Below are 55874 nucleotides of genomic sequence, written 5' to 3'. Positions count from 1 at the left end.
GCCCGGCTCATCGCGGGTGTAGCCATGGGTGGTCTGGAAGTCCTTGGTCTGATGCTTGAGGTGGCTGCGAAAGCGTTCCTCAAGCTTGGCAATGCGCGGAGTGTAGCCAGGGTTGCCTTCGCTGCCGGCGGTGAAAACGTGGGGGATGGTCTCGTCGCCGTGGATGTCGAGGAACAGATCGACGCCGTACTTTTCCATTTGCTGCTGTACGAAGAATACTTCGGGGCTGATCTCCGGGCTGGCGTCCTGCCAGGCGCGGTTGAGGTCCTGGCCCATGGCGTTGGTACGCAGATGCCCATGGAACGCGCCATCCGGGTTCATGTTCGGCACCAGGTAGAGATCGGCCTTGGCCAGCAACCGGTTCAGCTGGGCGTCGTCCTGATCCTGCAGGCGGTCGATCACGCCCTCCATGAACCATTCGGCCATGTGCTCGCCAGGGTGCTGCTGGGCGATGATCCAGACCTTGCGCCGGCCTTCGGCACCGCTGCCCTTGCGCAGCAACTGGATATCACGTCCCTCGACGCTTTTACCGATGGCCAGCAGCTCGGTGCCGGCCTTGTGCTGGGCCTGCTCGATCAGCCAGTCATGGCGCCCACGGCTGTAGGGCTCGAAATAGGCGAACCAGGCGTGGGGCTGTTCGGCTTCCAGGTAAAAACGCAGGGAATCGCCTTCGAATTGAGTAGGAACACGGAACCAGTTGACGTGATCGTAGGACGCTACGGCTTGGTAACCCGGCCACCCTTTGCTGTAGGTCGATTGACTGGCGTTGAGCAGGCGGAAGGAATATTCATGGCCCACATGCAGGCCGCTGGCCTTGAAGTGGAACCACTGGAAGTGGGCGCTGCGGGTGTCGGGGCGGATTTTCAGCAGCGATTGCAATGGATTGCTGATGTCCACGACCTGGATGTTGCCGCTGTCGAAATTGGCGCTGATATCAAAAGACGATTTAGCCACGGTCACGATTCCTTTGAGAGGAGTTCCATGGCCGTTACTTTACACGCAAGGAAGGGGAAATTGAGACGATTTGCGTCATGAGACCGGGGGCGTCCTCCCTGGACGCAGAAGCAGCTTAGAGAGTCCGCAGCTGATTCTCAAGTGCTGGCTGTCGTTAGTTTCTGCCGGTGTGGCGGGGGCTTTGGTAAATGGATCATCACCGTCATCATCGAATCGGTAGCGCCCGTCAAAGACCTCACCAAGCCGAAGCCATAAACCGGAAAATCGGCAAAAAAAGACCCGGCAAGGAGCCGGGTCAAAAACCGTGATTAGCCTGATGAGGAGATACTCCAGAAGTCCGACCTAAGGCCTTCTGGACTATCGACTGATCTCGCGATCAGTTGATGCAATAATAATTATTATCATTTGCAAGTCAAATGTTTTTATTGCCCGTATTGGAAAAATATTTCCTGACATCTGCATCCGCGGTGCCGTTCTCGTTGACTACGCTGCTTATCGAGCCGGATAGCCGTCCAGGGAGCGGTCCAGCATGACCTTGGCCAGATCAATCATGTGCACCACCGAGAATGCCAGGTCGCGGTTCGAACCCTGCAGCCGGTTGGCGGACTCGTGGGCGGTCGCTGCCGCGCAGCGCAGCAGGTCGCACGCATGGACAAGGGCTTCCTCGCCATTGATATTGCGGTTTACGTCGAAAAAGCGGTGTTCCTGTTCATCTGAAATACCTGGTTTCAAGTAATAGTCAAGGGCCCGTTGGGCCGCCGGGCAATCCTGGAGCGAGGGGAACGGGGGGGTGAAAGGGCGGCCGGGCTCGTCTTTGTTGAAGGTATCCATGGTGTCGAGGTTCTCCGTAGTGGGCTGAAATCCTCGATCCAGAATAGTACGCATCGTAATTGTGACGACAATTTAAATACTACAATATGTGTTTTGATGGTCGGAGTCATCCACGTATCGTGCCGCTCATGGATAAATGGATAGAGTTGGTCAAGGCCAAAATGAAGGAGCTGCGCGTCACGCAAGTGGTGCTCGCAGAACGTCTGGGAATGTCACAGGGCGGCGTCGGCCATTGGCTGACCAAGCGCCGGCAGCCCAGTGTCGAAGACATGAACCGGGTCCTGCAGGAATTGGGGATGGAGTTCCTCGAAGTGGCGATGGTGATCCGCGAGCCGGATACGTCGACCGAAGAGGGCATGACCCTGGCGCAGAAGTACAACCCGTACTTCCGTTACCCGGTGAGTGACTGGCACGACGTCGGCGAGATCCGCGAAGTCGATCCTGAGCACTACAGCCAGGCGCGTTATGAGTTGACGGATTACCACGCTCAAGGCGATGCGTTCTGGCTGGTGGTGATGGGCGACGCGATGACCGCGCCGACCGGGCTGAGCATTCCCGAAGGCATGTCGATCCTGGTGGACCCGGCTATCGAGGCGGTGCCCGGCAAGCTGGTGGTCGCCCAGTTGCCGGGCAGCAGCGACGCGACCTTTCGCAAATTGATCGAAGAGAGCGGGCAGCAGTACCTGGTTCCGCTCAATCCGACTTACCCGAAAACCTTGTACACCGAGCAATGCCGCATCATCGGTGTGGTGGTACAGGCCACCATCAGGTTCTGACCGGATCGGCCCTTGGACGGGCCGATGCCTATTCTTCGAATGCCACCAGTGCGCAGCCCTCGCTGACCATTTCCCCTTCCTGGCAATACAGCGCCTTGATCACACCGGTCTTGGGCGCACGAATACTGTGCTCCATTTTCATTGCCTCCAGAACCACCAGTTGTGTCCCAGCCTCTACCGTCTGGCCGGGGCTCACCAGCACTCGCACGATGCTGCCGTTCATGGGCGCGGTCAGGCCGCCCTGATGGCTGTGGCTGGCTTCGGCGGCGGCCAGCGGGTCGTATGCCTCGACGCGATGCAGTTCGCCCTGCCATTGCAGATACAGGCTGTCGCCCTGGCGAATGGCCCGGTGGCTGCGACGCAGGCCGTTGTGTCCGATCACCAGGTGCTCGCCGCGAAGTTCGGCGGCTGCGGCCTGGACGTCCAGTGTTATCGCTCGATCCTGGCCTTCGCAGCTCAAATGCAACGTGGTTTCCCTTGGCAGTCCCAAGCGCAGGCCGGAGGTCGCGGACCACGGGGAAGCAGCGTCGTCGGGGCGTACCCGCGGCGGCAGACCCAAAGCGAAGCCCTGGGCGGCTGCGGACCAGAAGTTGTCATCCAGTTCACCAGGTTCTGGCAGCAATTGCGCTTGGTAACGTGGGATAAATCCGGTGTCCAGCTCCGCTGCGGCGAAGGCCGGGTGGGCGATGATGCGACGCAGGAAGCCGATGTTGGTCTTCAACCCACCGATGGCAAACTCGTCGAGCATGCTCAACAGCCGCAACCGCGCCTGTTCTCGGTCCTCGCCCCAGGCAATCAGCTTGCCGAGCATCGGGTCGTAGAAGGGCGAGATCTCATCGCCTTCCTCGACGCCGCTGTCGACCCGTCGTCCCGGTCCTTCGGACGATTCGCGGTACAGCGCCAGGCGCCCGGTGGCCGGCAGGAAGTCGTTGGCCGGGTCCTCGGCATACAGCCGAACTTCAATGGCGTGGCCCCGCAGTGGGACTTGTTCCTGGGTGATCGGCAGCGGCTCGCCTTGGGCAACGCGAATCTGCCACGCCACCAGGTCCAATCCGGTGATCGCTTCGGTGACCGGGTGCTCGACCTGCAACCGGGTGTTCATTTCCATGAAGAAAAATTCGCCCCGCGAATCCAGCAGGAACTCCACCGTGCCGGCGCCGACGTAGCCAATCGCCTGGGCCGCGCGCACAGCGGCCTCGCCCATTGCCCGGCGCAGTTCCGCAGTCAGGCCTGGGGCGGGAGCCTCTTCAACGACTTTCTGGTGACGGCGCTGAATCGAACAATCGCGTTCGTTGAGGTACAAGCAGTTTCCGTGCAGGTCGGCGAACACCTGAATCTCAACGTGACGTGGTTTGAGCAGGTATTTCTCAACCAGCATCCGCGAGTCGCCGAACGACGATTGTGCCTCACGCTGCGCCGAGGCGAGGGCTTCGGCCAGTTGGCTGACGTCTTCGACGACTTTCATGCCCTTGCCGCCACCCCCGGCGGTGGCCTTGAGCAGCACCGGGTAACCGATGCGCTCGGCGGCGGCACGGAATGTCTCCAGATCCTGGGCTTCGCCATGGTAACCGGGTACAAGAGGCACGCCGGCGGTTTCCATCAGGGCCTTGGCCGCGGATTTGCTGCCCATGGCATCAATGGCCGAGGCGGGCGGGCCGAGGAAAATCAGTCCGGCGTTTTCGATGGCCCGGGCGAACCCGGCATTCTCCGAAAGAAAACCGTAGCCGGGATGAATGGCCTGGGCACCACTGGCCTGGGCGGCAGCGATCAGCTTGTCGATTTGCAGGTAGCTGTCGGCCGCTTTGCTGCCGCCCAGGTCGACCCGGATGTCGGCTTCACGGCTATGGCGGGCGTCGCGGTCGGTGGCGCTGTGCACCGCCACCGTGGTCAGGCCCATGGCCTTGGCGGTACGCATCACGCGGCAGGCGATTTCACCGCGATTGGCCACCAGCACGGTGGTGAGAACAGGGGCGCTCATCGACGGGGCTCCTCATGTTTGGATGGGGCAGGTTTCGATCCGGCCTGCCAGTTCGGCGGCCGTTTCTGCAGAAAGGCCCGCAGGCCTTCCTGCCCCTCCGGGCTGACGCGGATGCGGGCGATGGCATTCTCGGTGTAGCGTCGCAGCGCCGGGGTCAGGGCGCCGTTGCCGACTTCGCGCAGCAGCTCTTTGCTGGCACGCATGGCCGCCGGGCTGTTGAGCAACAGGTTATCGATCCATTGTTCGACCTGATCGTTCAGCGTCTCGGGCGGGTAACTTTCCGACAGCAAACCGATCTCTTTCGCACGTTGTCCGCCGAAACGTTCAGCGGTGAGGGCGTAACGCCGAGCGGCCCGTTCGCCAATGGCCTGCACCACGAACGGGCTGATCACCGCCGGCGCTAGGCCGATGCGCACTTCCGACAGGCAAAACTGCGCGTCATCGGCACCAATGGCCATGTCGCAGGCACTGATCAACCCCAGCGCGCCGCCAAACGCCGCGCCTTGGACGACAGCCAGCGTCGGGATTTTCAGCTTGGCGAGGTTGTACATCAGTTCCGCCAGTTCCCGGGCGTCATCAAGGTTGGTGTGGTAGTCGAGCTCGGCCGACTGTTGCATCCAGGCCAGGTCGGCGCCGGCGCTGAAGTGTTTGCCACGGCCGCGGATCAGCAGGAAGCGCACGCTTTGATCGCTGCTGACCTGGTCCAGCGCGAGAATCAGCTCGCGAATCATTTCGGCGTTGAACGCATTGTTTTTCGACTCGCGGCTCAACCACAGGGTGGCAACGCCGCGCGGGTCGGTCAGCAGTTCGAGGGTGTTGAAGTGGTCCATGGGCATTCCCCGGTTACATCCGGAACACGCCGAAGCGGCTCGGTTCAATAGGTGCGTTCAGTGACGCGGACAAGGCCAGGCCCACTATGTCGCGGGTCTGGGCCGGATCGATGACGCCGTCGTCCCACAGCCTGGCGCTGGAATAGTAGGGGTGGCCCTGTTCTTCGTACTGATCGAGGATCGGTTGCTTGATCTCGGTTTCCTGGGCGGCGCTGAACGGATGACCGCTGCGTTCAGCCTGTTCGCGCTTGACCTGCACCAGCACACCGGCGGCCTGCTCGGCGCCCATTACGCCAATCCGCGCATTCGGCCACATCCACAGGAAACGTGGGTCGTAGGCCCGTCCACACATGCCGTAGTTACCTGCGCCGAAACTGCCGCCAATGATCACCGTGAATTTCGGCACCCGGGCGCAGGCCACCGCGGTGACCAGTTTCGCGCCGTGCTTGGCGATGCCGCCGGCTTCGTATTTCTGTCCGACCATGAAGCCGGTGATGTTTTGCAGGAACAGCAACGGGATACCGCGCTGGCAGGCCAGTTCGATGAAGTGCGCGCCCTTTTGCGCGGCTTCGGCGAACAGGATGCCGTTGTTTGCCAGGATCGCGACGGGGTAGCCGTGCAGATGGGCAAAGCCGCACACCAGTGTGGTGCCGAACAATGCCTTGAATTCATCGAACACCGAACCGTCCACCAGGCGCGCGATCACCTCCCGTACGTCGAAAGGCTGCTTGGCATCGGCCGGTACCACCCCGTACAACTCGTCGCTCGCATACAGCGGGGCGATGGGTGTGCGTGTCTGCACCTCACCGAGCTTGCGCCAGTTGAGGGTGGCGATGCTGCGGCGGGCCAGGGCGAGGGCATGTTCGTCGTTGTCGGCGTAATGGTCGGCCACGCCGGAAATCTTGCAATGCACATCGGCACCGCCCAGGTCCTCGGCGCTGACCACTTCGCCCGTGGCGGCTTTGACCAGCGGTGGGCCGGCGAGGAAGATGGTTGCCTGTTCGCGGACCATGATCGCTTCATCGGCCATCGCTGGAACGTAAGCTCCCCCGGCCGTGCACGAACCCATGACCACCGCCAGTTGCGGGATGCCCTGAGCGCTCATGTTGGCTTGGTTGAAGAAGATCCGGCCGAAGTGCTCCCGGTCCGGAAACACCTCGTCCTGGCGCGGCAGGTTGGCGCCGCCGGAATCCACCAGGTAAATGCAGGGCAGGCGATTCTGCTGGGCGATGGTCTGGGCGCGCAGGTGTTTCTTCACGGTCAGCGGGTAATAGGAGCCCCCTTTGACCGTCGCGTCGTTGGCGACAATCATGCATTCGACGCCTTCCACACGACCGATGCCAGCGATCACTCCTGCGGCGGGAACGTCTTCGCCATAAACCTCGTAGGCCGCTAGCGGGCTGATCTCCAGAAAGGGTGAACCGGGGTCCAGCAACCGGTTGATGCGCTCCCGCGGCAGTAACTTGCCCCGGGAAGTATGGCGCTCCTGGGCCTTGGGACCACCGCCCTGTCGGACTTGCGCGAGCAGGGTGCGCAAGGCCTCGACCTGTTCGAGCATGGCGTCGCGGTTGGCGATGAACTCCGGCGAGCGTGGGTTGAGCTGAGTGTGCAGAATCATGGCTACTCCGTAGCAGCTTTGAGCTTCAAGCTACAAGCGACAAGTAAAAGCGCGGCGCTCTTGCCGCTTGAAGCTTGCCGCTAACGACATTCATTTCGTCTCGTTGAACAGTTCGCGCCCGATCAGCATCCGACGGATCTCACTGGTGCCAGCACCAATTTCGTACAACTTGGCGTCACGTAGCAGCCGCCCGGCCGGAAACTCATTGATGTAACCATTGCCGCCCAGGATCTGGATGGCATCGAGGGCCATCTGCGTGGCGCGCTCGGCGGTGTAGAGAATCACCCCGGCGGCGTCCTTGCGGGCGGTTTCGCCGCGCTCGCAGGCCTGGGCCACCGCATACAGGTAGGCGCGGCTGGCATTGAGCTGGGTGTACATGTCGGCCACCTTGCCCTGGATCAGCTGGAATTCGCCGATGCTCTGGCCGAACTGCTTGCGGTCGTGGATGTAGGGCACGATCAGGTCCATGCACGCTTGCATGATCCCGGTGGGACCGCCGGACAACACCACACGTTCGTAGTCCAGGCCACTCATCAACACCCTGACGCCGCCGTTGAGCACACCGAGGATGTTCTCTTCCGGCACTTCGACGTCGTCGAAGAACAATTCGCAGGTGTTGGAGCCGCGCATGCCGAGCTTGTCGAACTTGTTGCTGCGGCTGAAGCCTTTCCAGTCGCGCTCGACGATAAAGGCGGTGATGCCGTGGGGACCTTTTTCCAGGTCGGTCTTGGCGTAGATCACGTAGGTATTGGCGTCGGGGCCGTTGGTGATCCAGGTCTTGTTGCCGTTGAGCACGTAACGGTCGCCGCGCTTGTCGGCCCGCAGCTTCATGGAGACCACGTCGGAACCGGCGTTCGGCTCGCTCATGGCGAGGGCGCCGATATGTTCGCCGCTGATCAGCTTCGGCAGGTATTTGGATTTCTGCTCGTGGTTGCCGTTGCGGTTGATCTGGTTGACGCAGAGGTTGGAATGGGCGCCATAGGAGAGGGCGACCGAGGCCGAACCGCGGCTGATTTCCTCCATCGCCACCACGTGTGCCAGGTAGCCCAGGCCGGCGCCGCCATATGCTTCTGGTACCGTGATGCCCAGCAGGCCCATGTCGCCGAATTTGCGCCACATGTCGGCGGGGAACAGATTGTCGACGTCGATCTGCGCCGCCCGTGGCGCCAACTCGGCCTTGACGAAGGCTTGCACCTGGTCGCGCAACATGTCGATGGTTTCACCGAGGGCAAAATTCAGGGATGGGTAGCTCATGGGACACCTTTGGCTTTTTTATCGGGTGTGGAGAGGGGCGGGGTAGCGCTCTCACCTTTACGTTAACGTAAGCGTGCAATAAATGGCTGTCAATCACCTTTACGTTAACGTCAACTTGGTCCAGAGTAGATGCGACCCTGTGGGAGCCGAGCTTGCTCGCAATGAACGATAACGCCATCTCCCGGCAGTGAACCGAGGCGCCTTCATCGCGAGCATGCTCGGCTTCCACAGGGCTTTGTTTCACAGGTTCAAGCGTAGCAACCCACTAATAAAGACAAGAGGGGGCGTCATGGATCAACCCGGTTCGCATTCGCAGCTCAGCTACACCCTCGGCTCCCAGGCCAAGGTCTTGTTGACGCAGACCATCGGCCAGGCTTTCGACCAGACGGTGGCCCGTTACCCCGATAACGAGGCGTTGGTGGTTCGCCATCAAGCGCTGCGCTATACCTGGCGGCTACTGGCTGAAGCGGTCGATCTGCACGCCCGGGCCTTACTGGCGTTGGGCCTGAAAACCGGTGACCGTCTCGGCGTGTGGGCCCCCAATTGCGCCCAGTGGTGCATCAGCCAGTTCGCCAGCGCGAAGATCGGCGTGATCCTGGTCAACATCAACCCGGCCTACCGCAGCTCCGAGCTGGAATATGTGCTCAAGCAGTCCGGGTGTCAGTGGTTGGTGTGCGCTGGGGCGTTCAAGACCTCGGACTATCACGCCATGGTGCAAACCCTCGTGCCGGAGCTGGCGCAGCAGCCGATCGGCCAGCTGAACTGCGAACGCTTGCCCGACCTGCGGGGCGTGATCAGTCTCGATCCCCAGCCACCGTCAGGGTTTCTACCCTGGTCGCAATTGGCGGACCTGGGCCCGGCGATTTCGCCTGAAGAGCTGGCCGAACGCGGGGCCAGCCTGCAGGTCGAGCAGCCGGTGAACATCCAATACACTTCAGGCACCACGGGATTTCCCAAAGGTGCGACCCTCAGCCACCGCAACATTCTCAACAACGGTTACATGGTGGGCGAAAGCCTCGGGCTCAGCGCCAATGACCGGCTGGTGATCCCGGTGCCGCTCTACCATTGCTTCGGCATGGTCATGGGGAACCTGGGATGCATGACCCACGGCAGTACCATGATCTACCCCAACGACGCTTTTGACCCCTTGTTGACCCTGCGCGCCGTGGCTGAGGAAAAAGCCACTGCACTGTACGGCGTACCAACCATGTTCATCGCCATGCTGGATCAACCGCAGCGGCACGACTTCGACCTGTCCAGCCTGCGAACCGGCATCATGGCCGGCTCCACTTGCCCGATCGAAGTGATGCGGCGGGTGATCAACGAAATGCACATGAGCGAGGTGCAGATTGCCTATGGCATGACGGAGACCAGTCCGGTGTCGCTGCAGACCGGTCCTTCAGATGAGTTGGAGTTGCGCGTCACCACCGTCGGCCGTACCCAGCCGCAACTGGAAAGCAAAATTGTCGATGAGGCCGGCGACATGGTCCCCCGTGGCACCATCGGCGAGCTGTGCACCCGTGGCTACAGCGTGATGCTCGGTTACTGGAACAACCCCGAGGGCACCGCCGAGGCCATCGACCGGGACTGCTGGATGCACACCGGCGACCTGGCAACCATGGACGAGCAGGGTTACGTCTGCATTGTCGGACGCAACAAGGACATGATCATCCGAGGAGGTGAGAATATTTACCCCCGTGAGTTGGAAGAGTTCTTCTTCACTCACCCGGCGGTGGCCGATGTGCAGGTGATCGGCATCCCCTGTTCGCGCTATGGCGAAGAGATCGTCGCCTGGATCAAGTTCCATCCGGGACACAGTGTGACCGAACAGGAATTGCAGGCCTGGTGCAAGACACGCATTGCCCACTACAAGACGCCACGTCACTTCAAGTTCGTCGAGGAATTCCCGATGACGGTGACCGGCAAGATCCAGAAATTCCGCATGCGTGAAATCAGCATCGAAGAATTGCGCGATAAAAATGCCTAGCCACAAATCCTGTGGGAGCGGGCTAGCTCGCGAAAGCGGTGATACAGTCGACATAATCGTCAACTGACCCACCGCCTTCGCGAGCAAGCCCGCTCCCACAAAAAACCTAACACCAGACAGCACAAAGGGGAGCCGAAGCTCCCCTTTAATTTTGTCGTCGCGTGCTCTTTTTTTATTATTGAGGGGCGGCCTGTTGTTGTTTTTGGTAGCCGTGACCCTTTACCGCTGTTTCTGGCGATCCCCATCCGGGATCAAGAGCAAACGTATTTTTTTGAACGCTGATCTGCTTTTTCGCCTAGCGATCCAACCGATTCGGGGCCTACCTGAAGGTAGTTTTATTGTTCTCTGCCCGGTTGCGGGTTGCTCCTGGAAGCACCCTGAAAAGCACATCTTCTCCAAAAAAATCTGTTAGCTGCGTCTCTGCCGTGTTGTTTTTGTTATGTCAGAGTCGTTTCATCTTGTTTTTATTGGGTTTGCCGCTTTTTTTATTCTTGTTATGCCTGAGAGATAGCAGGTGCCGTGCCAACTTTTAAAAACCTTTATAAATCAGTAGCTTGAGTTTTTTTGGTAAGCAGGAGAGCGCGGTAGATCTGACAAATTGTTTCCGTGTTACTCGTTTCACAGCCGCTGCGGTAACACCTCATTGGGCACTGCGTGCCTTGGCGACGCGCGAACCGGTCGGGCGCCCAAGCACATCACAGATCTGCCGACCCGCGACGATCAGCGCGTCCAGATCGACGCCGGTTTCAATGCCCAGGCCGTTGAGCAGGTACAGCACGTCTTCGGTGGCGACGTTACCGCTGGCACCCTTGGCGTACGGGCAGCCGCCGAGGCCGGCGATGGAACTGTCGAACACGGCGATGCCTTCGAGCAGGCTGGCGTACAGGTTCGCCATGGCCTGGCCGTAGGTATCGTGGAAATGACCGGCGAGTTTGTCCCGGGGAACATCTGCCGAAACCACTTCGAACAGCTTGCGCGTGGCGCCGGCGGTGCCTGTGCCGATGGTGTCGCCCAGGGACACCTCGTAACAGCCCATTGCGTACAGCTCGCGAGCGACCCACGCCACTTGCTCAGGCTTGACGGCGCCTTCGTAAGGACAGCCCAGCACACAGGACACGTAGCCGCGCACACTGACGCCGTTGTGCTTGGCGGCCTCCATGATCGGTGCGAAGCGCTCCAGGCTTTCCTTGATGGAACAGTTGATGTTGCGCTGGGAGAACGCTTCGGACGCGGCGGCGAACACCGCCACTTCCTTCACGCCGGCCGCCAGCGCGTCTTCGAACCCTCGCAGGTTCGGCGCCAGGGCGCTATAAGTGACACCGGGCTTGCGCTGGATCTGCGCGAACACCTCGGCGGAACCAGCCATCTGCGGCACCCACTTGGGCGAGACAAAGCTGCCGACTTCGATGTAACCCAGGCCAGCGGCACTCAGCGCATCCACCAGGCGCACCTTGTCGGTGACGCTGATGGGTTGCGCTTCATTCTGCAGACCGTCGCGGGGGCCGACTTCGATCAGGCGTACAAAGGAGGGAAGGGACATGGAGATAGACCTGTAGTTATGGCTCACCGAACCCAGTGTGGGAGCGGGCTTGCTCCGGGCGGCGATCCGACGAAAGCGGTGTGTCAGTCGGTGAATGAGTCGAGATAAGTCCGCATTCGCGAGCAAGCCCGCTCCCACACTGGATCCGCGTTGTTATTGAACGGTGTTTTCACTCTTGAGCGTCTGCTCCAACGCCTGGATACAGCGTTCTTCGGCGGTGTCGAGCTCCAGCTTCATCTGTTCGATGTCCAGCAGTTGCTGTTCGAGCTGCTCCCGGCGCTCGGTGATTTTCGCCAGCATGCTGTGCAGTTGTTTCTGGTTACCGCTGGAGGGGTCGTAGAGCTCGATCAGCTCGCGGCACTCGGCCAGGGAAAAACCGATGCGCTTGCCCCGCAGGATCAGCTTCAGGCTGACCTTGTCCCGCGGTGAGTAGATGCGCTCCTGGCCTCGTCGTTCCGGACTCAGCAGGCCTTGCTCTTCATAAAAACGGATGGCCCGGGTGGTGATGTCCAGCTCCCGGGCGAGGTCGGAGATGCTATAGGTCTGACGGCTCATGGACGCGCTCGAAACGATAGGGGCTGGCGCTAAGCTAATGTCAGGTTGACGTTCACGTCAAGCAATGAAACCGGCGGGAGCGAGCCTGTTCGCTCCCACCGTTGATCCCCTACGCGTGCTCAAGCTTCTTCTCATGAGCCGTCACCTGCTGGCACAACTCGATCATCTGCTCGCGCATCCAGCGGTTGGCCGGGTCCTGGTCGGTGCTTTCGTGCCAATAGAGATGGGTTTCCACCGGCGGTACATCGTTGACCGGCAATTGGAAGGCGTGCAGGTCGTGACGACGGGAGAAGCGTTCCGGGACGGTCATGACCATGTCGGTCTGTTGCAGCACCTGGGAGGCCATCAAGTAATGCTGGGAGCGCAGGGCGATCTTGCGCTGGATGCCCATCTTGCCCAGGGCCAGGTCGACATAGCCCAGCCCGTTGCGACGGCTGGAGATATGCACGTGGGTCTGGGCGAGGTAGTCATCGAGGCTGATTTTTTCCTTGCCCGCCAAGGGATGGCCCTTGCGCATGGCACAAACGTAACGGTCTTCCATGAGTTTGACGTGGCGCACCTGCGGGTCGGTATTGAGCGGGGCGTCGACGGCGAAGTCGAGCCGGCCGGCGGCCAGTTCCTTGGTGGTCTCACGACGCTTGGACAAAAAACTCTCGATGGCCACGGTCGGCGCCAGGCGGCGAAGGCGCTGGAACAGGGGCGGCAGGATCACGCCTTCGGTGAGGTCGGTCATGCTGATGCGGTAGGTCTTGACCGCCTGCAGCGGATTGAAAATCCGGCTTTCCTGCACCGACACCCGCAGCAGCGACAATGCATTGCGGACCGGGCCGATGATGTTCTGGGCCATGGGCGTGGGCACCATGCCCTGGGCGGTGCGCACGAACAGCGGGTCGTTGAAGGTTTCCCGCAGGCGCGCCAGGGCGTTGGACACGGCCGGCTGAGTGATACCGACGATCTGCCCGGCGCGGGTCAGGTTGGCTTCGGTGTAGATCGCATCGAAGACGATGAAGAGATTGAGGTCGACCTTGCTCAGATTCATGGCGCTGCACTCTTGTTTTTAGACGGTTTCTCGGGCGTGTCGTGAGGTGTCGGATGGCGATGGAATCAGTGAACCATATATCGGTGATGAATGTTAATACACGCCGAGAATAGGTTAGGTAAATTTTCGTAGCTGAACTAGCATCGCTTTCATGATCTGAAATCAACCTCTGCCAAAAGGTGTTGCCCATGGATTTTGCCTATTCCCCCAAGGTTCAGGAATTGCGTGAACGCGTCACGGCGTTCATGGATGCCTATGTCTACCCGGCCGAAGCGGTGTTCGAGCGGCAAGTGGCCGAAGGTGATCGCTGGCAGCCCACAGCCATCATGGAAGAACTCAAGGCCAAGGCAAAAGCCGAAGGGCTGTGGAATCTGTTCCTGCCCGAGTCCGAACTGGGTGCTGGCCTGACCAACCTGGAGTACGCACCGCTGGCAGAGATCATGGGCCGTTCGTTATTGGGGCCGGAGCCGTTCAACTGCTCGGCACCGGACACCGGCAACATGGAAGTACTGGTGCGTTACGCCAATGAAGAGCAAAAGCAACGCTGGTTGGAACCGCTGCTGCGAGGCGAGATCCGCTCGGCCTTCGCCATGACCGAACCGGACGTAGCCTCTTCGGACGCTACCAACATGGCCGCCCGCGCCGAGCGCGAGGGCGACCAATGGGTGATCAACGGTAAGAAGTGGTGGACCTCGGGGGCCTGTGACCCGCGTTGCAAGATCCTGATCTTCATGGGGCTGAGCAACCCCGACGCGCCGCGCCATGCCCAGCATTCGATGATCCTGGTGCCGGTGGACACCCCTGGGGTCAAGATCGTGCGGCCGCTGCCGGTATTCGGTTACGACGATGCGCCCCACGGTCACGCCGAAGTGTTGTTCGATAACGTGCGGGTGCCGTACGAAAACGTCTTGTTAGGTGAAGGACGCGGTTTTGAAATTGCCCAGGGCCGCCTAGGCCCGGGCCGTATCCATCACTGCATGCGTTCCATCGGCATGGCCGAGCGGGCATTGGAGTTGATGTGCAAGCGTGCCGTCAGTCGCACCGCTTTCGGTAAACCGCTGGCGCGCCTGGGTGGCAACGTCGACAAGATCGCCGACTCGCGGATGGAAATCGACATGGCCCGCCTGCTGACCCTGAAAGCGGCTTATATGATGGACACCGTTGGCAACAAGGTCGCGAAAAGTGAAATCGCCCAGATCAAGGTGGTCGCGCCGAATGTGGCCCTGAAGGTCATCGACCGTGCCATCCAGATCCACGGTGGTGCCGGGGTGTCCAACGATTTCCCGCTGGCCTACATGTACGCCATGCAGCGCACCCTGCGCCTGGCCGACGGCCCGGATGAAGTGCACCGTGCGGCCATTGGCAAGTTCGAGATCGGCAAGTATGTGCCCAGGGAGATGCTGCGCAGCGAGCGCTGAGCACTAATCACCGCATATCCCCCTGTGGGAGCGAGCCCACAATGGGATATGCGGTGAACACACATTTCGCAGTTACTCCTTGACGCTCATGTACTCCTCGGCCCAACGGATATATTCCTCGGGTTGGGTGTAGGTGTGGGTCAGTTCGGTGGCGCTGAGGTCCGAGGCCTGGGTGAAGATCTGCCGTTGCTCGCGCAGGCTGTCGTAAGTAGCCTTGATCGCGGCGAAGTAGGCGCCGTGACCATCGATGGTGACCCGCACACCTAGCTCGGCCAGGCGTTTGTCGTCGCGCAGCAGCGGGTTGCCATAAGTGACGAGCATCAACGGCACCGTCAGGTTTTCGCTGATCTTCTCCAGGTGGTCGAAGTCCTGCACGCCCACCATGCAGATCCCGTCCGCGCCGGCACGTTCGTATTGCTGGGTACGGCTGATGATTTCCTGCACCGGCAGGATCCCGGCATTGGTGCGGGCGATGATCGCCATTTCCGGGTCGACCCGGGCTTCCAGCGCTGCACGGATTTTGCCGACGCCTTCGGCCACGCCGATCAGGTCGGTGGATTTGCGGCCGAACTGGGCCGGCAGCAGGGTATCTTCGATGGTCAGGGCTGCCACGCCGGCGCGTTCGAGTTCGATGATGGTGCGCATCACGTTCAGGGCGTTGCCATAGCCATGGTCGGCATCAGCGATCACCGGCAGTTGGGCTACGCGGCCGATGCGGGTGGCCTGTTCGGCAAACTCGCTGAGGGTAATCAGCGCAAAGTCCGGTGCGCCCAATACTTGCAACGACGCAACCGAGCCTCCCAGAATTCCCACTTCAAAACCCAGATCGGCAGCAATGCGCGCCGACATCGGATCAAACACCGATGCCGTGTGGTAGCAGGTCTGGGAAGCCAGGAGTTGGCGGAAGTTACGGCGCAAATCTTGATGGGAAAGCCTGGACATATGAGTTCCACCAATGGAATGGAAGGGCTTGAGCAAAAATGTCAACGCCGAAAGAACCAAAGGCTATCACGTGGCAAGCGTAAAGATGATGACGAATGCGCATGGGCCATGTTCGCCGCGCATCGAAAAAGGCCGCAGGCCTGGGAGGTCTGCGGCCCGGTAGGGAGCGATCATCCGGGACCTGTTCAGTCCTGGGTCGGCACGCTCCAGATTTGCTTGATCTCATGGATGTTTCCAACGTTGAAGCGCGTCGGGAACCCCGGGATGGTGCATTGGATCTCGCTGGTAAGTTGCATGGCGGTATCGACCACATTGGCCGCCGCACGCAACAAGGGGGTTTCATCCCAGTTTTTCATCGGATTATTCACGGTTTCTTCCTTCTTTTGGTTATTGGGCAGCGAACGACTGCCCAGCGGGGAGCAATGACATCATCTGTGTAAACAGTGCTGTTTCTTGCGCAGCAATGCCGGGATAAAGCGGCATGTAATGTTCATCAAAACACCAGGCTTCGTCAGCGTGGTTCGAATGTTCAGGATGAATAAGCAGACTCAATGACGCGGACATCGATTGGGGGGCGATCTGCTTGTGGATTTCCCGCAGAGGCGGCATATATAAAACTTTGCCAGGCGACAATTTGATGGTACGTGGTTTCCCCAGTCGGGGAATCTTGCCTGCTTGCAGTGGCAGGTCGTCCAGTATTTCGCGGATGATTGTCGTGTAACCATCGCCACTGTAGCCGACGGTATACATTTCGAAGTCGTGACTGTGATTCAGGTTATAGATAAAAGTCTCGCGTTCATCATGCAGGTTGACCGGCGACCAGAACCCCAGGCGCAGCGTGAACAGGTCATTGCTGTGCAGTACAAATGCATAGGCGTTGTAGAGGCTGTTACGGGTATTGAAACCATTCTCCTGAATCGAGGCATAAAGATGCTCGCTTAATAGAAAACGGTTTGAGGCCAACTGACGCAGGTCGTCCATGATGCAATTCTTGTCCCGCTGCAAATCATGGGTATGTAAGCGGGCGATGAATGTTTCCAGATTCATGCTGCTTTCTCCAATGGCGAAAGCAGGTTATCCAGACGTGGGTTCTTGAGTTTTCTTAACAGCGGGACATAGTTCAGTGCCTTGTGCGGGTCGGCTTGATAGAGCAGCTGAAAAGCCTTCCACGCCACTGCCGGGTGATAGTGATAGATCAGCTCTTCGGCAACCTTCGAGCCTCCGGGGTCGCCGAGTGTTTCGAGCAATTCCAGGCTCACCAGGAACCGGGCGGCGCTTTCGTCGTGAGGCAACCAGGCTATTTTCTGCAGCGAGACGCGATCGAACACGCTGATGTCGGCACTTCTGTCCAGCAAGTTGATTCGACCCGTTATTCGCGCTGCTTCGAGCTCTGTCGGAGCGTAGTCGAATAATGTTCGACTGCCGTCGATGATGAGCGGGTTTTCCTGGTCAACGATAACCCTGTCGAGTTGTTCGAGTTGCTGCTCGTGGCGCGTATAGAGTTGCACCTCGAACGGTTGATCCAGGGCAAATAAAATACTTTGCCCGGGGACCGAATAGAACGGTGAAAGTGCGCTGTCTGGGGTGTGGGTCCTGATGCTGATATTGCCGATGCTGGTGCAATGCAATAGCAAGGTTCCAGTGTGTGGATTGGAAATGTTCATGATGGTCGCACGCCGGGACTGTGCCTTGGTAAACGACGGTTGGCTATTCAAGTGGCTGACCAGTTGGTTGACCTGCGCGGTCATGTCTAATGTTTTTATTTCTTCCGCTATGTGTTCTGGCGAAAAATTTTCGCTAATTAGATTTTTGATCATGAACGTTTTCGCAGCAGTGGGTCGATGCGCGAAAGTATGAATTTTGTATGGGGGAGGGGCAACTAAGGAATTGTCGACAAGTATTGCCAGTGAACTAAGCTGTTTCTGTCGAGTTGCCCGGGACGGGGTAGCGAGTCCTGCCGGTGGGTGGCCAGTTATCCCTACGCAACAGGTGGCTCACGTGTACTCGCTACGCCGCCACGGCCTGCCGTCCCTGACTGAGCAGCGGCACGGCGCGCACTGTGTCACCTGGCTGGACTTGCAGGCGTTTGGCAGTGAGACGGTCGACGATCAGGCTGTGGCCGTCGTGATGGCCCCGGGCGCTGGTGACGCGGCAGTTTTCCAGGCGCCGGTTGTGGATCAGCCAGACGGGTGCCTGTTCGTTCGGTGAGCCGACGGCCAGGACCAGTGACTGGCTGTCGCGGATGCTGCGGATATTCGAGACCGGCGCTTCGATCACCGGGCCGCCGTCGAAAATATCGATGTAGCCCTTATGACTGAAACCCTCGGCACCGAGAATCCTCAGGGCCGGTTCGGTGTTCGGGTGGGCCCTGCCGATCACGGCCTGGGCCTGCTGGGTGAGCAGGCAGGTGTACAGCGGCTGGCGCGGCATCAACTCGGCAATGAATGACTTGTTGCCCATGCCGGATAACTGATCGGCGTAGGCGAAGTCTTTCTGGAAAAAGTGTCGTCCCAGGCTGTCCCAGAACGGCGAGCAACCGTGCTCATCGGCGTGACCGCGCAACTCTGCGATCAGTTTTTCCCCGAACAACTGGGAGAACTCCGCAACGAACAACAGACGTGCCAGGGATAACAGCCGCCCGTTATGACCGTGGCGCTGGGCGGGGTGCAGGAACAACGAGCAGATTTCCGATTGCCCGGTCATCTCGTTATTGAGGAACAGGGTCGGGATCTGCCGCTGGATGCCCAGCTCCGGCGCAGAACTGACCGTGACCCCGACCCGATAGTTGTACCACGGCTCACGCAGGCCCACCGCGCCGGTCAGGGCGCTGATACCGACCACTTGCCGGTCATCGTCCTCGAGTACGAACAGGTAATCGGCGTCGGCCCGTTCGACCTGTCCGGCAAAGGTGCGCTGGGCCCAGCGTATGCGATGGGCCAGGCGTTCTTCATTGGCCGGCAGGCTGGTGAATCCCGGGCCTGCGCAGCGGGCAAGGTCCAGCAATGAGGGCAGGTCGGTGATGGCGACCGGGCGGACAATCATGATGCAGCTCCTTCGTCGTGTCGGCCTGGGAAACGACTTTGCATGACGTTCATAAGGCAACCACCCGGATCTGTTGCCCATCAGTGATGTTCAACGCTGCGAGCATTCCGGGTGTCAGGGTTACCGTTCCTTCGGGGCCGACATCCAGCTCAGCCACAATCGCCCGATAGTTTCCAAGGCTGTCGTTGCTCACCAGATAGCGACCACGGGCATCAATCTGCGGGCTCTGTCGAGCCGAAGCCATACGACTTTCGGCGATGGAGCGGATGTTCGCGATGCGGGCATGCAGCGTCGGTCCGCCATCGAAGAGGTCCACGTAGCTGTTGGTTTCGAAGCCCTCGCGCGCCAGGATGTCGAAGGCTTCCTGGCCGTCAGGATGTACCTGGCCGATGCAGGCCTGGGCCGCAGGCGGCAGCATGGGGACATAAATGGGGTATTGGGGCATCAGCTCGGCAAGGAAAGTACGGTTCTGCAGGCCGCACAAGCGCTCGGCTTCGGCGTAGGGCAAGTCGAAAAAATGCTGGCCGATGGCATCCCAGAACGGTGATTGGCCGTCTTCGCTGCTGAAACCGACGATTTCCGTGATGACCGAATCGGCGAAGCGTTGCGGGTGAGCGGCGATGAACATCAGCCGGGCCCGGGACAGCAGCTCCGACTCGGGTGTACGCACCCGTTCGGCGTCGATGTGGAAACCACGCAGCAGGGTCTGGCCATTGAGGTCCTGGCACAGCGACAGCGCCGGCACGCCGTGGCGGATGTTCAGTTCCCGGGAGGCGCTGGAAAACGGTCGGTTGCGCAGGCTATAGAACGGTTCGTTGCAACCGGTGCTGGCGAGAATCTCCGAACAGCCCACCAGGCGCCCGGACACCAGGTCTTGCAACACGAAAAAGTAATTCTCCCCGCCCGGGCTCTGTACGTCGGCATCGAACGAAGCGCACGAGTCGAGAATTTTTTCCCGCAGGCACTCGGTATCGTCCGGAAGCGAGGTGACCCCCACCAGGCTGTCACGGGCCAGCTGCTGCAGTTGTTGCAGGTCGCTTAACTGAACTGGACGTAAGGCCAGCATGGATTGCACTCCTGTTCCAGGGGCCCGGTGGTTCACCGGGCTTGACGATCACTGTCGATGTCCACGCCTTGTAACGGTTACAACTACAGTGGCGGCTGGCCGCCCCCTGCGACCAGCTCCGGATTTCATTGTCCCGCCGGGTCGGGCAGGGCGGTGTGGCTGCCGAACTTGTTGAGCGCGCACAGGTAGACCAGGCCCGCCGCAATCCAGACCAGGCCCAGCTTCTGCGCATCCACGCCCATGTTGTACATGATGGCGGCGACGATGCCGAAGCCGATCAGCGGGCAGATCAGGTGACGGATCAGCTGACCGGAGCGCTGGCGGCGCCAGTAGTGATTGATTACGGTGATGTGCAACAGCATGAAGCCGCTCAAGGCGCCGAAGTTGACCAGGGAGGTCAGGGTGTCCACGGCATTGATGAACAGGTAGCAGATCAGCAGTGACAGCACGGCCACCAGATAGATGCTCATGTAGGGCGTGTTGTGTTTCGGATGAACCTTGGCCAGCACCTTGGGCAGCTTGCCGTCCCGAGCCATGCCGAACAGCAGGCGCGACACCGCGGCCTGGGAGGTGATCGCCACCGCCACGCCCCACGCCAGCGCCGTGGCGACAGCGGTCAGGGTGGCCAGCCAGCTGCCCGCCGCCAGTTCTGCGATTTCATAGAAAGCGGTGTCGGCGGACTTGAAGCCCATGCCGGCCGCCAGGTCCGTGGCGATCCAGGTCTGCACCACGAAAATCGCCCCCATGACCAACAAGGTCATCAACGCCGCCTTACCGATGCTGCGTCCCGGATCTCCCTTGATTTCTTCGGCCAGAGTGGAGATGGCGTCGAACCCGAGGAACGACAACACGGCGATCGACACGGCTTGCATCAGCAGGGCAAAGTTGAAGTGCTCCGGGCTGTACAGCGGCGCCAGGGTCATCTGGCCGTTACCTGCGCCACCGTGCAGGGCATTCCAGGCGTAGAACAGGAAAATCCCCAGCACTACCAGTTGGGCCAGGAGGAAAATGATGTTCATCCGCGCGGTGAAGGTGATACCCCGCAGGTTGACGAAGGTCGCGCTCACCAGGAACGCCAGGATGAAACCGACCTTGGGAATGTCTGGATACAGGTGATTCAGTGCCATGGCGGCGTAGACATAGAGCAGCGGCGGGATCAGCAGGTAATCCAGCAACATCAACCAGCCGGCAATGAACCCTACGTGTGGGTTGAGGCCCCTTTGTGCGTAGGAATAGACGGAACCGGCCACCGGGAAGGCTTGGGCCATGCTGCCGTAGCTCAGCGCGGTGAACAGCATCGCCACCATGCCGATGATATAAGCCAGCGGCACCATCCCCGGGGCTTCGGCGTTCACATAGCCATACACGCCAAACGGTGCGATGGGGATCATGAAAATCATCCCGTACACCACCAGGTCCGTCAGCGACAGGCTGCGCTTCAATTCCTGTTTGTAGCCAAATGCCTCGATACTCACAAGCCGTTCTCCTTTCAGCTAATCGTTGATGTTGTTTTTCTATTGTTTGTTGCTGCCCGTTACAGCAACGGCGCCAGGTAGGCGCTCCAGGTGCGCACCGCCTCGGGGCTGCGCAGCAGGTCGTTGCGCACCTCGATCAACACCGAGTCCAGGCCGCGACTATCGCCGTGGACCGGAACCGTCATGTCGCTCAACGGGTTGATCCGGTAGGGCTGGTTGCCCGCCACCCGCAGCGAATGTCGGCCCAGCCCATCGACGATGCGCTGGGCGTAGTCCACGGCTTCGCCGAACAGCACGCCTGCTTCCAGTGCGCGTGGCTGGCCGTAGAACACGGGGGTGAAACTGTGGATGCCCACCACCCGCGTCGATCGGTTGTCGGCCAGGCGCTGGTCGATCAGCGACCGCAACCGGTCATGGAACGGGTGGAACAGACACTGCTGGCGGTATTGCCGGGTGGCTTCGTCCAGGGACTGGTTGCCCGGGACCTGGTAGATCTCGCTCTGGGGCGGGATGCTGTCCGGCACGTGGAGCGGGCGATTCAAGTCGATCAGCAGGCGCGAATAGGTGGCCGCCAGCAAGGTCGCGCCGAGCGTTTCGGACAAGCGTTCGGCCAGGGCGAGGGCGCCAATGTCCCAGGCAATGTGTTCATGGGCCGCCGTCTCGTCCAGGCCCAGGTCATTCAGTGCGGTAGGGATGAAGCGGCTGGCGTGCTCGCACACCAATATCAATGGGTGCTCGGCGTTCTCCCGGATCAGCCGGTAGGGCGGTTCGGTGTAAAGCCCCGACTCGGCGCACTCAATAGATTCGCGCATAGTGCTCACATCGCTCGGCAGGTGACAGCGCCTGGGTCAAGGCCAGTTCCTGAGCCTTCAAGGCGAAGTAGGTTTCGACCAGTGGACCGGGCAGCGCCTCCAACAGAGCCCCGCTGTGACGCAGGCAATCCAGTGCCTGGGCCAGGGTGGTCGGCAGGGCGATAATGCCACGAGTCCGGCGTTCTTCCTCATTCAAATCGTCAGGTATTTCATCGGTGACGGCATTGAGCGCCAACCGTTGTTCGATGCCCAGTCGTCCGGCGATCAGCAAGGCCGCCATCGCCAGGTGCGGTGAGGCGGTGGCATCCATGGCCCGGAACTCCAGGTTGTACTGGTTCGCCAGCGGCTTGCCACCCAGGCTCACGATCGGGCAGATGCGCAGCGCCGCTTCGCGGTTGCGCTGTCCCAGGCAAGCGTAGGATGCGCTCCAGTGATGGGGTTGCAGGCGTTCGTAGGAAACCGGCGTCGGCGCCGTCAGCGCGCACAGCGCCGGCAGATGCTGCAGGACACCGGCGGCCCAATGCCGGCCGAGGCTGGACAGGCCGTTGTCGCTCGCGCTGTCGTAGAGCACTGGATCGCCGTCCAGGTCTTGCAGGCTCAGGTGCAGGTGCACGCCGTTGCACACGGCCTCGGCCGAGGTCTTGGCCGCGAAGCTCGCCTCCAGACCCATTTGCCGGGCGATTTCGCGGGTGATTTCGCGTACGTTCACCGCGCGGTCGGCGGCGGCGACGCCCAGGGTCGGGCGGCAAGTGATTTCATACTGTTGCTTGCCGTATTCGGGCAGGAACATTTCCGGTTCGACACCCCCGGCCCGCAGAGCGCTGAGCAGCCACCCGGCGAATCCGGCCTGCTGGCGCTGGGCCTGGAGGCTGAAGGCCAGGCGATCGGGTTGGGGCCGGGGGGATTTGAGATTGAACTCATGCTCGAATGCGGCGAAGACCTGCAAGCCCAGTTCGCTGCGATAGCGTTCCACTTCGTCATGCAGCAGCGTGCGCGGGCAGGCGCCCCAGGGCCGGCCGTCGGTCTCGCGCACGTCACAGTGGATGAAATCCAGCGCCGGGGCCTCGGGGTCGGGACCGTTGCCGATGGTGACCCGGCTGGACAGGTCCGGTACCAGTCGCAGGTCGCCATATGCGCCCCAGGGATTGGCCGAAGCAATGATGTCCTGGGGTGTCAGCGCGCTGTTGGCCGGCACCCAGCCACAGCCGGCAGTGACGTAGTGGGGAAGTTCATCGCTGGGAAACGAGCGTCCGCGGGTCACGCCGATCAGGTCGGTGCTCACCAGCGTGGTGACGGGCAGCGGAGTGAGCGTTACGGCTTCGAGGCGGCTCATGGCTGCATCTCCTGCAAGCGCCCGAGCACGGTATCGGTGTCGGTGATCCAGCAATAACCCTTGATGGCATTCAAGCAGGCCAGGTGGCGCTGTTCGGTGTAAGTGGCACAGGCATCCTCCACCAGCGTGACCAGATAACCGCGGTCGGCAGCGTCGCGCACGGCCATGTCGACACACTGGTCGGTGACGATGCCGGCGACGATCAGGTGCCGGACCTGCAGGTTGCGCAACACGTAGTCAATATTGGTGGAATTGAAGACCCCCGAAGAGGTCTTGGGCAACACGATCTCGTTTTCCAGCGGCGCCAGTTCGGCGATGATCTGCGCCTGCGGGCTACCCTTGGGCAAGTGCATGTCCGACAGCTTATGGTCCAGGGAACGGTCGCGGCCATCGGCGGTGAGGCTTTCGATGTGGGTGTGCAAGACGTTTTGTCGGGCTGCACGCACCCCGTCGAGCAGGCTTTGCTGGTTGGGAATCACACGCTGGCGGGCGCGGCGGATGAAATAGTCGGCCTCGGGAGTGTCCAGATGAGCATCGAACTGCGGCTCCAGCCAGGCCCGCTGCATGTCGACCAGCAACAATGCGGTGTGGTCGCGGGTGAACGGCAGATCCCGGGGGGAGCGGTGAGGGAGCGAGAACATCCTTATTTTTCCTCCAACAGGTGCGTGTCGAATTCAGTGCGCAAGCCGTCGATACCCTCCAGGCGTTCGGCCAGGCCAGGACATTGCAATGTCAGGCAGGCGATCAGGGCTTCGACCTGGGCCAGCGCCGGTACCAGGCTATCGAAGGCCGAAACTGATTCCACCGGCGCGCTGATGATCAGGTCGGCCAGTTCGCGCAATGGCGAAGCATAAATGTCGCTGAACAACACGACCCGGGCATGGCGTTGCTTGGCCGCACTGGCGACTCGAAGGGCCTGGGCCTGGTAGCGACGATAATCGAAGATCAGCACCACATCCTGACGTTGCACATCGAACAGGCGGTCCGGCAGTTGGGCGTTATCTTCGAGAGCAAAACAGCCGGCCCGCAGCAGGCGCAGATGATTGAGCAGGTAGTGGGCGAGGAAGCTGCTGAAGCGTCCGCCGAAACAATGTACCTGGTGCCGGGTCTCGAGCAACCACTGTACGAGAATGCGCACGTCTTCGGGCTGGGTCAGAACCTGGGCTTCCAGCAGGCTGCGCTGGCTGGCCACCAGGTACTGGCTCCAGGTGTCGCCTTGCTGCAATTTGATCCGAGGTTGCAACATCGTGCGGGGGGAGCGCAGGCGGTGGTCCATGTCGACCAGCAGCGCATCCTGGAACTCGGCATAGCCGCCGAATCCGAGTTTCTTTACCAGGCGCACGATGGTTGGGTCGCTCACGCCGGCGTGTTCGGCCAGGCGCGACATCGGGCCGAGGCCGTTGCGCGGATAATGATCGAGCAGAGCACGTACGACCTTGCGTTCCGACGGCGTCAAGATCAGGCCGGGATCGGTAATAAGGTCCCTGAGAGGCGGCATCCGTGCTCCTTGCTGGATGGGTGTTGAATTTCTTTCATAACTGCTGAAAACAGTATTTATGTAGCCAGTGCTACATGTCCAGTGGTTTTTACGTTTCGTTTAAAATGCTCGAAATTGGTGCGAAAGTCCTGTAGGGCGGGGAGTTGGGAAGAATGAAGTGGGTATGTCAGCCAATGCTTTTTTCTGTGTCAGATATAACGACTTTTTGTCTCGGATATTTGATTTCAGATAAGGTGCCGTACACCAAAGACTCCAGTATCCGCCCTCCGCTAGTGTGAGCGTCCCGCGTGCAAGCCACCCGTCTGACTTTGATCAGCCATGCCCGAACCGTCGCCCAGAAGCAGGCGCGTTTCGCGCTGGATGAATCACTCGACGCTGACTGGCTGGCCAGGCGCCCGGAGGCTGGCCACAGGTATCGAAACGTTCGGCACATCCTCTGTGGGCCTGAGTTGCGCACGCGCCAGACCGCCGCATTGTTCGGTGACGAAGTCCGGGTGGTCCAGGCCCTGGCCGATTGTGATATGGGGCGGTGGCGTGGATTGTCCATCGAGGCGCTGCTCCAGGCCGAACCGGAACACCTGCAAGCCTGGTTCGATGATTCCCATGCGATTCCCCATGGCGGCGAGTCCATCGACCGCCTGTGTCGTCGTGTCGGGGAATGGCTGGCAAGCCTGGAAAGTGAACCGGGACACCTGTTGGCCATCACTCACCCGTTCGTGATCCGGGCGGCCCTGATGAACGTCTTGCAATGCCCGGCGAGCAGCTTCAGCCGGATCGACATCGAACCGTTGTCTTCCCTGGAGTTGCGTTTCAACGGGGTATGGCGCTTGCGCGCCCAGGAGTCATGGACATGAAGAAGCTTTCAGTTATAGGTATCGGCGCCGGCGATCCGGATTACTTGACGATGCAAGCGGTAAAGGCCCTGAATCGGGTGGATGTGTTCTTTCTCATGGACAAGGGGCCCGCCAAGCACACACTGCTGGATCTGCGGCGCGGCATCTGCGCGCGCTATATCGTCGACCGCCCTTATCGTTTTGTCGAAGCCTGTAGTCCTGAGCGTCAACGCGGCGACCCGGACTACGCCAGCAGTGTCGAAGATCTGAATCGCGCGAAGCAGGCGACGTTTGAAAGGTTGATTGATGAAGAGTTGTCCGACGGGGAGTGCGGCGGTTTTCTGGTGTGGGGCGATCCGTCGTTGTACGACAGCACGGTTCGCATCCTGCAGACCCTTCTCGAGACGGGGCGCTGCGACTTCGAGTTCGAAGTGATCCCAGGCATCACCAGCGTCCAGGCCCTGGCGGCGCAGCACAAAGTACCGTTGAACACCATTGGCGGCGCGTTGGAGATCACTACGGGACGACGGTTGGCGGCGGGGCAGGTGGGGGACGCGGCAAGCGTGGTGGTGATGCTCGACGCCGAGGATGCATACCGCCAGGTGAGCGATCTCGATACGCATATCTATTGGGGCGCTTACGTCGGGACACCGGACGAGCTGCTCATCGCCGGGCGGTTGGGGGATGTGGCCGATGACATCGAGCGCACCCGCAAGGCGGCGCGGCAGGCGAACGGGTGGATCATGGATACTTATTTGCTGCGTAAGCATTGAGGGTTGCGAATCAAGCCTGTGGCGAGGGAGCGCTTTTGCCACAGGGGGCGTGTCCTGAGACAACTCTGTACATTCACCCGCGCCCAAACCGCTCCCTATACACCGACGGCGCCAACCCCACCACGCTGCGGAACGCCACGCGAAAGCTTTCCACCGAGCGATAGCCGCACAGCTGGGCGATGTTGTCGGTGTTGTCCCTGGTGCTTTCCAGCAGCTCCCGGGCGCGCGCCAGGCGTTCATGCTGCAGCCAGGCCTTGGGCGACAGGCCGCAGGCCTGGGTAAAGCGGCGCAGGAATGTCCGTTCGCTCATGGCCGCCTGGCTGGCGAGCTCGCGCACGCCGAGGGGCTCGTGCAGGTGTTCACGGGCCCATTGCATGACCCCGGACAGATCACCGCGTGGGGTGCGGCTGACCGGTGATGGGATGAACTGCGCCTGGCCGCCGGTGCGCTGCGTCGGCATCACCAATCGGCGCGCCACGGCGTTGGCGACCTGGGCACCGAAATCCCGCGTCACGAGGTGCAAGCAGGCATCGATGCCGGCGGCGCTGCCGGCCGAGGTGATGACTTGGCCTGAGTCCACGTACAGCACATCCGGATCGACCAGGATGGCCGGAAAGCTTTCGGCCAGTTCATCGGTGTAGCGCCAGTGGGTCGTGGCCCCCAGTCCGTCCAGTAACCCGGCAGCCGCCAACACGAATGCCCCGGAGCAGATCGACAGCAGGCGTGCGCCACGGGCATGGGCTTTGCGCAGTGCTTTGAGCAAGGCTTCTGATGGTGGCTCGTTGCGGCTGCGCCAGCCGGGGATCACGATGGTCCGTGCCGTATCCAGCAGCTCCATGCCGCCATCGGCCAGTACCTGGAAGCCGCCCATGGCGCGCAACGGGCCGTCATCGACGGCGACGATCCGGTGTTCGTACCAAGGGAAGTCGAATTCGGGTCGGGCCAGCCCGAAAATTTCGACGGCGACGCCGAATTCGAACGTGCATAAGCCGTCATAGGCAAGGACCGCGACCAGGCCGGGGGAAGGCTGCATTTGGCGGAAAATTCCCACTGAGTGTCTTGTGCGTCACTTTAGCGGTTAGCATAGGCCGGATAAAGTCTCCTTACGCCCTCATCCCCCTTGGAGTACCCACCATGCCCAGTCCGGTTAGCGAAGTGCCTGCTGCTCCGTCCGACGTTGCTCTACAGCATTTCAGCCGTCGTCTGACGTTCGAAACAGATTGTTCCGACGTTCATGCCAGCCAACAGGCCGGCGACGTTGACTTTGTTCTGGTGGATGTCCGCGGGCCCCTGGCTTATGAACGCGGTCATGTACCAGGCGCGATCAATATTCCGACGCGCTCGCTCACTGCCCAGTCGCTGGCCGCATATCCGAAAACCACACTGTTCGTGGTTTATTGTGCCGGGCCACACTGCAACGGTGCGAACAAGGCAGCGGTCCGTCTGGCAACCCTGGGCTATCCGGTCAAGGAAATGATCGGCGGCGTCATGGGCTGGCTCGATGAAGGCTTTCGCCTGACCGGTCTGGTGGAGCGTGTGGCGGACACGGCAGCCAGCTGCGACTGTTGAGTTTTTGCAGCAGCCGATACTCACTGTGGCAAGGGAGCAAGCTCCCTCGCCAGAGGCACTGCTACCTGTCAGGTTATTCGCAAACTTCATGGACATCAGGCACGCCTGATTATTTTTATAACTATTTGTCGCCTCAACACAATTCGCCCTCGGAGTGCCCCTCTAGACTCCCGGCCACTTCGGTTTTTGCCAACCGAACGCTGCCTACGATCTGCCAATAAAAAACCTGCGCACTCAGGAGCAAAAATGAAGAAGCTAGCAATGTTCGGTGCCCTGGCACTGTCCGTGTTGTCCTTGTCGGCCGTGGCCGCTGACGCCAAGCCGATCCGCCTCGGGATCGAAGCCGGTTACCCACCGTTCTCGATGAAAACCGCTGACGGCAAACTGGCCGGCTTCGATGTCGATATCGGTGATGCGTTATGTGAACAGATGAAGGTCAAGTGTGTCTGGGTCGAGCAGGAGTTCGATGGCCTGATCCCGGCGCTGAAAGTGAAGAAGATCGACGCGATCCTGTCGTCGATGACCATCACTGACGACCGCAAGAAGAGCGTCGATTTCACCATCAAGTACTACCACACCCCGGCACGCTTCGTGATGAAGGAAGGTTCCGGGATCAAGGACCCGCTGACCGAACTCAAGGGCAAGAAGGTCGGTGTGCTGCGAGCCAGCACCCATGATCGTTTCGCTACCGAAGTGCTGGTACCGGCGGGCATCAACCTGGTGCGCTACAGTTCCCAGCAGGAAGCCAACCTGGACATGGTCGCCGGCCGTCTCGACGCCATGCTGGCCGATTCGGTCAACCTCGACGATGGCTTCCTGAAAACCGATGCCGGCAAAGGCTTCGCGTTCGTGGGCCCGGCCTATGACGATCCGAAGTACTTCGGTGGTGGTGCCGGCATTGCCGTGGGCAAGGGTAATCAGGCCCTGGCCGAGAAATTCAACGCCGCCATTACCGAAATCCGCGCCAACGGCACGTACAAGAAGGTGCAGGACAAGTACTTCGCCTTCGACATCTACGGGCACTGATCGTTGAAACCAAGGTGGCCCTCCGTTGACCCGGTCGGCCACCTTTTTCATGGGGGATTGTTTTACCCTGTGCCCCGGGCGCCTTCGTATCTGGAGATTTCATGCAACGCATCGACCATACCCTGCCATGGAGCCACCTCGGCACCGAACGTCGGCTCAGTGTGTTTCGTTATGGCCATGGCCCACGCAAGGTCTACATCCAGGCCAGCCTGCACGCCGATGAGTTGCCGGGCATGCGCACGGCGTGGGAGCTGAAGCAGCGGCTCAACGCTCTCGAGGCCCAAGGCATGCTCAAGGGGGTGATCGAGCTGGTGCCGGTGGCCAATCCCATCGGCCTGGATCAGCATCTGCAAAGCGCCCACATGGGGCGTTTCGAGTTGGGCAGCGGCAAGAACTTCAACCGCTCCTTCGTAGAACTCAGCGCCCCGGTGGCGCAACGTGTCGGCCAGCGGCTGGGAGACGATCCGGCGGCCAATATCACCTTGATCCGCCAGACCATGCTTCAGGTGCTGGACGAGTTGCCCGCACCCCCTTCGCAGCTCGAAGCCTTGCATCGCCTCCTGCTGCGCCATGCCTGCGATGCCGATATCACCCTCGACCTGCACTGCGATTTCGAGGCAGCGATTCACCTGTACGCCTTGCCGCAACAGTGGCCGCAGTGGCGCTCCCTGGCCGCGCGGTTGAAAGCTGGCGTGGCATTGCTGTGCGAGGATTCCGGTGGCAGTTCGTTCGACGAATCCTGCTCCACCCCCTGGTTGCGTCTGGCCAGGGCTTTTCCCGAAGCGGCGATCCCACCGGCCAACCTGGCGACCACCCTGGAATTGGGGAGTATGGGCGACACGCGGGTGGACCAGGCCCAGGCCAACTGCGAGGCTATCCTCGGGTTTCTTGCCGAGCAGGGTTTCATCGGCGGTGACTGGCCGTCCGTGCCCGCCCAATGCTGTGAAGGTTTTCCGTTCGAGGGCACCGAGTACTTGTTCGCACCGCACCATGGCGTGGTGAGCTTCCTGCGCGAAGCGGGCGAATGGGTGGAGCAGGGCGATCCCTTGTTCGAAGTGGTCGACCCGTTGAATGACCGGGTCACGACGGTACGGGCCGGCACCAGCGGCGTGCTGTTCGCCCTGGACCGTGGGCGTTATACCGAGCCGGGCATCTGGCAGGCGAAAGTGGCGGGACGTGAACCGATACGCACCGGGAAATTGACCAACGACTGAAAAGTGCTGTCTACCTCACCGTACGGCCCTCGCCATGGGGCTCTCGAATGATGGAGGAAGATCAATGTTCAAAGCGTTCGCCCTGTTCCTGTTGCTGGTCTCGTCCGGGTTGCAAGCCCAGCCCTCGCTGCACACGGACTTGCCGCTCAGTTATCTGGCCCAGGCCGACGAGCAGGCCAGGGACCGGCCGCTGGTGATATTCCTGCATGGTTCCGGCAGCAACGAACAGGACCTGTTCGAACTCAAGGACGAGTTGCCCAGGCATTACAACTACCTCTCGGTGCGGGCGCCGAAGAGCATGGAACCGGGCCATTACCAGTGGTTTGCGAAGAAGGGCGAGGGCGCCTATGACGGTGATACCTCGGACTTGAAGGCCAGTGGCCAGATGCTGCTGGATTTCATCGAGAAGGCCCGGGCCAAATACTCGACGGACGCCAGCCGGGTCTATCTGGTGGGCTTCAGCCAGGGTGCGATGATGAGTTACGAAGTCGCCCTGCGACACCCCGAAGCGGTCGGTGGAGTCGCCGCGATGGGCGGGCGGGTCCTGTCGGTGCTGCAAGCCGAACTGACCCCCGACGAATCGCGGCGGTCGCTGGCGGTGTTCATCGGCCACGGCACGGCCGACCCGATCATTCCCTACCACGACGGCACCGAGGCCGACACGTTGCTGAAGACCCTGGCCCTGGAGCCGGAATTCCATGCCTATCCGGGCGTCGGGCATACCATCAGTGCCTTGGAAGTGCAGGACCTGCGGGCCTGGCTGGAGCGGCTCAACCCCTAGCGGTTTCGGTTGAAGCGTCGGCACATCCAACATCGATGCAGGCAAATTCACCGCCTTCGCGAGCAAGCCCGCTCCCACAGCTTGGTTCCGGGCGTTCACACGATTCATGCCCACCACGAAACCTGTGGGAGCGGGCTTGCTCGCGAATAAAGCAACGCGGTGCCCGCGCCCAGGCCATCACTTGCCGCTGGCGATCTGTTTCACCAGCGCTTCATGTCCGTTCTTGTCACTGGCCCGGGAGATGATCTGTACCACGGCGACACGTGTGCCGGAGGCTCCCAGCAACGTGGTGTCGAGGGTCGGCCCGCCGCCCTGGGTGGCGCTGGTGTCGAGTTGACGCAGGCCCAGTCCACTGCCTTTGAGGGTCAGGCTTTTTTCGCTGAGGATCCTGGCGTCCGGTAGGGCTTTGCTTCGCTGGGCGGCGAAGCCGGCCATGGTGGTGTCGAGAAACGCAGCATCGTCATCCTTGACCTTCGCACCATTGACGATGGTGTTTTCAGCCGTGATCACCACGGTCCTGCTGGTCGCATTGCTATACAGGGTCCCCGTCGCCCCTGCCGTGCCCTGGGCGGCATCGCCGGCAGGCAGTGCCGTCGCAGTGAAACCCTTGGGCAAGGTAAAGACAAATTTGCCGTCCAGCATTGATACCTTCTGGGCCGGTAGATCACCGGAGGTTTTGGCCGGGGCCGAATGGGCTGGTACGACAGCCAGACTGGCGATGGCTGTCAGCAACAGGGCAGCGGTGTGTTTTATCAGCAATGACATTGAAACTCTCGGCTTGGAGGGCGTATGGGGAGGCCGATCATCCCACGGGCATCCCGCCGGACTCCAGCGCTGCGCAAGCTTCCCAACGCGTCAGTCAGGCTCGACATCCAGCTGCAGGCTGTCATCGGCCAGGCGCTCGGTGCGCCGGACGATCCCGCTGATCCGCCGCCCCTCGGCAGTGAACACCACGATCTGGGCTTTCTCCAGATCATCCGGCAGTGGGGGGCGGATATGCAGCGCGAACCACGGCGGCTCACCGTCATCGAGGCGTTTGACATCGAACCGGCAGTCGATGCTTTTGGTTTCCCGGCCGAACAGCGTGTCGAGGCCGTAATCCAGCTGGGTGTTGTCGGCAGTGGCGGAGGAAAGGGACATCGGCAGTCTCCTGTTGAGCATCGGGTGGATGTTCAAGTGATTCTCGTGATGAACGAAAATTCCATCGCCAATGCCCCTGATCAGAATTGATAACCTACCCCGGCATAGTAGCCCCAGCCATCGGAGCGGGCGCGGAAATTTCCGTCGCCGAAGTTCAGTTCACTGCCATCTTCCCAGTTACCGCCGTTGTGGAAGTAGCGGCCCACCAGGGTGAAGCGCAGGTGAGTGAAGGAATACAGCAAAACGTTGGTGGCGACCGTGGCGTTGGCGGTGCGTGCCGGATTGTCCTTGTGCAGGTCGGAGCCGAAATCGAAGTTGGTGAAGCCGATGTAGGTCAGGGACGCACCATTGCTGAACCGGCTGATCGGCACGATGTACTTGAGTTGAGCGCGGTAGCCGTCCCAGGAATATTCATTGCTGGCGCCGTAGTTTTCCCATTGATACCGGCCGTAGAAGTTGGCCGACAGGTTGACCCGGGAATGAGTGTCGATGTCGGTGCCCAGTCCGCTGTATAAAGTGTTGCCACGATTGGCGCTGTTGCTGCCGTGGTCATAGATCCAGTCGAACGCCACATACCATTCCTTGAATGGCCCGATGGCCAGGCTGCGACCCACCAGGGAGTCGATGGAGATGCGCGGTTCGTGTTCCATGAACAGCGGCGAGCCGTGGTCCCATGCCCCTTTGTCGTGGCTGTTGCCGATGTCGAAAATCTTCGGAATGTCGACGTAGCCGTACAGTTCGAACGGCCCCTTGCGACCGAAATACTCATACTCCAGGTACACATCGTCGACCGGTTGCGGGCCGAAGCTGATGTCCTTGCTGCCGATGATGGTCAGGTTCTGGTTGTACCAGTCTGACAAGTAGGCGCCTTTTTCTGGCGGGGTGGCTTCGGGACTCAAGGCTTCGCCCTGGGCAGAGTCGTTCGGTGCTGCTTGGGCGGATGGGCTGGGTAGTCCGGTAACGGCGCTCAGGAGCAGGGAGGCTGCGAATACACCGGGCACGGCGCAACGCCGGGAAATGAAATGCATGGAAAGTCCTTGTTCGTGCGGGCCGAAGCCCGTGATCCTGGATGAAAGAAAACAACCCGATCAGAAGGCCCTGATGGGGCTCGCAAACGTTTGCACATCCCGTACCAGTTTCTCCTGGCCATGGCGGCATCAGCACTGAAGCGTCGACGTTGCTGCTAGAATCGCTCACCTTGACTGATGAGAGGTATGCCCATGAGCGAGCCCATTCGCCTGACCCAGTACAGCCACGGCGCCGGTTGCGGCTGCAAGATATCGCCGCAGGTGCTGGAAGTGATCCTGGCCGGCAGCGGTGCGCAGAACCTTGATCCCAAACTGTGGGTTGGCAACGCCTCCCGGGACGATGCCGCGGTGTATGCCATCGACGAGGAGCGCGGGGTGGTATCGACCACTGACTTCTTCATGCCGATTGTCGATGATCCCTTCGATTTCGGCCGCATCGCCGCCACCAATGCCATCAGCGACATCTACGCCATGGGCGGTGATCCGTTGATGGCCATTGCGATTCTCGGTTGGCCCGTCAATGTGCTGGCCCCGGAAATCGCACGGGAAGTGATTCGCGGCGGTCGTTCGGTGTGCGACGAGGCGGGTATCCCATTGGCTGGCGGGCATTCGATCGATGCGCCGGAGCCGATTTTCGGCCTGGCCGTCACCGGCCTGGTGCAAAAGCGCCACATGAAGCGCAACGACACCGCCACTGCCGGTTGCCGCCTGTACCTGACCAAGCCCCTGGGCATTGGCATCCTCACCACGGCGGAAAAGAAAGGCAAATTGCGCGCCGCCGACGTTGGCCTGGCCCGCGACTGGATGTGCACCCTCAACAAACCCGGCAGCCGCTTCGGCAAGCTCGATGGCGTGACGGCCATGACCGACGTCACCGGTTTCGGTCTGCTCGGGCATCTGGTGGAAATGGCAGACGGCAGCCAGTTGACCGCACGCATCCGCTACGACGCGGTGCCGCGCCTGCCGGGCGTCGAGTATTACCTCGACCTGGGCTGCGTGCCGGGCGGAACACTGCGCAACTATGACAGCTACGCCAGTAAGGTCGGTCGCGTCCAGGAACTGCACAAGCGCGTGCTATGCGACCCGCAGACCAGCGGCGGCCTGTTGATCGCCGTGACGGCGCAGGGCGAAGGCGAGTTTCTTGAAGTGGCCGCTGAATTGGGCCTCGCGCTGGAGCCGATTGGCGAATTGGTCGAGCGACAGACCAGCGCGGTCGAGGTGTCTTGATGAGCAATGACATTACCGATTACCGCGATATTTTCCTCAACGATCGGCCGATGATGGACACCCGCGCGCCCGTCGAATTTCTCAAGGGTGCGTTTCCCGGCGTGGTCAATCTGCCGCTGATGACCGACATCGAGCGGCAGCGGGTCGGCACGTGCTACAAGCAGCAAGGCCAGCAAGCGGCCATCGTCCTGGGGCATCAGTTGGTGTCCGGCGACACCAAGGCGCAACGCATCCAGGCCTGGGCCGACTTCGCCCGGGCCCATCCTGACGGTGTTCTGTATTGCTTTCGAGGCGGGCTGCGCTCGCAGATCGTCCAGCAGTGGCTCAAGGACGAAGCCGGCATCGAATACCCCAGGGTGGGCGGCGGCTACAAGGCGATGCGCACGTTCCTGCTCGATACCGTGGAGCAGGCGGTCGCCCAGTGCGATTTCGTCTTGCTGGGTGGCATGACCGGTACCGGCAAGACCGAAGTCCTGAACCAGCTGGGCAACGGCCTGGACCTTGAAGGTTACGCCAACCACCGGGGTTCGAGCTTCGGCAAGCGTGCCACGGGACAACCTTCCAACATCGATTTCGAGAACCGCCTGGCCGTGGATGTGCTGAAAAAGCGCGCCGCCGGTATCGGGCAATTCGTGGTGGAAGATGAAAGCCGCATGGTCGGCAGTTGTGCCTTGCCATTGCCGCTGTACCAGCGCATGCAACAGGTCCCGATGGTCTGGCTTGAAGACAGCCTGGAGCGGCGGGTCGAGCGGATTCTGCGGGATTACGTCATCAACCTGAGCGCCGAGTTTATCGCTGTACATGGCGAGGAGGGGTTCTCGCTGTTCTCCGAGCGGTTGCTGGCGAGTCTGGACAATATCCACAAGCGCCTGGGAGGCGACCGCCATCGGCGCCTGATGGCAATCATGGAAGCCGCCTTGGCCGAGCAGGCCGATAGCGGCGCCGTGGATTTGCATCGTGGCTGGATCGAAGGGTTGCTGCGCGAGTATTACGACCCGATGTACGTGTTCCAGCGGGAAAAGAAGGGAGGGCGGATCGAGTTCGCGGGAGAGCAGGCGGCTGTGCTCGAATATCTGCGTGAGCGCGCCCCCCGGACAGGTTGACCTCGGGGCCTCGTGGGAACGGGCTGCCGCTATCGCGAGCAGGCTCGCTCCCACAGGGAATTTGCAATGGACGACACCTCTGCGATCACCTCAGGCCCATGTGGGAGCGAGCCTGCTCGCGATAGCGGTGGATCAGTAAATCTTGAAGCCTAAAGCAACACCGCCCCGATCAACCCGCAGACGATGCCGACCAACATGGTCAGCAGCGCCACGGTCACCAGCACCCGGGCATCGAAATCATTGCGCAGCATCAACAGCGACGGCAGGCTGATGCTCGGCAGTGTCATCAGCAACGCCACGGCCGGTCCGGTGCCCATGCCCAGGGTCATCATCGTTTGGACGATGGGGATTTCCGCAGCGGTGGGAATCACGAACAACGTGCCGACAATGGCCAGCGGTACCAGCCACACCAGGCTGTTGGCCATGGCGCCATCGACATGGGGAAACAGCCAGACCCGTGCGGCGCCCAGGACCAGCACGGCCAACACATAGACGGGGATGGTGCTCCAGAACAACTGCCACAAGGTCCGTCCCCAACGCGCCAGGAAAGGCTGTGTATCGACCTCGCTGGCCTCGGTCACCGCCTCTACGGCCGCCTCGGGCAGAACTTCGGGCCGGGCGATGCGCTGGGCGACCATCGACACGCCGAAGACCAGCACGATACCTGCTACCAACCGCAAGGCGGTGAAGCCCCAGCCCAGCACGAAGCCCATGAAGACCAGGGTCGCGGGGTTGAGTACCGGGTTGCCGATCCAGAAGGCCAGCGCCGCGCCTACCGAGACATTCTGCCGGCGCATACCGGCCGCCACCGGCGCCGCGCAGCACGAGCACATCATGCCGGGCAGGGCGAACAGCCCGCCGCGCAAGGTCGAGGCAAAACCGGCCTGGCCGAACAGGCGCAACAGCCAGTCACGGGGAATCAGTACCTGCAACAGGGAGCCCAGGATCACCGCCAGCACCGCTGCTTTCCAGATCGCCAGGAAATACACCTTGGCGTAGGCCAGCGCGGCCATCAGCGGCGCGGTCTGTGCGTCGTTGAGGATCGAGCCGCCGATGCTGTGGTTGTCGGCGGCGACGAACGCCTTGAGGTAATAGGGCGACCATTTGACGTAGTAGAGACCGACACAGGCCACCAGCAGGAACAGGGCGGGTTTCCACCAGAACGACCAGCCCCGAATGGGAGCGGCAGAAGATAAAGACATGGAGAAGGTCCGGGCAACAGGGATGTAGGCGCATCATACCCTGTGGCGAGGAAGGTTGCTGTGGCGAGGGCGCTTGCTCCCGTTCCACCCCTGCCCGCCGCTTACGTCGGACAGGTTTGCTGGCCGTTATCCAGGCCCTGCTTGTAGCTCTGGCTGGAGAGACTGGCCTTGCCGTTGTGCCAGGTCAGGGTCAGGACATACAACGAATCGAAATCCCCGGACTCCCAGTCTTCGGTAATGGTCTGCTCCTTGCCCACGGCCTCGCCGGCCACTTTGTTGATCAGTTCCGGCAGATAGCCGTGGGACCAGGCCGTGTAGATGGTGGCGTTGTGGTACTTGTCGTGCAGCAATTCGTCGGCCAGGGCGCTGGTGTCGTTGGCCGAGTATTCGATATTGACCGGCAACCCGAGCTTGATCGCACTGGGGCTGATGGTCATCAGTGGGCGAATATAACTATAGGAATTATCCCGCTCGCCTTCTTCCACGTTGCGGGTCGGGTTGGCTGCGAATACGTAGTCGGCCTTGCCGAACTTTTGCGGCAGCAGGGTGGCCAGGTCGATGGCGCGGTTGAGGCCCTGGCAATTGAGTTGCCCCAGGCCGCCGGCGGGCTTTTCGGCGTGGCGCAGGAACACCAGGGTCTGGATGCCATCGACCGGCTGGGCGCGACTGACGCTGGATTCCAGTGACAGCACCAGGCCGCAGACCACGAGCGATGTCGGCAATACCAGCCATGAACGGCGTTTGAGGTATCTGGTGAACTGCAGGGGATTGATCATCGGATTATGTTCTTCGGCTGTCTCGAGTCAGGCATCGAGTCAGGCTGACAAACCCTGGCACCACGAAGCCCTGGCTTCGGATGTTTTCCTTGTCATTACGCCGCTTCGATTCCTCGGGGCATTGCTCTGAGTCTCCCGAAGCCCTTTTGGTTCGATCCTGCCGCGGCTCTCTTCCGTGAGATGGGGGAAGATTAACGACAGGATGTTGCGAAATTAATAAAGGCCGGCGTGATTGGTGTGACGTATGGAGGTTTAGCGAATGACCTTATTTCCAACCCTGGCGTGTTTCTCCGGCCCGTCCGGCAAACGTGAGTATCAGCAGGGGCATTTCCTGATGCCATCCATCCGGTCCTGAATTATGCTCCAGCATTTCCTCCCGCCATGGAGCTCCCCATGCCCGATCTGACCCAATTCCCGATCACCCGGAAATGGCCCGCCCAATACCCCGAGTGGCTCCAGCTCTACTCCCTGCCCACCCCCAACGGCGTGAAAGTCTCGATCATGCTGGAGGAGATCGGCCTGCCCTATGAACCTCACAAGGTGGATTTCGGCAGCAACGATCAGCTTTCCCCTGAATTCCTTTCCCTCAACCCGAACAACAAGATCCCGGCGATCCTCGACCCCCATGGACCGGGCGACCAGCCGTTGGCGCTGTTCGAGTCCGGGGCGATCCTGATTTACCTGGCGGACAAGAGCGGCCAACTGCTCGCCCAGGAATCGGCGGCGCGCTACGAGACGATTCAGTGGCTGATGTTCCAGATGGGGGGTATCGGGCCGATGTTCGGGCAGTTGGGTTTCTTCAATAAGTTCGCCGGCAAGGACTATGAGGACAAGCGACCTCGTGACCGTTATGTCGAGGAGAGCAAGCGTTTGCTCAAGGTACTCGATGGTCGCCTGGAAGGACGCGACTGGATCATGGGCGAGCGCTACACCATTGCCGACATCGCCACGTTCCCCTGGGTGCGCAACCTGATCGGGTTCTATGAGGCCGGCGATCTGGTGGGCATCCAGAACTTCCCCAACGTCACCCGGGTGCTGGAACGCTTCCTGGCGCGGCCGGCAGTGGTTCGCGGCTTGAAGATTCCCGAATGAGCGGAGCGATGCGCCGTTCAAGGGCAATGACTTGCATCAACGGTTCGCTGAGCGCGTAAGCGGATTATTGCCCTGCCGGTAACACACTGTTTTCCAGGCGCCGTTTGTACCCGGGTCGGCCAAGGCATAAGCTTTGGCCCCCTGTGATTGACACGCATTTGCCCAGGAGTCCCATGTCCAGCCAGTTCCCCGAAGCACGTCCACGCCGCTTGCGTCGTAATGCCAACCTGCGCAGTCTTTTCCAGGAAACCGAGTTCACGCTGAACGACCTGGTCCTGCCGATTTTCGTCGAGGAAGAGGTCGATGACTTCGTGCCGATCAAGAGCATGCCTGGCGTGGTGCGCATTCCTGAGTCGAAACTGGCCGGCGAGATCGAGCGATATGCCCGTGCGGGCATCAAGTCGGTGATGACCTTTGGCGTGTCCCATCATCTGGATAGCGACGGCAGCGACACCTGGAACGAGCATGGGCTGGTGTCACGCATGGCCGCGATCTGCAAGGACGCGGTACCGGAAATGATCGTGATTTCCGACACGTGTTTCTGTGAATACACCGATCACGGTCATTGCGGCGTGCTTCATGGGCATGAAGTGGACAACGATCGGACCCTGTTCAACCTGGGCCGGCAAGCCGTGGCAGCGGCCCGCGCCGGTGCCGATGTCATTGCTCCGTCCGCGGCGATGGATGGGCAGGTCCAGGCAATTCGCAAGGCTCTGGATGAAGCCGGCTTCAGCCAGACGGCAATCATGGCCTATTCCACCAAATTCGCCTCGGCGCTCTACGGCCCGTTCCGTGAGGCTGGCGGCAGCGCGTTGAAGGGCGACCGCAAGAGCTACCAGATGAATCCGATGAACCGTCGCGAAGCATTGCGCGAATCCCTACTCGATGAACAGGAAGGCGCCGATGCGCTGATGGTCAAGCCGGCCGGCGCCTACCTCGATATCATCCGTGATATCCGCCAGGCGTCGAACCTTCCGTTGTCGGCGTATCAGGTCAGTGGCGAATACGCGATGATCAAATTCGCCGCCCAGGCCGGCGCCATCGACGAAGCCCGAGTGGTGCGTGAAAGCCTTGGCGCGATCAAGCGGGCAGGGGCGGATCTGATCTTTACCTACTTTGCGATGGACCTGGCATCGAGCGGCATCTGATCCACACCATTCCCTTGTGGGAGCGAGCTGTCCGCAAGATTCGCGTTCGCCATCGCTCCCACATGGGTTTTGCGGTGTTATCGAGCCGGTTTTATCCATGTGTCGAACGACGGAGCATAGCCTGCCTCCGCTTTTGATCGTATGGTGCTCTGGAATACAAACCTGACGGAGCCCTATGCCTTTCAATCGATGGTTATTCATTCTCCCGGCGCTGTTGATTCTGGCCGGTTGCGGCAGTCGTCAGGTCCAGGAGCCTGAACGCCAGCCCGCCGAGGTCAAGGCGCAGATCGTGCGGTTGTTGCCGGCCAAGACCGCGGATCGCGAAGGCTGGGCCACGGACATCTATGTCGCGTTTGCCGCGCAGCAGATCCCGCCTACGACGCAGAATATCTGTTCGGTACTGGCTGTCGCTGAGCAGGAGTCGACGTTCCAGGCCGACCCCTCGGTGCCGGGACTGGGCAAGATTGCCCGGCAGGAAATCGACCGCCGTGCGGCGAAGCTGCACATTCCAGGGCTGTTGGTCAGCGGTGCGCTCCAGGTGCGTTCATCCAATGGCAAGAGCTACAGCGACCGGCTCGCCGCGGTGCGTAGCGAGAAGGAGCTGAGCGGCATTTTCGATGACTTCATTGGCATGGTCCCACTGGGCAAAACACTGTTCGACGGTTTCAACCCGGTGCACACCGGCGGGCCGATGCAGGTCAGTATTGCCTTCGCCCAGGCCAATGCCCGAAATTATCCTTATCCGGTGGACGGGTCGATTCGCCAGGAAGTGTTCAGTCGACGCGGTGGGATGTACTTCGGCATTGCGCATTTGTTGGGATATCCAGTCAGCTACACCGAGCCGCTGTATCGCTTCGCCGATTTCAATGCCGGTTGGTACGCCAGCCGCAACGCGGCCTTCCAGCATGCAGTGAGTCGCGCCTCAGGTATTTCCCTGGCACTCGACGGTGACCTGATCCTGCATGACTCCATCATGCCCGGCAGCACCGAGCTGGCGGTGCGCACCCTTGGGAAATCGTTGGGAATGCGTAACCCGACCATTCGCGATCAGTTGGAGCAGGGTGGCAGCCTGGCATTCGAGGACAGCAAACTCTACAAGGGCGTCTTCGAACTGGCTGAAAAGGCCGAGGGTAAGCCGTTACCCCGTGCGGTGTTGCCGGGGATCGTCCTCAAGAGCCCGAAAATCACCCGCAAGCTGACCACCGCATGGTTTGCCAAGCGGGTAGACGAGCGCTATCAGCGATGCATGGCGCGGTCGGCGGGACGGTAGCGAACGGCGACCATAAAAAAAGCCCGGTGGATAAGACCGGGCTTTTTTCGGGCAGAGCAGGGCGGCAGGTCATGCGCGGTTCTGGGCCAGATGATCCGAACCACCTTCAGCGACACGGTTCTCGCTCAAGCGATCGGAACCACCTTCAGCGACGCGGTTTTCGCTCAAACGATCCGAGCCACCTTCGGCAACGCGGTTCTCGATCAAACGATCCGAGCCACCTTCGGCAACGCGGTTCTCGATCAAACGATCCGAGCCACCTTCGGCAACGCGGTTCTCGATCAAACGATCCGAACCACCTTCAGCGACACGGTTCTCGATCAAACGATCCGAACCACCTTCAGCGACACGGTTTTCAATCAGTCGATCGGAACCACCTTCGGCAACGACCGGGTGGGAAGAAGCGGCGAATGCGTTGGCTGCCAGAACCGAGAAAGCGAGGCTGAGGATGATTTGGCGTTTCATGATGGTGTGCTCCGGGGATGCAGTGGGTTTGTGTGGGGCCATTGTTGCGTCGAGCAGTGATCATGAGAACTTCATTGACGTGATGGTGACCATCGATGGCGGTGATAGCTGGTCGATGTACAGGTCGTCCACGGCGTGGAACATTGGGCGTGCGCAGGGTTCTATCGACTGAACCTTCCCAGGAGGCAGGCTTATGTATCAGTTATTCGGCTACAGGCAATCCGGTTCTTCGGCCGTGGAGATTGCTCTGTGCCTATGTGGTGTGCCCTATCGCCGGGTCGATGCCTATTCGACTGAAAACAATGACGCGGCCACAGCACTCGAGGCCTTGAATCCGCAGAAACAGGTCCCGACCTTGCAGTTGCCGGACGGTTCGGTGCTGACCGAAGCCGCAGCCATTCTGATCCACCTCGGGCTGGCCTATCCGGAATCGAAGTTGTTGCCTGAAGACCCGCTCCAGCGTGCACAAGCCATACGGGGTCTGGTTTACATCGTCGCCAATTGCTACACGCCCATCGGTATCATCGATTTTCCGGAGCGCTGGCTGGTCGAGGCGGATGAGGCGACCCGGCAGCAATTGGTATCGGGCACGAAGCAACGCTTGTATCGCAACTGGGCGCTGTTTGCCGATCAGTTTCCGGCGCAACCGTTTTTCAGCGGCGCCGAGCCGGGAGCGCTGGATATTCTCGCTGCGGTGATTACCAAGTGGGCCGGAACGCGAGAGGCGATGCTCAGTGCACGACCGGAATTTCACGCGGTGCTGGAGCGTATCGACCAGCATCCGCGTGTGGCCCCGGTGTTGTCACTGCATTGGCCTTCGTAGGCATGCCCGAAAGGTCATGGGCATGTCTTTCGAGTGGCCGCCTGGGCGACGAGGTCGACGAACTGCCGGACGTTGTTCTGATGGGCCAGCACCAGCTCGTCGAGGGTGCTTCCGGCAGGCGTCTGCAGGTGGTTGCGGCAGGTGAAAGCGTGGGCGTCGTCGCTGAGGTTGCGCAGGCGCCATTGCACGTCCATGCGAGCGTACTGGCCGGGGATCGAATCGAAGCGTTGTACGTCTACCCGCAGTAGCACCTTCGGTGCGCCAGGGTTGCTCAGTTGTTCCTCCAGGCTGCTGCGCAGCTCATCCGCCAGACTGGCACCCCACCATTCAGTCTCCAGGATCGCCAGCCCGCTGGTGCCCTGACGAATGACCACCTGGGGGCGATCTACCTGAGGCGGGACGTTGACCTGCTCGACCCGGATATCGACGCTGGAAGGCGGTTTGCCTGTCGGCTGGACTGGGCTCAGGGTGTGGTAATGAATCGGATCGCTGCGACAGGCGCCGAGCAGCAGCGCCACGGCGAGCAGGGCGGGTTTCAGCATCGGCGGCATGGCAGGCGCTCCTGTAGTCATTCTTTCACCGGGAACGTGAGGGGGGCGTCCTTGGGACGACCGCGCAGCAGCGATTCGGGATGACGGCTCAAGTAGTCGGACAGTTCACGCAGCGAGCGCGACATGCGCCCGAGATCGTCGAGGGTCTGGCTCAATTGTTCGCGCTGTGGCGAGTCTTCGGCCAGCGTGTCGTTGGCCGATTGCAGGGTCTTGCTGACGTCTTGCAAGGTGTTCTGCACGCCTGGCAGGGTCTTGCCGTTGAATTGCTTCAAGCCTTTGCGCAATTCCACGAGGTTGCCATCCAGGTTGCTGGCGATGCTTTCCAGCGGCAGCTTGTTGATCCGCTCGACCACCGACTGCAGTTGCTCCTGCAATTGCTGGAGGCTGCCGGGGATGGTCGGGATACGGACGGGGCGGGCGTTGGGATCGAAAGCGACCTTTTCAGCCTTGGGATAGAAATCCAGGGAAATGTACAGCTGCCCGGTCAGCAGACTGCCGCTGCGGGCCTGTGCGCGCAAGCCTCGCTCGACGAAACTGCCGATCAGGCGGGCCGAGGCGGCTTCATCTTCCGGGTCGTGATTAAGCGCCTTGAGCAGTTTCTCGTGGGCTTTGCCCAGACGCTGGGGGTAGATCACCACACCGACATTCACTGGAAAGCTGCGTTGCTTTTCGTCGAAATCCAAGTTGATGGCGACGACCCTGCCCACTTCCACGCCGAGGAATTCCACCGGGGCATTGACCTTCAAGCCGCGCAGCGCCTGATCGAAACGGAGCGCCAGGTATTGCGCCTTGCCACTGGGTGGTGCCAGGGCGCTTTGCTGGTCGGCGAACAGTTCGTAGTGCTTGTCTTCGGCCGCCGGCGTGTCGTTTGGGCTGTATTCCGGTGCCCTGAACGCGATGCCGCCGACCAGCAATGCCGAGAGCGATTCGGTCCTGACCGCGAAACCATTGGCGCCGACATTCAGGTCCACGCCGCTGACGTTCCAGAATCGGGTGTTTTCGGTGACATAGGCATCGTTCGGTGCGTTGATGAACACTTCGATATTGACGCCCTTGCCGTCGGCGTCCAGCCCGTAGGACACCACCTGGCCCACCGGAATCTTGCGCAGGTACACCGGCGAGCCGATGTCCAGCGAGCCGAGGTCCTGGGAGTGCAGGGTAAAGCGCTTGCCCGGTTCGCCGTAGGTGATCGGCGGCGGTGCCTCAAGGCCGGTGAACGACTTGGCGCGTACTTTCGAATGCCCCGCATCGGCCCCGATGAAGTCCCCGGACAGCAGTGTGTCGATCCCGGAAATGCCGCCGGCGCCGATGCGCGGCCGGACCACCCAGAACACCGAGTCCTCATGGGTGAACGTATCGGCATTCTTGGCCAGCTTGACCGTGGCGGTGACGTTCTTCTGGTCGTCGCTCAGCTGTACGTCCGTGACCTGGCCGATCACCACGTTGCGATATTTCACCGCGGTCTTGTTGGCGGTCAGGCCTTCGCCAGTCTTGAAGGTAATGGTGATGGTCGGACCTTCCTGCAACCAGTTTTGAATCACCAGGGACAGGCCCACCAGCACCGCAATGATCGGCACGATCCACACCAGCGACACCGACCAGCGGCGGCTGGTGACGTGGGCGCGACCCGGTGCGGGTTGCTGTCTGTCAGTGGCTTGCGATTTCATCCATGGCCTCCTCCGAGGGTGGGGTGTCCCAGATCAGCCGTGGGTCGAAACTCATAGCCGACAGCATGGTGAGCAGCACGACGAGTCCGAAGAACAGGATCCCCGGCCGCGGTTCGATATCGCTCAGTGCCTGGAACTTCACCAGCGCTGCCACCAGGGCCACTACCAGCACATCGAGCATCGACCAGTAGCCGATGACCTCTACCAGCCGGTACAGCTTGGCCCGCTGGAGCTGGGCCCAATTGCTGCGGCGTTGCACGGTGACCAGCAGCAGCGTCAGTACCACGAACTTGATGCCGGGCACGGCGATGCTGGCGATGAAGATGATCAGGGCGATGTCCCAGGCGCCGCTGCGCCAGAACTCGATCACGCCGCTGATGATCGTACTGTCGGCGCCATCCCCGAGCATCCGGGTATTCATCACCGGCAGCAGGTTGGCCGGGACATAGAACACCAGCGCGGCCAGCATGTAGGCCCAGGTGCGGGTGAGGGCATCGGGTTTGCGCCGGTGCAGGGCGGCGTCGCAGCGCGGGCAGGTCTGGGGCTCGTCGGTCATGTCGCAGGCCAGGCCGCAGCCGTGGCACAGGCACAGGTCCAGATCACTGGCCTGGGGCGGGGTATCCAGCGGTTCACCGTTCACAGGCTGCTCCACAGGTCGCGCACATCGCGCCCGGCAATCCGGATCATCAGCAGGCTCAAGGCCGCCAGGGCGAACAGACCGATGCCCGGCAATACGTCGAGCATTCCGGCAAGTTTGATGACCGCCACCAAAGCACCGAGCAGGCAGACCTCCAGCATGCTCCATGGTCGAAGGGTTTCCAGGCTGCGCATGCACAGGTTGAACCCCGGCGCACGGCGGTTGACGTAGGCATGACCGAGCACCCAGAGCAGGAGCGTCAATTGCAGGACCGGTGCGACGATGATCGCCACCGCTGCCACCAGGGCGATGAAGGTGATGGGCCCCTGGCTCAGGGCTACGATGGAGTCCCACAGGGTGGCGCTGTTGCTCAGGCCCTGGAAATGGATACTCATCACCGGGTAGACGTTGGCGAAGGCCCACAACACCGCCGCCGTCACGCTCAAGGCCAGGCGTTTTTCGATGGTCAGGCCGTTATAGCGCTGAATCACCGCGCCACATCGCACGCACGAGGCTTTTTGATGCGGGACGAGCTCCACCGGCTCGTACACCGCATCGCAATGTTCGCAAATGATCAGTCGCTCGGTGTCGGCCATCAGGGTGCTCGGGCAGGGACAACCCCTTCAATATAGAAGTGGGTTGGGAATGAGCAACCTGGCGAGCCGATCATTCGCCGCGAATGTACTGCTCCAGTTGTTGGATCAGGTTCGCCTGTTCGGCAATGGCTTCCTTGACCAGGTCACCGATGGACAGCAGGCCGACGAGTTTACCGTCATCCACCACCGGCAAATGCCGCAGGTGCTTTTCGGTCATGATGCTCAGGCAGGTCTCGACGGTCTGGTGCGGATCGATGGTGATCACGGGGGATACCATGATGTCGCTGACCTTCGTGCCCACCGAGGAGCGGCCGTGCAAGACCATCTTGCGCGCATAGTCGCGCTCGCTGATGATCCCCAGTACTTCATCGTTCTTCACCACCAACAAGGCGCCGACGTTTTTCTCGGCCATGCGCATCAGGGCCTGCAACACCATGTCGTCCGGTGAGATGGTGTGCACATGCTGGTTCTTCTCGTCCTTCATCCGGAGCAACTGCGCGACGGTTTTCATTGGGAGGGGCCTCGGGGGTGTTTTTGCAGGTGTTGTTAAAGAATCGTAGACCCAGCGGCGCAGGGCAAGCGGTAAAACGGCGGCCAGTCGTCCAAAAACGCCATCGGCAGTGAATTTATCATTGTGGCGAAGGGATAAATCCCCTCGCCACACAGGTTCACTGCTTGCCTGAGAGATGGCGGTAGAATCACCCCCTTACCCAAGATTCGAGGTCACCGCGGTGGATTTACAGCAGGGCTTCGTCCTGACCCGGCATTGGCGCGACACCCCGGCGGGCACCGAAGTCGAGTTCTGGCTGGCGACAGACGCCGGGCCCCGGCGTGTGCGGCTGGCGGTGCAGCCGTCGGTGGCGTTCGTGCCGCAGCTCCAGCGTGGCCAGGTCGAAGCCCTGCTGCAAGGGGAGAAGGACATCGAACTGCGCCCCCTTGACCTGCTGGATTTCGAGCATCGACCGGTACTGGGCCTGTATTGCCGCCAGCACGCCCAACTGATGCGCCTGGACACGACCCTGCGGCGCGCCGGCGTGGAGGTGTTCGAGGCCGATATCCGGCCGCCGGAGCGCTACCTGATGGAGCGATTCATCACCGCGCCGGTCTGGTTCAGCGGTACGCCGGGCGCCAACGGTCTGTTGCTGGACGCCCAGATGAAACCGGCGCCTGATTACCGCCCGGCGTTGCGCCTGGTGTCCCTGGATATCGAGACCACGGCCCAGGGTGAACTGTATTCCATTGCCTTGGAGGGTTGCGGCGAGCGTCAGGTGTACATGCTTGGCCCGCCTAACGGCGACGACAGCGATGTGGATTTTCAGCTTGAATACTGTGATTCCCGCACGGTGCTGCTGAAGAAACTCAACGACTGGTTCGCCCGGTTCGACCCCGACGCGATCATCGGCTGGAACCTGGTGCAGTTCGATCTGCGCGTGCTGCACGAGCATGCCCGGCGGCTGGCCGTGCCGTTGCGCCTGGGGCGAGGTGGGGAGGAGATGCAGTGGCGCGAACATGGTGCGCGCAACAACCACTTTTTTGCTTCGGCGGCCGGTCGGTTGATCATCGACGGCATCGAGTCCCTGCGCTCGGCCACCTGGAGCTTCCCTTCGTTCAGCCTGGAAAATGTCGCCCAGACGCTGTTGGGGGAGGGCAAGGCCATCGGCACCCCTTACCAGCGCATGGACGAGATCAACCGCATGTTCGCCGAGGACAAGCCGGCCCTGGCTCGCTACAACCTCAAAGACTGCGAGTTGGTGACGCGGATCTTCGCCAAGACCGAGCTGCTCAAGTTCCTGCTGGAACGGGCCAGTGTGACCGGCCTGCCGGCGGACCGCAGCGGCGGTTCGGTGGCGGCCTTCACGCACCTGTACATGCCGCTGATGCACCGCCAGGGGTTCGTCGCACCGAATCTTGGCCAGCGCCCGCCCCAGGCCAGCCCGGGCGGTTTCGTCATGGACTCCCAGCCCGGACTCTACGAATCGGTCCTGGTGCTGGACTACAAGAGCCTGTATCCGTCGATCATTCGCACGTTCCTCATCGACCCGGTGGGCTTGATCGAAGGCCTGCGCCACCCCGACGACCGCGAGTCGGTGCCGGGCTTTCGTGGCGCACGGTTCTCGCGTACCCGGCATTGCCTGCCGTCCATCGTCGCGCGCGTGGCCGGAGGCCGGGAGACCGCCAAGCGCGAACACAACGCGCCGCTGTCCCAGGCCTTGAAGATCATCATGAACGCCTTCTACGGTGTCCTCGGCTCCAGCGGCTGCCGTTTCTTCGACCCACGGTTGGCGTCATCCATTACCTTGCGCGGCCACCAGATCATGCAGCAGACCCGGCAGTTGATCGAAGCCCGGGGGCATGTGGTGATCTACGGTGACACCGACTCCACCTTCGTCTGGCTGCGCCGAGCCCACGGCCAGGACGAGGCCGCCAGCATCGGTCGTGAGCTGGTGGCGTACGTCAACCAGTGGTGGCGCGAATACGTGCATGAGACGTTCGGGTTGCAGAGTGCGTTGGAGCTGCAGTTCGAAACCCACTTCAAGCGTTTCCTGATGCCGACGATCCGTGGCGCCGAGGAGGGCAGCAAGAAACGCTACGCCGGGCTGGTCACCCGTGCCGACGGCAGCGACGAAATCGTCTACAAGGGGCTGGAGGCTGTACGCACCGACTGGTCGCCGCTGGCCCGGCAATTCCAGCAGGAACTGTACGAGCGGATCTTCCATCGCAAGCCTTACCAGGATTACGTGCGCGATTACGTTCACCAGACTCTCGCCGGAGCGTTCGATGAGCGATTGGTCTACCGCAAGCGCCTGCGTCGACCGCTGGATGACTACGAACGCAATGTCCCGCCCCACGTGCGAGCGGCGCGGATTGCCGACGAGTTCAACCACCGCCAGGGCCGCCCGCGGCAATACCAGAACGGTGGCTGGATCAGCTATGTCATCACCGTCGCCGGCCCCGAGCCCTTGGAAACCCGCAGCGCCGCCATCGACTATGACCACTACGTGAGCAAACAGCTGCAACCGGTGGCGGATGCGATCCTGCCGTTCGTGGGGGATGATTTCCTGACCTTGGTGGGCGGGCAGATGGGGTTGTTCTGAGGATGGCCCCGCCAGGCATGATTCCTCGACCCGGCGGGTAGTTCGTCACACCATTGCCAAGCGCTGCTTGCCCTGGGGTTGCGGAAAGATCAGATCCAGGGCGGCCAGATCCTGGGGCGCCAATTGCAGGTTCGCTGCTTCGGCGTTCAAGCGCACATGTTCCGGTTGCACGGCCTTGGGAATGGCGATGACATTGTCCTGGCGCAACAACCAGGCCAGTGCAATTTGTGCCGGCGTCGCACCGTGGCGCTCGGCGATCTCCCGCAGAGTGTGGTCCTTGAGCAGATGCCCACCCTGGCCGACCGGGCAGTAGGCCATGATTGGCATGGAGCGCTGCCGACACCAAGGCAGCAGGTCGAATTCGATACCCCGCTCCTGCAGGTTGTACAGCACCTGGTTGGTAGCGCAGGTCGGTGAAGCCAGTTCTTCAAGGTCCTCCACATCAAAGTTCGATACACCCCAGCGGCCAATCTTGCCTTCTTCGCGCAGGCGTTCGAAGGCTTCGACGGTTTCTTCAAGCGGGTATTGGCCGCGCCAGTGCAGCAGGTACAAGTCGATGTAGTCGGTGTCGAGTCGCCGCAGACTGCGTTCGCAGGCCAGTGGAATGCCTTTGCGGCTGGCGTTATGGGGGTAGACCTTGCTGACCAGGAACACCTGGTCCCGCAGGCCGGTGATCGCTTCGCCCACGACGGTTTCGGCACCGCCTTCAGCGTACATTTCCGCCGTGTCGATCAGGGTCATGCCCAGTTCGATGCCCTGGCGCAGGGCGGCAACTTCTTTCTTGTGGTCGGACGGTTCCTCACCCATGTGCCAGGTGCCCTGGCCGATCAGGGGGACGGATACGCCGGCCAACTCCAGAGTCCTCATGCCTGTCTCCTATGTGCTTGAACGTCAGACGCGTGGCAGCAGGATAGACCAAGTGTTCAGCTCGATCGACGAGAAGCCTGCGCCGTTCCCTGTGGGAGCGAGCAGGCTCGCTCCCACACTCCTGGCGGCTAATGTGGGAGCGATCAGAGGGTTATTTCGCAGAGAACTTCAGCACCATGGTCTGGGTGTAGGTCTGGCCCGGATCAAGCCGCGTGGATGGGAATTTCGGCTGGTTTGGAGAGTCGGGGAAATGCTGGGTCTCCAGGGTGAATGCACCCCAGTGCGGATAGACCTTGCCCTGTTTGCCCTTGACGGTGCCATCGAGGAAGTTGCTGGTGTAGAGCTGCACACCGGGCTCGGTGGTGTAGAGCTGCAAGCGGCGCCCCGACTGCGGGTCGTAGACATCGGCGGCCGGTTTGCTCACGTCACCCTGAGTATCCAGTACCCAGTTGAAATCGAAGCCACCCTGTTTCGGTTCGGCGAACTTGAGTTGTGGGTGGTCAGCCTTGATGTGGGTACCGAAGGCGGTGGGCTTGGTGAAGTCCATGGGCGTGCCGGCCACGGGCGCCAGTTCGCCGGTGGGGATGAGTTTGGCGGTCACAGGGGTGTAGTGGGAGGCGTACAGGGTGGCGACCTGTTTCAGGATGTCGCCGTTACCGGCACCGGCGAGGTTGAAATAGCTGTGGTTGGTCAGGTTCAGCACCGTGGGTTTGTCGGTGGTGGCCTTGTAGTCGATGCGCAGCTCGTTCTGTTCGGTGAGACTGTAGGTGACATCGGTCGTCAGGGCACCTGGGAAGCCCATCTCGCCATCCGCCGACAGGTAGGTCAGAGTCACGCCCACCGAGTCCTTGCCGTTATGCGGCACGGCTTTCCAGACGCGTTTGTCGAACCCTTGCGGTCCGCCGTGCAGGGAGTTGCCATGGTCATTCTGGGGGACCTGATAGCGCTTGCCGTCCAGTTCGAATGCGCCGTCGGCCAGACGGTTGCCGAAGCGGCCGATGGTCGCGCCGAAATACACGTTGCCGTTCTTCTGGTAGCCCTGGACATCATCGAAACCGAGCACCACGTCAGCAGCCTTGCCGTGTTTGTCCGGCACGATCAACGACTGGAGGATCCCGCCGTAAGTAATGACGGTGGCCTCCATGCCATGGCTGTTGCGCAGTACATATTTTTCCACCGCGGTGCCATCGTCGGTCTTGCCGAACGCGGCGCGTTCGTTGGTCAGGCCGGCGGCCTGGGAGGCAGAAGTGGCGATCATCAGAGACACTCCGAGGGCCGTGAGCAGATGTCTGGATTCAAGCATGGTAGACCTTCCTTCTTGTGGTTTTGTTGTTGTTTTGAACGCGGGTCGAGTCGGTTACTTGGTCGGACAGCGGTGAGGGTTTTTCTGTTCAGTAGTCTATCTATTTAAGGGTTGAGAAGGGATTTATAGCCAAAAATCGAAATTTATCAATTAAAAAGTAATACTAATTAAGCGAGGCGAGTCTTGCCCAAACGTCAGGCCCGGCAGGCAGGACTGCACTTTTAGGTTTTTTGCCGCTCTATCCATGGCCAGGAAGCGGCGACTCCCCACCGCTTCCCCATGCCCAGATCGAGATTCAATGGCCGGTGTTTCCTACTGTCTGATGATGTTGCGACGTCGCTGTCCCGTGCTGCTGGGTGGGGCGTTGATATTGCTCAGTGGTGGTTGCAGCCACCAGCAGGGCCAGGACATGGTCACTCAGTTCAGTAACGCCCGGCCCCAGGAGTTCTTGCAGACCAGCGTCGACCGCATGGCCACGTTGTCGATGCACGACAATCTGCAAAGCCTCTACCTGTTGATGAACAAGCTTTACCTGCGCAATCCCCAAGAGTTGCGCAAATCCGGTTTCCTCGACGCCCGCACCGCGGAAAAACAAGTGCGCATGGCCATCGAGCAGCAGCAACCCTTGCCGACCTTGGGCGGCAAGAAGGACCTGGCGGCCCTGAGCTACGCCATGAGCCCTGAGTTCCTCGGCGATCGGGTCGGGGCCTTCATCTATGCCATCGGCAGCATGCTGGTGACGGCCCATGGCAACCGGCTCGAGTTCTACATGACCGACACCATCGACCCGCGCTTTGTCAGCAACGCGGCACGCAATATCGAAAAAGCCACCTGGATACTGAGCCAGCGACAGGACAAGGACGGCAATCTGCTGCTGTTTTCCAACGAGATCTCGGAGGAGGGCAGCAACCTGAGTTTCGCCGTGGAGTTCGGCAAAATCGTCGCGCGACTGGACTTGCTCACGCAGATGCTGGATGAGCGTTACCGGCGGATCGGGCTGAACTACGCCCAGAGCCTGCTGTTCCTCAACTTCTTGCCGGTTCAGTAGGTTTTTAGGAAAAGGCATAAAGATAGATCACAACGTTATAGGGCGGTTATAAGAAAAATCGCTATGCTCGCGGCGAGATTTTCCACGCGGTTATGCTGAGACGGGTTTGATGGATTTCGGTAATGTCGGTTTAGTCGTAGCGGGCCTGGTGGTCGGCTTCATCGTCGGAATGACCGGTGTCGGCGGCGGTTCGCTGATGACTCCCATTCTGTTGTGGTTCGGTATCAACCCTGCGACTGCCGTGGGTACGGATTTGCTGTACGCGGCCATTACCAAATCCGGCGGCGTGCTGGTGCATGCCAGAAATCGCAATATCGATTGGGCGATCACCGGTTGGCTGACCTTGGGCAGTGTGCCGGCGGTCGGGCTGACGCTGTGGTTTCTCAGTACCCTGCACAGTTCGCCGGACGCCATGAACGCTGTCATCAAGCAGGCCCTGGGCTTCGTGCTGTTCGCGACTGCCCTGGCGATCCTGTTCAAGAAGCGCCTGCTGCAATTCGCCCATGATCGTGCGGGCGGTCACTACAACCCCTCCGGTGCGCGGCTCAATGTGCTCACGGTCATCACCGGCCTGGTGCTGGGTACGATGGTCGCGTTGACCTCCATTGGTGCCGGCGCCCTGGGTACCGTCGCGTTGTTCATTCTCTACCCGTTCCTGGTCACCAAGCGCCTGGTGGGCACCGAAATCGCCCACGCCGTGCCACTGACCCTGGTGGCCGGTCTGGGCCATGCGAGCATGGGCAACATGGACTGGCACATCCTCGGTTATTTGCTGGTTGGCTCCTTACCGGGTATCTACCTGGGCAGTCATCTGTCGGGACGTATCTCTGACGAACTGCTGCGCCCGTGCCTGGCGGTGATGCTGGCGATGATCGGGTTCAAGTTGGCGTTCTGATAAGTCTGCAAGGTTTCGATGATCAATGTGGGAGCGGGCTTGCTCGCGAAAGCGGTGTATCAGTGGATATTTTATTGACTGACACGCCGCCTTCGCGAGCAAGCCCGCTCCCACCAGAGTTCGTGTCAGGCCCTTGCATCGCAATTGCCCTCCCGCACCACGGTTGCGCAATGACCCCGCTGACCTAAGCTTCATGGCAGGCCGGCGCAATATTGGGCGACTCTCTCGCGGAACAATTGCCGCCCTGTGCAATCAGTACAGCGTAAATATCAAAAGGAGAGGCGCATGCTCATTCGGTCGTTGACCTTGGCAACCTTGCTGGCCATCGCCGGCCCTCTGTTCGCCGCTGATGGTGACTCACCCCTGGTGGCGGAGGTGGGCAGGTCCCGGTCCCTGATTGTCATCGCGCCCAGCACCGTGGACCCTGCGTGGGTCAGCCTGAAAAAAGCCCTGGACGAACCAGCGGGCAAGAAGGGTTTTTCCGAGCGCAACATGGTGCTCTATACCGTGCTCAATACCATTGGGCAGCGCGACGGTAAGGATCTGGACCCCCAAAGCACCATGGCGTTGATCCGATCACTCAAGCTGGGGGCCGGAGCCCAGACCAAGATCATCCTGGTGGGCAAGGATGGAGAAAAGAAGCTTGAACATTCCGGGGCGATCGAACTGAAGGAGCTGTTCGACACCGTCGACAAGTTGCCCGCAGCAGAAAAAGAAGCAACGCCTCCAGCACCACCTCCAGCCCCCGAAGCTGCACCGGCCAAGGACACGAAGGGCGCGAAACCCGGCAAGACAACCAAGCCTACGGCTGTAAAGCCGTTGGATGATTGACTCTCAAGGAGATGATGGCAGCTGTTGGAGCAAAGCTTGCTCCGGCAGTTACCTCTTGCCTTATCGCTCCTCCAACGCCGTCAGGATCCGGTGCGCCGCCTTCACCCGTTCCTCGTTGGGATAGTTCCTGTTCGCCAACAGTACGATGCCCATGTTCTTGCCAGGCACGAAAGCCGCATAGGCGCCGAAACCGCCAGTTGATCCGGTCTTGTTGATCCATGCGTTGTCCGGGGCAGGGCGGGGCGGGTCGAGAGGTTCGACCTTGTTCGGCTGCATGGCCATTTCCACCGAATTACCCGCCAACAGCTGGCTGACCGTCACCGGATAAGGGTAGAACTCCCAGCCCAACCCCTGGGTCATGCCGCCGACCTGGTAGAACCCGGTGTGGGTGGTGGCGATGGCTTGTTGCAGGTCAGGGGCCAGTGTTTCCGGTCGCAGGTTGGCTTCAAGGAAACGGATCAGGTCCGAGGTGCTGGTCTTCACGCCATAGGCCTCGGAGTCCATTGCCCCGGGACCGACCCGGACTGGCTTGCCGTCTTTCGCGTAGCCTTGGGCGTATCGGCTCGACTCTGACGCCGGCACCCGCAGATAGCTGTGCTTGAGGCCCAGGCCCGGCATCAACGTCTGTTCCATTGCATCATCGAAAGGGCGATCCAGGCTGCGAGCGGCCAGATAGCCGAACAGGCCGATGCTCGGGTTCGAATAGAGCCGTTGGGTACCGGCCGGGTAAAGCGGTTTCCAGGTCTTGTAGTAGCCGAACATCCGGTCCGGGTGGTCCGCGCTGTCGGGAAACTGCAACGGCAATCCACCGGCGGTGTAGGTGGCGAGGTTGAGCAGACTGACGTTCTCCAGGACGCTACCCTGTAACTCGGGGGCGTAGCGGCCGGCCGGGTCCGACAGGGACAGTTTGTCCTGGGCCTGGGCATAGGCGCCGAGGGTCGCGGTAAAGGTCTTGCTGACCGAGCCTATTTCGAACAGGGTCTGTTCGGTGACCGGCTGTTTCGTTTCCCTGGAGGCCACGCCGTAGTTGAAATAGTGAGGTTGGCCGTCCAGCGTGATCGCCACGGCCATGCCGGCTATGTCCTGCCGTTTCATCAAGGGTTCGATCACTGCATTGACGGTGTCTTCGAGGCGATCCTGGGCAAAGCCCGGCATCATTCCACAGCCCAGCAGAAAGGTGCCCGCGAGTATCGATCGGGTCATGCGCATGTTGACCGGTCTCCATGAATGGCGAGAGTTCAAGCCGCTCTGCATCCGGCAGCCTTGAGCGGCTCAATGCACCGTTGGGGTGCAAGCTTTGGAGCGCACTCTAGGAAGTTTTCGGCGGTCAGGCAACCCGAGGTCTTTCGCTTCGGGACAGGTTCCGAGCCATCCGACGGAGGCGAAAGAGAAATCCTACAAAAAGCCTGGGTTGCATAGGCAGGTTCCCCGTTGGCAAACCACCACAAATCCACGGCCGCCGGGTAGACTTGCGCTCTTTCTAGAGGAGTTCACATGAGTTACTACCAGCCCGGCATTCTCGCCACCCCTGTTCCGCCTCAGGCTCGTCATTTGTTTTTCGCCCTGGAATCGGTCGAGGCGTTGCCGGCTGCGATCGACAGGTTGGTGCTGCAACTGGACGGTCGTGGCGTGATCGGTTTCGGCGAGTCGCTGGTCCAGGCGCTGGGCGCGCAGATCGAAGGCCTGCGGGCATTTCCTGCGCTGGCGGGTGTGGGCGTGGACAATCCTTCGACCCAGCACGCGCTGTGGTGTTGGCTGCACGGCGAAGACCGTGGCGAACTGCTGCACCGCAGCCGCGCCATCGAGGCGGCGCTGGCACCGGCGTTGCGCCTGGTGCAAATGAACGAAACCTTCCGTCACATGACCGGCCATGACCTGACAGGTTACGAAGACGGCACCGAGAACCCCCACGATGAAGCCGCCATCGCCGCAGCCCTGGCCCAAGGCACCGACGGTCTGCGCGGTG

55 protein-coding genes (2 of these 55 only partly in view) are annotated in these 55874 nt (G+C 61.0%); 20 read left to right on the top strand and 35 right to left on the bottom strand.

All coding sequences use genetic code 11. The features are described 5' to 3' along the window. On the bottom strand, positions 1–960 hold the 5' portion of the coding sequence (locus FBX99_RS07830) for a carboxypeptidase family protein (RefSeq protein WP_144923822.1). Its footprint begins 192 nt before the window's first position; 960 of the gene's 1152 nt are visible here — the first part of the coding sequence; it begins with the start codon at positions 958–960; the stop codon falls past the left edge of the window. Positions 961–1446: 486 nt separating this feature from the next. Continuing rightward, positions 1447–1785 (bottom strand): DUF6124 family protein, encoded by a 339-nt coding sequence (locus tag FBX99_RS07825; RefSeq protein ID WP_145131158.1) that lies wholly within the window; start codon positions 1783–1785, stop codon positions 1447–1449. Positions 1786–1913: 128 nt separating this feature from the next. Here FBX99_RS07825 and FBX99_RS07820 point away from each other — a divergent pair, with 128 nt between their 5' ends. Further along, entirely contained in the window at positions 1914–2561 is a 648-nt protein-coding gene (locus FBX99_RS07820; RefSeq protein ID WP_144923707.1) for a LexA family transcriptional regulator, read from the top strand. 28 nt (positions 2562–2589) lie between these two features. Here the strand turns inward: FBX99_RS07820 and FBX99_RS07815 are convergent, their stop codons facing one another. From FBX99_RS07815 to FBX99_RS07800, 4 genes are all read right to left on the bottom strand, one after another. Beyond that, positions 2590–4539, bottom strand: a complete 1950-nt coding sequence (locus tag FBX99_RS07815) for an acetyl/propionyl/methylcrotonyl-CoA carboxylase subunit alpha (protein WP_145131156.1) — start codon at positions 4537–4539, stop codon at positions 2590–2592. Continuing rightward, entirely contained in the window at positions 4536–5369 is an 834-nt protein-coding gene (locus FBX99_RS07810; RefSeq protein ID WP_144923701.1) for a gamma-carboxygeranoyl-CoA hydratase, read from the bottom strand. Before FBX99_RS07810 ends, FBX99_RS07815 begins: the two co-directional genes overlap by 4 nt. A 13-nt stretch (positions 5370–5382) precedes the next feature. Beyond that, positions 5383–6987, bottom strand: coding sequence for a carboxyl transferase domain-containing protein (locus FBX99_RS07805; protein ID WP_145131155.1), 1605 nt, complete (start codon positions 6985–6987; stop codon positions 5383–5385). 90 nt (positions 6988–7077) lie between these two features. Continuing rightward, entirely contained in the window at positions 7078–8241 is a 1164-nt protein-coding gene (locus FBX99_RS07800; RefSeq protein ID WP_144923695.1) for an isovaleryl-CoA dehydrogenase, read from the bottom strand. A 289-nt stretch (positions 8242–8530) separates the two neighbouring features. Between FBX99_RS07800 and FBX99_RS07795 the strand changes: the two genes are divergently transcribed. Next, a complete protein-coding gene (locus FBX99_RS07795) occupies positions 8531–10228 on the top strand; it encodes an AMP-binding protein (RefSeq protein ID WP_144923692.1) in 1698 nt (565 codons plus the stop codon). 640 nt (positions 10229–10868) lie between these two features. Here FBX99_RS07795 and FBX99_RS07790 read toward each other — a convergent pair. The 3 genes from FBX99_RS07790 to FBX99_RS07780 all read right to left on the bottom strand — a co-directional run bounded on the left by FBX99_RS07790 (position 10869) and on the right by FBX99_RS07780 (position 13362). Then, positions 10869–11768, bottom strand: a complete 900-nt coding sequence (locus FBX99_RS07790; protein WP_145131153.1) for a hydroxymethylglutaryl-CoA lyase — start codon at positions 11766–11768, stop codon at positions 10869–10871. Positions 11769–11921: 153 nt separating this feature from the next. Then, the gene (locus tag FBX99_RS07785; protein WP_144923686.1) at positions 11922–12323 is read right to left on the bottom strand and encodes a MerR family DNA-binding transcriptional regulator; all 402 of its coding nucleotides are present in this window, start codon (positions 12321–12323) and stop codon (positions 11922–11924) included. Positions 12324–12432: 109 nt separating this feature from the next. Beyond that, a complete protein-coding gene (locus FBX99_RS07780) occupies positions 12433–13362 on the bottom strand; it encodes a LysR family transcriptional regulator (RefSeq protein WP_047703722.1) in 930 nt (309 codons plus the stop codon). 188 nt (positions 13363–13550) lie between these two features. Here FBX99_RS07780 and FBX99_RS07775 point away from each other — a divergent pair, with 188 nt between their 5' ends. Then, complete coding sequence (locus FBX99_RS07775) at positions 13551–14780, top strand: acyl-CoA dehydrogenase (RefSeq protein ID WP_144923683.1); 1230 nt, start codon at positions 13551–13553, stop codon at positions 14778–14780. A gap of 72 nt (positions 14781–14852) precedes the next feature. On the opposite strand, the gene FBX99_RS07770 is transcribed toward FBX99_RS07775, so the two are convergent. The 11 genes from FBX99_RS07770 to FBX99_RS07720 form a co-directional block, all read right to left on the bottom strand. Beyond that, positions 14853–15722: an oxaloacetate decarboxylase gene (locus FBX99_RS07770; RefSeq protein WP_144923680.1), complete on the bottom strand. Its 870-nt coding sequence runs from the start codon at positions 15720–15722 to the stop codon at positions 14853–14855. Between the two features lie 185 nt (positions 15723–15907). After that, positions 15908–16090, bottom strand: a complete 183-nt coding sequence (locus tag FBX99_RS07765; protein ID WP_144923677.1) for a hypothetical protein — start codon at positions 16088–16090, stop codon at positions 15908–15910. Between the two features lie 19 nt (positions 16091–16109). Beyond that, entirely contained in the window at positions 16110–16769 is a 660-nt protein-coding gene (locus FBX99_RS07760; protein WP_144923674.1) for a transposase, read from the bottom strand. Next, positions 16766–17539, bottom strand: coding sequence for a hypothetical protein (locus tag FBX99_RS07755; RefSeq protein WP_178111859.1), 774 nt, complete (start codon positions 17537–17539; stop codon positions 16766–16768). Before FBX99_RS07755 ends, FBX99_RS07760 begins: the two co-directional genes overlap by 4 nt. A 190-nt stretch (positions 17540–17729) precedes the next feature. Continuing rightward, positions 17730–18764 carry an arginine N-succinyltransferase gene (gene astA / locus FBX99_RS07750; RefSeq protein ID WP_144923671.1) on the bottom strand — a complete coding sequence of 345 codons (1035 nt, stop codon included), beginning with the start codon at positions 18762–18764 and terminating at the stop codon, positions 17730–17732. Between the two features lie 49 nt (positions 18765–18813). Beyond that, complete coding sequence (locus tag FBX99_RS07745; RefSeq protein WP_144923668.1) at positions 18814–19830, bottom strand: arginine N-succinyltransferase; 1017 nt, start codon at positions 19828–19830, stop codon at positions 18814–18816. Between the two features lie 125 nt (positions 19831–19955). Further along, positions 19956–21305 (bottom strand): APC family permease, encoded by a 1350-nt coding sequence (locus FBX99_RS07740; protein WP_144923665.1) that lies wholly within the window; start codon positions 21303–21305, stop codon positions 19956–19958. A gap of 59 nt (positions 21306–21364) precedes the next feature. Next, complete coding sequence (locus FBX99_RS07735) at positions 21365–22117, bottom strand: N-formylglutamate amidohydrolase (RefSeq protein ID WP_145131151.1); 753 nt, start codon at positions 22115–22117, stop codon at positions 21365–21367. Next, entirely contained in the window at positions 22101–23450 is a 1350-nt protein-coding gene (locus FBX99_RS07730; protein WP_144923659.1) for a glutamine synthetase family protein, read from the bottom strand. The genes FBX99_RS07735 and FBX99_RS07730 overlap by 17 nt, the downstream gene beginning before the upstream one ends. Next, a complete protein-coding gene (locus FBX99_RS07725; protein ID WP_144923656.1) occupies positions 23447–24091 on the bottom strand; it encodes an isochorismatase family cysteine hydrolase in 645 nt (214 codons plus the stop codon). Before FBX99_RS07725 ends, FBX99_RS07730 begins: the two co-directional genes overlap by 4 nt. A 2-nt stretch (positions 24092–24093) precedes the next feature. Continuing rightward, positions 24094–24948 carry a MurR/RpiR family transcriptional regulator gene (locus FBX99_RS07720; protein ID WP_145131149.1) on the bottom strand — a complete coding sequence of 285 codons (855 nt, stop codon included), beginning with the start codon at positions 24946–24948 and terminating at the stop codon, positions 24094–24096. Between the two features lie 287 nt (positions 24949–25235). On the opposite strand from FBX99_RS07720, the gene FBX99_RS07715 reads away from it, so the two are divergent. Together FBX99_RS07715 and cobF are read left to right on the top strand one after the other, a co-directional pair. Then, complete coding sequence (locus FBX99_RS07715) at positions 25236–25802, top strand: histidine phosphatase family protein (RefSeq protein WP_144923650.1); 567 nt, start codon at positions 25236–25238, stop codon at positions 25800–25802. Next, the gene (gene cobF / locus FBX99_RS07710; protein WP_144923647.1) at positions 25799–26554 is read left to right on the top strand and encodes a precorrin-6A synthase (deacetylating); all 756 of its coding nucleotides are present in this window, start codon (positions 25799–25801) and stop codon (positions 26552–26554) included. Before FBX99_RS07715 ends, cobF begins: the two co-directional genes overlap by 4 nt. A gap of 73 nt (positions 26555–26627) precedes the next feature. On the opposite strand, the gene ftrA is transcribed toward cobF, so the two are convergent. Next, complete coding sequence (ftrA, locus tag FBX99_RS07705) at positions 26628–27587, bottom strand: transcriptional regulator FtrA (RefSeq protein WP_145131147.1); 960 nt, start codon at positions 27585–27587, stop codon at positions 26628–26630. 101 nt (positions 27588–27688) lie between these two features. Between ftrA and FBX99_RS07700 the strand changes: the two genes are divergently transcribed. The 4 genes from FBX99_RS07700 to FBX99_RS07685 all read left to right on the top strand — a co-directional run bounded on the left by FBX99_RS07700 (position 27689) and on the right by FBX99_RS07685 (position 31144). Next, positions 27689–28123 carry a rhodanese-like domain-containing protein gene (locus tag FBX99_RS07700; RefSeq protein ID WP_144923639.1) on the top strand — a complete coding sequence of 145 codons (435 nt, stop codon included), beginning with the start codon at positions 27689–27691 and terminating at the stop codon, positions 28121–28123. 246 nt (positions 28124–28369) lie between these two features. Next, on the top strand, positions 28370–29149 hold the full coding sequence (locus FBX99_RS07695; protein ID WP_047703706.1) for an ABC transporter substrate-binding protein: 780 nt from the start codon (positions 28370–28372) through the stop codon (positions 29147–29149). 101 nt (positions 29150–29250) lie between these two features. Continuing rightward, on the top strand, positions 29251–30363 hold the full coding sequence (locus FBX99_RS07690; RefSeq protein ID WP_144923636.1) for a M14 family metallopeptidase: 1113 nt from the start codon (positions 29251–29253) through the stop codon (positions 30361–30363). Between the two features lie 64 nt (positions 30364–30427). Then, the gene (locus FBX99_RS07685; RefSeq protein WP_145131145.1) at positions 30428–31144 is read left to right on the top strand and encodes an alpha/beta hydrolase; all 717 of its coding nucleotides are present in this window, start codon (positions 30428–30430) and stop codon (positions 31142–31144) included. Positions 31145–31321: 177 nt separating this feature from the next. On the opposite strand, the gene FBX99_RS07680 is transcribed toward FBX99_RS07685, so the two are convergent. The 3 genes from FBX99_RS07680 to FBX99_RS07670 all read right to left on the bottom strand — a co-directional run bounded on the left by FBX99_RS07680 (position 31322) and on the right by FBX99_RS07670 (position 33312). Then, positions 31322–31909 carry a hypothetical protein gene (locus FBX99_RS07680; RefSeq protein WP_144923630.1) on the bottom strand — a complete coding sequence of 196 codons (588 nt, stop codon included), beginning with the start codon at positions 31907–31909 and terminating at the stop codon, positions 31322–31324. A gap of 90 nt (positions 31910–31999) precedes the next feature. Further along, positions 32000–32284 carry a hypothetical protein gene (locus tag FBX99_RS07675; RefSeq protein ID WP_144923627.1) on the bottom strand — a complete coding sequence of 95 codons (285 nt, stop codon included), beginning with the start codon at positions 32282–32284 and terminating at the stop codon, positions 32000–32002. Between the two features lie 80 nt (positions 32285–32364). Further along, on the bottom strand, positions 32365–33312 hold the full coding sequence (locus FBX99_RS07670; RefSeq protein ID WP_144923624.1) for a nucleoside-specific channel-forming protein Tsx: 948 nt from the start codon (positions 33310–33312) through the stop codon (positions 32365–32367). Between the two features lie 192 nt (positions 33313–33504). On the opposite strand from FBX99_RS07670, the gene selD reads away from it, so the two are divergent. Then, the gene (gene selD, locus FBX99_RS07665; protein ID WP_047703702.1) at positions 33505–34539 is read left to right on the top strand and encodes a selenide, water dikinase SelD; all 1035 of its coding nucleotides are present in this window, start codon (positions 33505–33507) and stop codon (positions 34537–34539) included. Next, positions 34539–35642 (top strand): tRNA 2-selenouridine(34) synthase MnmH, encoded by a 1104-nt coding sequence (mnmH, locus tag FBX99_RS07660; RefSeq protein ID WP_144923621.1) that lies wholly within the window; start codon positions 34539–34541, stop codon positions 35640–35642. The genes selD and mnmH overlap by 1 nt, the downstream gene beginning before the upstream one ends. 149 nt (positions 35643–35791) lie before the next feature. Here the strand turns inward: mnmH and FBX99_RS07655 are convergent, their stop codons facing one another. Together FBX99_RS07655 and FBX99_RS07650 are read right to left on the bottom strand one after the other, a co-directional pair. After that, positions 35792–36844, bottom strand: a complete 1053-nt coding sequence (locus FBX99_RS07655) for a permease (protein ID WP_145131143.1) — start codon at positions 36842–36844, stop codon at positions 35792–35794. A gap of 101 nt (positions 36845–36945) precedes the next feature. Further along, positions 36946–37620: a histidine phosphatase family protein gene (locus tag FBX99_RS07650; protein WP_144923615.1), complete on the bottom strand. Its 675-nt coding sequence runs from the start codon at positions 37618–37620 to the stop codon at positions 36946–36948. Between the two features lie 393 nt (positions 37621–38013). On the opposite strand from FBX99_RS07650, the gene FBX99_RS07645 reads away from it, so the two are divergent. The 3 genes from FBX99_RS07645 (at position 38014) to FBX99_RS07635 (ending at position 41130) form a co-directional block, all read left to right on the top strand. Next, positions 38014–38712 (top strand): glutathione binding-like protein, encoded by a 699-nt coding sequence (locus FBX99_RS07645; protein ID WP_145131141.1) that lies wholly within the window; start codon positions 38014–38016, stop codon positions 38710–38712. A gap of 173 nt (positions 38713–38885) precedes the next feature. Beyond that, positions 38886–39860 (top strand): porphobilinogen synthase, encoded by a 975-nt coding sequence (hemB, locus tag FBX99_RS07640; RefSeq protein ID WP_145131139.1) that lies wholly within the window; start codon positions 38886–38888, stop codon positions 39858–39860. A 175-nt stretch (positions 39861–40035) separates the two neighbouring features. Then, complete coding sequence (locus FBX99_RS07635; protein WP_145131137.1) at positions 40036–41130, top strand: DUF1615 domain-containing protein; 1095 nt, start codon at positions 40036–40038, stop codon at positions 41128–41130. Positions 41131–41199: 69 nt separating this feature from the next. On the opposite strand, the gene FBX99_RS07630 is transcribed toward FBX99_RS07635, so the two are convergent. Continuing rightward, positions 41200–41595, bottom strand: coding sequence for a hypothetical protein (locus FBX99_RS07630; protein ID WP_145131135.1), 396 nt, complete (start codon positions 41593–41595; stop codon positions 41200–41202). A 193-nt stretch (positions 41596–41788) separates the two neighbouring features. On the opposite strand from FBX99_RS07630, the gene FBX99_RS07620 reads away from it, so the two are divergent. Next, positions 41789–42418: a glutathione S-transferase family protein gene (locus FBX99_RS07620; protein WP_144923597.1), complete on the top strand. Its 630-nt coding sequence runs from the start codon at positions 41789–41791 to the stop codon at positions 42416–42418. A gap of 14 nt (positions 42419–42432) precedes the next feature. Here FBX99_RS07620 and FBX99_RS07615 read toward each other — a convergent pair whose 3' ends face one another. The 5 genes from FBX99_RS07615 to FBX99_RS07595 all read right to left on the bottom strand — a co-directional run bounded on the left by FBX99_RS07615 (position 42433) and on the right by FBX99_RS07595 (position 46380). Then, positions 42433–42969 carry a membrane integrity-associated transporter subunit PqiC gene (locus FBX99_RS07615; protein WP_145131131.1) on the bottom strand — a complete coding sequence of 179 codons (537 nt, stop codon included), beginning with the start codon at positions 42967–42969 and terminating at the stop codon, positions 42433–42435. Positions 42970–42986: 17 nt separating this feature from the next. Next, positions 42987–44636 carry an intermembrane transport protein PqiB gene (locus tag FBX99_RS07610; protein WP_145131129.1) on the bottom strand — a complete coding sequence of 550 codons (1650 nt, stop codon included), beginning with the start codon at positions 44634–44636 and terminating at the stop codon, positions 42987–42989. Then, positions 44617–45261 carry a paraquat-inducible protein A gene (locus FBX99_RS07605; RefSeq protein ID WP_178111865.1) on the bottom strand — a complete coding sequence of 215 codons (645 nt, stop codon included), beginning with the start codon at positions 45259–45261 and terminating at the stop codon, positions 44617–44619. Before FBX99_RS07605 ends, FBX99_RS07610 begins: the two co-directional genes overlap by 20 nt. Before the next feature lie 11 nt (positions 45262–45272). Further along, a complete protein-coding gene (locus FBX99_RS07600) occupies positions 45273–45869 on the bottom strand; it encodes a paraquat-inducible protein A (protein ID WP_144923585.1) in 597 nt (198 codons plus the stop codon). Positions 45870–45939: 70 nt separating this feature from the next. After that, positions 45940–46380, bottom strand: coding sequence for a CBS domain-containing protein (locus FBX99_RS07595; protein WP_041020645.1), 441 nt, complete (start codon positions 46378–46380; stop codon positions 45940–45942). A 220-nt stretch (positions 46381–46600) separates the two neighbouring features. Between FBX99_RS07595 and FBX99_RS07590 the strand changes: the two genes are divergently transcribed. Next, positions 46601–48964, top strand: coding sequence for a DNA polymerase II (locus FBX99_RS07590; RefSeq protein WP_178111860.1), 2364 nt, complete (start codon positions 46601–46603; stop codon positions 48962–48964). A 45-nt stretch (positions 48965–49009) separates the two neighbouring features. On the opposite strand, the gene FBX99_RS07585 is transcribed toward FBX99_RS07590, so the two are convergent. Beyond that, on the bottom strand, positions 49010–49831 hold the full coding sequence (locus FBX99_RS07585; RefSeq protein ID WP_145131125.1) for an aldo/keto reductase: 822 nt from the start codon (positions 49829–49831) through the stop codon (positions 49010–49012). A 151-nt stretch (positions 49832–49982) separates the two neighbouring features. Beyond that, entirely contained in the window at positions 49983–51134 is a 1152-nt protein-coding gene (locus FBX99_RS07580) for an aldose epimerase family protein (protein ID WP_144923576.1), read from the bottom strand. A gap of 322 nt (positions 51135–51456) precedes the next feature. Here FBX99_RS07580 and FBX99_RS07575 point away from each other — a divergent pair, with 322 nt between their 5' ends. The 3 genes from FBX99_RS07575 to FBX99_RS07565 all read left to right on the top strand — a co-directional run bounded on the left by FBX99_RS07575 (position 51457) and on the right by FBX99_RS07565 (position 53908). Continuing rightward, positions 51457–52182: a hypothetical protein gene (locus FBX99_RS07575; protein WP_256662474.1), complete on the top strand. Its 726-nt coding sequence runs from the start codon at positions 51457–51459 to the stop codon at positions 52180–52182. Positions 52183–52291: 109 nt separating this feature from the next. Then, the gene (locus tag FBX99_RS07570; protein ID WP_144923570.1) at positions 52292–53077 is read left to right on the top strand and encodes a sulfite exporter TauE/SafE family protein; all 786 of its coding nucleotides are present in this window, start codon (positions 52292–52294) and stop codon (positions 53075–53077) included. Between the two features lie 285 nt (positions 53078–53362). Then, positions 53363–53908: a DUF4174 domain-containing protein gene (locus FBX99_RS07565; protein WP_144923567.1), complete on the top strand. Its 546-nt coding sequence runs from the start codon at positions 53363–53365 to the stop codon at positions 53906–53908. Positions 53909–53968: 60 nt separating this feature from the next. On the opposite strand, the gene ampC is transcribed toward FBX99_RS07565, so the two are convergent. Next, positions 53969–55117, bottom strand: a complete 1149-nt coding sequence (gene ampC / locus FBX99_RS07560; RefSeq protein WP_145131123.1) for a class C beta-lactamase — start codon at positions 55115–55117, stop codon at positions 53969–53971. 285 nt (positions 55118–55402) lie between these two features. Between ampC and FBX99_RS07555 the strand changes: the two genes are divergently transcribed. Continuing rightward, positions 55403–55874 carry the 5' portion of a Dyp-type peroxidase gene (locus tag FBX99_RS07555; protein ID WP_144923561.1) on the top strand. The gene runs 422 nt beyond the window's last position, so only the first 472 of its 894 coding nucleotides appear in the window; it begins with the start codon at positions 55403–55405; its stop codon lies beyond the right edge, outside the window.

The organism is Pseudomonas sp. SJZ074, assembly GCF_007828215.1.
Taxonomy (GTDB): Bacteria; Pseudomonadota; Gammaproteobacteria; order Pseudomonadales; family Pseudomonadaceae; genus Aquipseudomonas.
Note: the sequence above shows the minus strand (reverse complement) of the source record. Positions and strands in the feature narration are given on the sequence as shown.

Bases quoted from the DNA above. Each gene is read 5' to 3' on its own strand.
- FBX99_RS07680 (WP_144923630.1), bottom strand. From the start codon at position 31,909: ATGTCATTGCTGATAAAACACACCGCTGCCCTGTTGCTGACAGCCATC.
- FBX99_RS07580 (WP_144923576.1), bottom strand. From the start codon at position 51,134: ATGCTTGAATCCAGACATCTGCTCACGGCCCTCGGAGTGTCTCTGATG.
- FBX99_RS07700 (WP_144923639.1), top strand. From the start codon at position 27,689: ATGCCCAGTCCGGTTAGCGAAGTGCCTGCTGCTCCGTCCGACGTTGCT.
- FBX99_RS07730 (WP_144923659.1), bottom strand. From the start codon at position 23,450: ATGAGCCGCCTCGAAGCCGTAACGCTCACTCCGCTGCCCGTCACCACG.
- FBX99_RS07675 (WP_144923627.1), bottom strand. From the start codon at position 32,284: ATGTCCCTTTCCTCCGCCACTGCCGACAACACCCAGCTGGATTACGGC.
- FBX99_RS07735 (WP_145131151.1), bottom strand. From the start codon at position 22,117: ATGCGCGAATCTATTGAGTGCGCCGAGTCGGGGCTTTACACCGAACCG.
- FBX99_RS07695 (WP_047703706.1), top strand. From the start codon at position 28,370: ATGAAGAAGCTAGCAATGTTCGGTGCCCTGGCACTGTCCGTGTTGTCC.
- FBX99_RS07755 (WP_178111859.1), bottom strand. From the start codon at position 17,539: ATGATCAAAAATCTAATTAGCGAAAATTTTTCGCCAGAACACATAGCG.
- FBX99_RS07635 (WP_145131137.1), top strand. From the start codon at position 40,036: ATGCCTTTCAATCGATGGTTATTCATTCTCCCGGCGCTGTTGATTCTG.
- FBX99_RS07720 (WP_145131149.1), bottom strand. From the start codon at position 24,948: ATGCCGCCTCTCAGGGACCTTATTACCGATCCCGGCCTGATCTTGACG.
- FBX99_RS07810 (WP_144923701.1), bottom strand. From the start codon at position 5,369: ATGGACCACTTCAACACCCTCGAACTGCTGACCGACCCGCGCGGCGTT.
- FBX99_RS07770 (WP_144923680.1), bottom strand. From the start codon at position 15,722: ATGTCCAGGCTTTCCCATCAAGATTTGCGCCGTAACTTCCGCCAACTC.
- FBX99_RS07645 (WP_145131141.1), top strand. From the start codon at position 38,014: ATGCCCGATCTGACCCAATTCCCGATCACCCGGAAATGGCCCGCCCAA.
- FBX99_RS07795 (WP_144923692.1), top strand. From the start codon at position 8,531: ATGGATCAACCCGGTTCGCATTCGCAGCTCAGCTACACCCTCGGCTCC.
- FBX99_RS07595 (WP_041020645.1), bottom strand. From the start codon at position 46,380: ATGAAAACCGTCGCGCAGTTGCTCCGGATGAAGGACGAGAAGAACCAG.
- FBX99_RS07820 (WP_144923707.1), top strand. From the start codon at position 1,914: ATGGATAAATGGATAGAGTTGGTCAAGGCCAAAATGAAGGAGCTGCGC.
- ampC (WP_145131123.1), bottom strand. From the start codon at position 55,117: ATGCGCATGACCCGATCGATACTCGCGGGCACCTTTCTGCTGGGCTGT.
- FBX99_RS07620 (WP_144923597.1), top strand. From the start codon at position 41,789: ATGTATCAGTTATTCGGCTACAGGCAATCCGGTTCTTCGGCCGTGGAG.
- FBX99_RS07630 (WP_145131135.1), bottom strand. From the start codon at position 41,595: ATGAAACGCCAAATCATCCTCAGCCTCGCTTTCTCGGTTCTGGCAGCC.
- FBX99_RS07650 (WP_144923615.1), bottom strand. From the start codon at position 37,620: ATGATCAATCCCCTGCAGTTCACCAGATACCTCAAACGCCGTTCATGG.
- FBX99_RS07685 (WP_145131145.1), top strand. From the start codon at position 30,428: ATGTTCAAAGCGTTCGCCCTGTTCCTGTTGCTGGTCTCGTCCGGGTTG.
- FBX99_RS07615 (WP_145131131.1), bottom strand. From the start codon at position 42,969: ATGCCGCCGATGCTGAAACCCGCCCTGCTCGCCGTGGCGCTGCTGCTC.
- FBX99_RS07575 (WP_256662474.1), top strand. From the start codon at position 51,457: ATGATGTTGCGACGTCGCTGTCCCGTGCTGCTGGGTGGGGCGTTGATA.
- FBX99_RS07785 (WP_144923686.1), bottom strand. From the start codon at position 12,323: ATGAGCCGTCAGACCTATAGCATCTCCGACCTCGCCCGGGAGCTGGAC.
- mnmH (WP_144923621.1), top strand. From the start codon at position 34,539: ATGAGCAATGACATTACCGATTACCGCGATATTTTCCTCAACGATCGG.
- FBX99_RS07775 (WP_144923683.1), top strand. From the start codon at position 13,551: ATGGATTTTGCCTATTCCCCCAAGGTTCAGGAATTGCGTGAACGCGTC.
- FBX99_RS07780 (WP_047703722.1), bottom strand. From the start codon at position 13,362: ATGAATCTGAGCAAGGTCGACCTCAATCTCTTCATCGTCTTCGATGCG.
- FBX99_RS07670 (WP_144923624.1), bottom strand. From the start codon at position 33,312: ATGCATTTCATTTCCCGGCGTTGCGCCGTGCCCGGTGTATTCGCAGCC.
- astA (WP_144923671.1), bottom strand. From the start codon at position 18,764: ATGATTGTCCGCCCGGTCGCCATCACCGACCTGCCCTCATTGCTGGAC.
- hemB (WP_145131139.1), top strand. From the start codon at position 38,886: ATGTCCAGCCAGTTCCCCGAAGCACGTCCACGCCGCTTGCGTCGTAAT.
- FBX99_RS07815 (WP_145131156.1), bottom strand. From the start codon at position 4,539: ATGAGCGCCCCTGTTCTCACCACCGTGCTGGTGGCCAATCGCGGTGAA.
- FBX99_RS07570 (WP_144923570.1), top strand. From the start codon at position 52,292: ATGGATTTCGGTAATGTCGGTTTAGTCGTAGCGGGCCTGGTGGTCGGC.
- FBX99_RS07690 (WP_144923636.1), top strand. From the start codon at position 29,251: ATGCAACGCATCGACCATACCCTGCCATGGAGCCACCTCGGCACCGAA.
- FBX99_RS07800 (WP_144923695.1), bottom strand. From the start codon at position 8,241: ATGAGCTACCCATCCCTGAATTTTGCCCTCGGTGAAACCATCGACATG.
- selD (WP_047703702.1), top strand. From the start codon at position 33,505: ATGAGCGAGCCCATTCGCCTGACCCAGTACAGCCACGGCGCCGGTTGC.
- FBX99_RS07585 (WP_145131125.1), bottom strand. From the start codon at position 49,831: ATGAGGACTCTGGAGTTGGCCGGCGTATCCGTCCCCCTGATCGGCCAG.
- FBX99_RS07655 (WP_145131143.1), bottom strand. From the start codon at position 36,844: ATGTCTTTATCTTCTGCCGCTCCCATTCGGGGCTGGTCGTTCTGGTGG.
- FBX99_RS07825 (WP_145131158.1), bottom strand. From the start codon at position 1,785: ATGGATACCTTCAACAAAGACGAGCCCGGCCGCCCTTTCACCCCCCCG.
- FBX99_RS07805 (WP_145131155.1), bottom strand. From the start codon at position 6,987: ATGATTCTGCACACTCAGCTCAACCCACGCTCGCCGGAGTTCATCGCC.
- FBX99_RS07760 (WP_144923674.1), bottom strand. From the start codon at position 16,769: ATGAATCTGGAAACATTCATCGCCCGCTTACATACCCATGATTTGCAG.
- FBX99_RS07745 (WP_144923668.1), bottom strand. From the start codon at position 19,830: ATGCTGGCCTTACGTCCAGTTCAGTTAAGCGACCTGCAACAACTGCAG.
- FBX99_RS07610 (WP_145131129.1), bottom strand. From the start codon at position 44,636: ATGAAATCGCAAGCCACTGACAGACAGCAACCCGCACCGGGTCGCGCC.
- cobF (WP_144923647.1), top strand. From the start codon at position 25,799: ATGAAGAAGCTTTCAGTTATAGGTATCGGCGCCGGCGATCCGGATTAC.
- FBX99_RS07565 (WP_144923567.1), top strand. From the start codon at position 53,363: ATGCTCATTCGGTCGTTGACCTTGGCAACCTTGCTGGCCATCGCCGGC.
- ftrA (WP_145131147.1), bottom strand. From the start codon at position 27,587: ATGCAGCCTTCCCCCGGCCTGGTCGCGGTCCTTGCCTATGACGGCTTA.
- FBX99_RS07790 (WP_145131153.1), bottom strand. From the start codon at position 11,768: ATGTCCCTTCCCTCCTTTGTACGCCTGATCGAAGTCGGCCCCCGCGAC.
- FBX99_RS07725 (WP_144923656.1), bottom strand. From the start codon at position 24,091: ATGTTCTCGCTCCCTCACCGCTCCCCCCGGGATCTGCCGTTCACCCGC.
- FBX99_RS07600 (WP_144923585.1), bottom strand. From the start codon at position 45,869: ATGGCCGACACCGAGCGACTGATCATTTGCGAACATTGCGATGCGGTG.